This window comes from Thermovenabulum sp., assembly GCF_049723235.1.
Lineage (GTDB): Bacteria > Bacillota > Thermosediminibacteria > Thermosediminibacterales > Thermosediminibacteraceae > Thermovenabulum.
Map to the genome: position 1 here is coordinate 1 of NZ_JBNARB010000001.1, position 57,671 is coordinate 57,671.

Here is a 57,671-nt window from a genome sequence, read left to right on the forward strand (position 1 = left end):
CGATGGTACTGGGTTATCCCGGGAGAGTAGGTCGCTGCCGAAATCTTTTATTTTTCATCAAAACTTTGACAATAAAAATAATAGAGGGTAAAATAAACCTTAACGTTGCTGGCACCCTAAAAAAATATTACCCTTGTAGTTAAGGACAAAAACTTCAAGGGAAATTGGAAGATAGTTACAATGACCCAAATTAATGATATCAGATATTGCCTTTTAAAGCCTAATGTAAAATGACTTGTCCTGATAAAAGACATAAAAAAGGGGTGAAGGAATATTGAAAAGCGATGACAGATTTTCTATGGACTTTACTCAGGGAAGTATAATGAAACACCTGGTGAAATTTTCAATTCCGCTTTTTCTCGGGAATATACTTCAAACATTGTACAATACGGTAGACTCCATATGGGTAGGTAAATTCCTTGGACCGAGCGCCCTTGCTGCGGTTTCCGTGAGTTTCCCGATAATTTTTTTACTTATTTCGCTTGTAATGGGTATCACCATGGCGACAACGGTTTTGGTGGGGCAGTACAAGGGTGCACAAAATTACTATATGATAAGGAAAACCGTCAATACTTCTATGTTTTTACTGACAATATCGGCGCTGGTAATTTCCGCTGCAGGTATATGGCTGAATAAACACATTTTAAAATTGATGAATACGCCTGTGGAGCTCATGGAAATAGCATCGGGTTATCTTAATATTATTTTAGCGGGATTAATTTTCACCTTTGCTTACAACGCGGTAAGTGCAATACTTAGAGGACTGGGGGATTCAAGAACACCTCTTGTATTCCTTTTTTATACCACTGTAATTAATATAATTCTTGACCCTGTATTTATTTTCGGGATTGGTCCCATACCAAAAATGGGAGTGAATGGGGCGGCACTGGCGACGGTTATTTCTCAAGCCATATCCTTTTTTCTTGCGGCCAATTACCTTAATAAAAACAATCATCTTTTTTCCATTAATATTAGAGAGTTTCGCTACGATAAAGATATAACTATAAAAATACTGAAAATAGGACTTCCTTCGGGGATTCAACAGACCGTTGTATCCATTGGAATGACTGCTATGATGGCAATAATAAATACCTTTGGCTCTCTGGTAGTTGCAGCATGGGGTGCTGCCAGTAAAATAGATTCTTTTGCCTTTTTACCTTCCATGTCAGTTGGTCTTGCCACGTCTTCCATTAGCGCTCAGAACATAGGTGCGGGAAAATACGAAAGGGTTGAGGAACTTTTAAAATGGGCAAGTCTTCTTTCTCTATTAATATCCGGAACCATTACTCTGATGATTTTTACAATACCAAAGCTATTGCTTTCTATGTTTACAAATGATATAAATGTACTGATGGCAGGTGCTGGAATATTAAAAATCCTGGGGGTTTCTTACATTCCCTTCGGTTTTATGTGGGTAACCAACGGTATAATAAGAGGAGCTGGTGCCACTTTTATTCCCATGGTAATTTCGATAATTTCGCTTTGGTTAATCCGAATTCCATTGGCTTACTATTTATCCTTTCATACCGCTCTAAAAAGTAACGGCATTTGGGTGGCTATATCGGCCAGTGCGATTCTAAGTACCCTTTTAAGCTATGCCTATTATCTATCCGGCAAATGGAAAAAAAGGGTTATTGAAGAGGAAGTTAATGAAATTAAAGAGAGATTGGTGGAGGAGTAGATTATGTTCAGCGATTTTGAAGTAGCGCAAAAGATGGAAGAATTTAATTATGTTATGAAAAAATGGACGAAAAAATTTTTAAAAAAATATTTTTCCGCAAAAAATTTGGAAGTTACCCCAAATCAATATCCCCTACTTTTTATATTGAAGGAACACGGGCCTGTAAAAATGAAAGAACTCAGCGAGCATATGAATATAACTACCGGAAGCCTTACGGTAATGGTGGACAGGCTTATAGAAAAAAAGCTGGTGGAAAGGTTTTATATGCCCGAGGATAGAAGGGTGGTAATGGTAGGCCTTACCGAAAAAGGTAATGAAGAGTTGGAGAATTTTAAAAAGGTATTTATAGACTATATCCTGGAAGGGGTAAAAAGATTATCGGAAAAGGAAAAAAACGATCTAATTTACTGTTTGGATTTTATAAAAAAAGTTTTAATCGAGTGTTATTAAAATTTCAGTTGACAAAAGGGAATAAATGCGATACTATTTTTTTAGAAGATAAATGATAATGATTATCAATATTAATTACAAACTTGATAAATATAAAATAGTAAAATTAAAGGCTAAATTAATATAATAATGGTTTTAATTGAGAAATATATTTATATATACGGGAAAGAAAATCAGGATATGATTTATTAATTTTTTTTACCAGGTAAGTGATAACTATTATCAATTGAAGGGGGTTTAGAAAATGAGCTGCTGCCATTCAGGGGAAAGCAAAAAAAACATTTTTGGTTTTATTAAAGGCAATAAAAATACCAAAAACATAGATAATAGCTTTAAGTTGCATAAAAAACTGGTTCTCGTGGGTAATCCCAATGTAGGGAAAAGTGTAATATTTAATTGCTTAACGGGTACCTATGCCACCGTCTCCAACTACCCGGGTACAACGGTAGAAATTTTCAAAGGAGCCTGCAGGATAAACAATGTAAGTTTTGAAGTTATAGACACGCCGGGAATGTATTCCATGATACCCATAACGGAAGAAGAAAGGGTAACCAGAACACTTTTACTCCACGAAAAAGCGGATTTAGTGGTTCACGTAGTGGATGCAAAAAACCTCCAGCGGATGTTGCCCCTAACCCTTCAGCTGATTGAAACCGGGCTCCCCGTAATGCTTGTGGTTAATATGATGGATGAGGCAGAAAAATTGGGAATAAAAATAGATATTGATAAACTATCGGAGATTTTAAATATACCCGTCGTAGGCACTGCGGCTGCTTTAAACAGAGGAATAGATATTTTGAAAAGAAGGGTGTATGAATATGTCAGAAAAAGCGCTGCTTAGAAAAGATAATATAGTTGTTTACGATGAAAGGATAGAAAAGGCATTAAAGGCGATAGAAGAAAATTTGAAAAGTAATTATAATTTTTCAAAAAGGGCTATTGCACTTCTTTTGCTTCAGGGTGACGAAGAAATTACCGGGTATGTGAAAAATAGAGAAAAAACCTACGATAAAATAGAAGAGATCATTGCGAAAACAAAGGATTTATACAAAGACCCCCTGCAGTATGTCATAACTTTAAAAAGGCAGGAAAAGGCCAATGAGATAGTCCAGGATGTGAGCATAAATACGTCCAGGAAAAAGAATTTTTCCTTTTTTGACCTTCTGGATAGAATCACTATGCAGCCTCTGACCGGAGTTCCCATCCTCATACTGATTCTTTATTTTGGACTTTACAAATTTGTCGGGCAGTTTGGAGCGGGTACCCTGGTGGACTTCATTGAGGGTAATATTTTCGAAACCTATATAAATCCTTTAATAAACAACCTGGTGGCAACATACGTTCCGGTAAAAAGCATTCAAGAACTTCTTGCCTTTGATTACGGCATCATCACCCTGGGGATCAGGTATGCGGTAGCAATAATTTTGCCTATAGTAGGGACTTTCTTCTTTGTTTTTTCAATTATTGAAGATACCGGCTACTTACCCAGGCTTGCCATGTTAATTGACAGGGTGTTTAAATCCATCGGTTTGAGCGGCAGAGCCGTTATACCGATGACCCTGGGTTTTGGATGCGATACAATGGCAACCTTAGTGAGCCGTACCCTGGAGACTAAAAGGGAAAGGGTCATTGCCACATTGCTCCTTGCTCTGGCAATTCCCTGTTCTGCTCAGCTGGGCGTAATACTTTCGCTTCTTTCGCAAAAACCTCTGGGGCTTATTATCTGGATGGGCTTTGTGTCGTTGATTTTCCTTCTCGTGGGTTATTTATCCGCTCAAGTGCTTCCGGGGGAAAAGCCGCACTTTTATATGGAACTGCCCCCCCTCAGGATGCCGAAGCTTTCAAATATAATTGAAAAAACCGTGTCAAGAATGCAGTGGTACTTTTTGGAAATAGTTCCGCTTTTCATTTTAGCGAGTGTATTAATCTGGTTTGGCAAAATTACCGGATTATTTGACAGTTTAATAAAGCTGTTATCCCCGGTCATGAACCTCCTGGGGTTACCTCCCCAGACGGCCGAAGCCTTCTTATTTGGCTTTTTTAGAAGGGATTACGGAGCGGCGGGGCTATATGACCTTCAAAAATCGGGCATTTTAAACGGGCCCCAGTTGGTGGTAGCTTCCGTTACCCTGACGTTATTTGTTCCCTGTATAGCGCAGTTTTCCATAATGATAAAAGAACGGGGCTTCAAGACGGCCATGGCAATAGTAGGATTCATTATTCCCTTTGCGTTTTTATCAGGCTTTACCCTGAACCTGATTTTTAGATTGCTGGGAGTGAATTTTTAATGAAGTGCGGATTTTGCGGTTACGAATTTGACCAGGAAGAGGAAGGGTTAAAAGCATGCCGGGGTTGCCCCATGAGCGGTAGATGCGGCAAAGTGAAATGCCCGAGGTGCGGATACGAGAATGTAAAAAGCTCGGGACTGTTAAAAAGGCTTGGGTTTGGAAGGAAGGATGAGAATGGAAAATAGAGAGGCAAAACTTTCATATTTAAAAATTGGTGAGGAAGCTACAATAGTTAAAATAGATGCGAAAGATAATAAAATATTGAAAAAACTTATGGCTCTGGGGGTCCTCCCGGGACTTAAAGTGCAGCTTCTACAAAAATTTCCCACATATGTGTTTAAAATCGGGAATACCAGGATTGCTGCCGATGAAGAAATAGCAGGAAGTATTATAATAATGAAAAATAGTGCTCTTTGAGGGAGCACTATTTTTTTAGCAGTTTTTTTGCGTTTTCAAAGGCCACAAAAAGTTCATCCCTTTCTAAGGGAGAAAACTCAGTTATCGAATCGTTTTTAACCAGCCGGTATTTTTGGTTATCGGTAATTTTTCCTATTATACCGGCATTTATCCCTTCCTTCTTTAAAGCCTCCACTACCCTTTGACCGTTTTTGGCGCAAATCAGCATCGAACCGCTGGATATCAGACCGAGGGGATTAATATTAAATATACTGGAAATTTCCTTTGTTACATCTAAGAGGGGGACCCTATCTTCGTATATTTCAATACCGGTACCGGAGGCCTTTGCTACCTCGTATGCGGCACCCAGAACCCCACCTTCCGTTATATCGTGCATGGCAGATATCCCCAAGGATGATGCGATTTTTCCTTCATCTATAACGCTGATGTATTCTATCAAGTTTTGAGCCTCTTTAATTTTCTTGCTATCCCATATCGGCAAAAGAATGTTTTCAAAATCGGTAGCCAGTATGGCGGTACCTTCCAGACCGGCGTATTTTGTGATTATTACATCATCTCCGGGTTTGGCTCCCGAGGAAGTAATGAAATTATCCTTAAAAGTAAATCCGATGGCGGTTGTGGAAATTACCGTTTTATTAACAGAGGCAGTAACCTCGCTATGTCCGCCTAACACCTCGATTCCTATTTTCAGACAGGCCTTATGGATGTTTTCCATCACATCCCTCACGGTGGCTTCATCGGTATTTTCAGGGAAAAGAAGGGTAACAAGTATGCCTATGGGATCGGCTCCGCATGCTGCCAAATCGTTACATGCTACAAATACCGAAAGATATGCCCCGAGTTTATCCGCACCCGTTATGGGGTCGGAGGATAAAACCGCTACTTTTTCTCCAAAATCGATTACCGAGCAATCTTCGCCAAAGGAAGAATGCAAAAGGACTTCCTTCCTTTTTTTCCCTAAAAAAGGGTAAACGGCAGTTGAAAGGACTTCGGGAGGGATTTTACCTATTTTTATCATAAGACATTACCCTTTCTAAAATTTTTCCTCATCATTAAAGGAGAGGTTTTTCAGCCTTTTATATAAAAACACCGCAATAAGGGCGCCCACTGAGACCTGCAGGGTGTCCCCGGCAATTTCAATAGGAATGGCACCTATACCGTATATTATTCCGGCTGCCGTGGCATAGGAAGCAATCATAAAAAGACCTGCAAAAATTAAGCCGTGTATAGCCCTGCCCTTGGCGGTAAAGCTTCCCGCGATAAAACCTTCTATTCCTTTTATAAACAGGGTAATGGGAGCCCACATGGGATATCCGGCCAGCAAATCAGCTAAGGACGAGCCCACGCCTCCAATAATGGCCGCGGGTACACCGCCGAAAATTAATGCCGACAGGTATATTATAGTTTCGCCCAGATGAAAATAAAGGTTAAAGGTAGGCACCGGGATTTTTAAAATTGAGGTGGCTACAACCGTCAATGCTAAAAAAAGTCCCATCATGGCAATTTTCTTTATTTTATCGCTCATATACGCTACCTCCATAAAATCTTTTACTGATATTATACTATATTAACCGGGATTTAACCAACAATTCCTGCAGGGGATAGGCAATTATGAATTGATTTTTGCATAAATTTTACATATAATAAAAATAAATAAATTAATATTTTAATGCAATGAGGGAGAAAATTTGCACCGGGCCTTTTTTCAGAGAGCCGGTGTTCAGGTGCGAACCGGTAAAGGCGTGCAACTTCCGCTCCCGAGCATCGCTTCAGGCGACGGTAGTACCGTTACAGCTTAAAGTTAGAAAATAGGGTGGCACCGCGGGAAATATCCTCTCGCCCCTTGAGGGAGAGAGGATTTTGCTTTTACAGGGAAAATTATTTTTTGAGGAGGTAAAAAAATGCTCGATATTAAGTTAGTCCGTTCAAATCCCGGGATTGTAAAAGAAGCTATGGAAAAAAGAGGAGCGACCACAAACTTAGAACAGCTTTTGAAAATCGACGAGGAAAGAAGAAATTTGCTGGTGGAGGTAGAACAATTAAAGAGTTTGCGAAATAGGGAATCGGAAGAGATTGCTCGAAAGAAAAAGGCGGGAGAACCGGCAGAGGATTTAATCCGTCAAATGAAAGAGGTTTCGGACAAAATTAAGGAAATGGACGAGAAGCTGAAGCAAATAGACGAAGAAATACATAGAATGCTTTTGATGATCCCAAATATTCCCGATGAATCGGTACCCGTCGGCAAAAGCGATGCCGATAACGTGGAAGTTAGAAGATGGGGAAGCCCTAAGGAGTTTGACTTTTCTTTAAAGGCTCACTGGGAGATTGGCGAATATTTGGACATCCTTGATTTCGAGAGGGCGGCAAAGATTACCGGCTCCAGGTTTGTGGTTTATAAAGGGCTTGGGGCAAGATTGGAAAGGGCTTTAATAAACTTCATGCTGGACCTGCACATTGATAAACACGGATATAAGGAGATATTTCCTCCTTTTATTGTAAACAGGGACAGCATGACGGGAACCGGACAGCTTCCAAAATTTGAGGAAGAGGCCTTTAAACTTTACAACAACACAGATTATTTCCTTATACCCACTGCAGAGGTTCCTGTAACCAATCTTCACAGAAATGAAATTCTGGAAAGGGAGCAGCTTCCTATATATTACGTAGCTTACAGCGGATGCTTCAGGGCTGAAGCTGGCTCTGCCGGAAGGGATACAAGGGGTATAATAAGGCAGCATCAGTTTAACAAGGTAGAACTGGTAAAATTTTGCGAACCGGAAAAATCCATGGAAGAACTGGAAAAACTTACCCATGATGCGGAGGAGGTTTTGCAGCTTTTAGGGCTTCCCTACCGGGTGGTGGCCTTATGTACGGGTGACTTAGGTTTTTCTTCCGCAAAGACTTACGACATAGAGGTGTGGATGCCAAGCTACAACAGGTACGTAGAAATTTCGTCCTGCAGCAATTTTAAAGACTACCAGGCAAGGAGGGCAGAAATAAGATATAGGCCGGAAAAAGGAGCAAAGCCCCAGTACGTTCATACGCTGAACGGGTCAGGCCTTGCCGTAGGGAGAACCACTGCTGCGATACTGGAAAACTTCCAGCAGGCCGACGGTTCGGTGGTAATTCCGGAAGTTTTAAGGCCCTACATGGGAGGGGTTTCTACAATACCGCCAAAATACTAAAAAATTTGGCGCACATTGAAAGTGCGCCAAATTTTTTTACCTTCTTTGTACACCGTCATTTTTTACATCTGCCGAATTTTTCGGAACGAAGGTCTTGCAGCAGGTCTCCATAGCGGAGTTGACCGGTGTGGGTTGAGCGGTGGATGCCTGAGGTGCATCATAGCTATTTGGCATGGTTGCTCCAATTCTGTCAGAGGTAACCATTATCTCTGACGCGTGACACATGTTTCCGCTACCCCAGTAATGACAGTTGGATACACTGCAATGGATATGAGGCATGTAGATAACCTCCCGTAAATTTTTTTTAACATTAATATTTTTATCAATGAGGTATAAAATAATTCAGGAAAGCAAAGGAAAAGACGGGTGCTAAACTTCATGTTTTCTCAGGTAATCAGCTTGTAATAAAATTAACAGGAGTTAAAACCAAAAATAACTAATAAAATATAATTAATAAATGCTATAATATAAATAATTGTTTATTTTAGTTTTAATCATTTACTTTATTTAGTAAAAGAGGGTTGTTATGGAAAGGGTTATTTATGTAGCTTTGTTTACCGCCACCATACATATGATCGATACTTTATCCTATTCTGTGAGACTTGCGGGTGTAAGAACCAGGAGGCTGGCTTTGGCGCTTTCGTTATTTAACATTATAGTACTTATTTCAAGGACTGCCAACATGATTCAGGCTCCGCTACTGGGCAGTATAGTGGATAAGGCGATTTCTAAAGGCGAAATAAAAGAACTCCTTCACAGCTTTAGAATAATAATTTTTTCTGCAACACTGGGAAGCCTTATAGGAGCAGCTTTGATTCCGAGTTTTATAGAAATTTTTTCAAAAGGAATTTTTGCCCTTGAAAAAACAGGGTCCATCCCTAAACTCCTTGTAAAAATAATTTTTAATAAACCCGTGAAGCAGATAAAAAATTCTTTGAAAGCACCGGATCTATATAAAATAAGAAAAATCAGCAAAACCGGGATATCCCCTTTTTTCTTGATATTTAATCTCTTCATCACTTCGATTTCAACCATTGGTGTGCTGGCGGCCATTTACGCCGGTGCCCTATTACCGGAATACAGGATTACCGCAAGTCAGCTTTCGGGGGTTATAAACGGTACAGCCACAATATTGCTGGCAATTATTGTTGACCCGCAGGCAGCATTGATTACCGACCAGGCTTTACAGGGTATCAGGACCAAACAGGAAGTAACGTCGATGGTATTTTTTCTCGTGAGCGGGAAAATCATCGGGACCCTTCTGAGCCAGGTTATATTTATACCGGCTTCGGAAGTGGTATTATGGATTACCCGAAAATTAATATAATCTCTTAAAGGAGCGGACTGTAATTGCTTTTTTTAATGGGAATAAAGCTGAATTCCTTTAAAAATTCTCTTATGGCGTGAGAAAGATGCTCGATCCCCTCGCTTATTTTTTCCTTTGGTACCTGGGCAATACTCAAGCGAAAACACGGCGATGGCTTTTGGTCCGGGTAAAAGTAATCACCGGGCATTATAAATATTCCTTTTTTCATAACCCCGGCATAAAGGTTCATGGAATAATACCCCTGAGGCAGGCAGAGCCAGTAGAACAATCCCCCGTTGGGAACGCTAAAGGTTACCGGGGAAGGAAGATGTTTTTTTAATGAATCTGACATTATTTCCCATTTTTCGAAATATATTCTTCGAATCTTTGCAAGATGATCGTAAAAGCTTTTTTCCCTTATCATTAAATCCAGGACCCGCTGGTTTAAACCCGAAGAAGCAATGTCGGAAAAGTATTTTACTTCGGCAATTTTTTCTGAAAAATCGGGAGGTACCAGTAAAAAACCCAACCTCAATCCGGGCATCAGGATTTTGGAAAAGCTCTTAATGTAAAACACCCGGTTTTCGTCATCGTAAGCTTTTAAAGGTAGAGGTTTTTCTGAATAATAAAGGTCGTTCATGTGATCATCCTCAAGAATATAAAAACCAAATTTTTTTGAAAGAGCTATTAGCTCTTTCTTTTTTTGTTCGGAGTAAGATATACCGGTGGGGTTTTGGAAATTGGGCATTGTATAAAAAAGCTTTGGGGGTTTTGCGCGCATCTTGCTTAAAAACTCTTCCATATCTATTCCATCGTCCCTTAATGTAATCTCTGCGATTTTTGCACCTCTTGATTTGAAAGCATCGACGGCACCCGGGTAAGTGGGTGATTCCACAAAAACGGTATCACCGTAATCCAGCAAGGCCTTGGAAATAATGTCTATTCCTTGCTGAGCCCCGGATACTACATGAATATTTTCCTTTGAGGCTTTAATTTTGTACTCCTCGTAAAGAAAATCTTCTAAGGATTGTCTTAAGGGAAGAAATCCCGGGCTTTCATTGTACGCAAAGGCGTAACCCCCGTCCCTATCTAAAACTCTTATTATGGAGCTTTTGAAAATTTCTACAGGAAAATATTCCGGAGGAACAGAAGCGGTGGCAAAGTCAAACCTTATTTTATCGATTTCCAATTCGGAATCTTTTTTCACGGAAAAATCCGCGGATTCTTTTAAAGGAGACTGAATAAATGTACCGCTTCCCACCCTGGATACAGCGTAACCTTCTTTTTCCAGGAGTTTATAAGCGTTCACAATGGTAACGGTATTAACCTTCAGGTCCGCCGCAAGTTTTCTTATGGGGGGCAGTTTTTCTCCCGGAAGTAAAATTCCCTTCTTTATTAAACGGACAATTTCTTCATAAATCTGAACGTAGAGGGGTTCTGTGGAACTGCGATCTAAATGTATCGAAACAAATTTATCCATTTTCAAATAATACCTCCTGCAAAAATTAATTTTAATAAAATTGTATTGATAAAAACCATATTGTTATGATAAAATAAATACAACAATCCGCTATTTATAATAACAATAAGCAATGTAACGATACAATTTTATTTTACCATACTATTACATTAATTACAATCTAAAAGGAGGAGATTTACTTATGGAAAACTTTAAAAACTGCCATGCTGACCCTGAAAGATATTCCCTCAATAAAAATTTAGCCGAGATGTTAAAGGGTGGAGTAATAATGGATGTGACTACTCCGGAGCAGGCGAAAATAGCGGAAGATGCCGGAGCGGTGGCGGTTATGGCCTTAGAAAGGGTGCCTGCGGATATAAGGAAATACGGCGGAGTTGCTCGAATGTCAGACCCCAAAATAATAAAGGCAATAAAACAGGCTGTCAGCATACCGGTTATGGCAAAATGCAGGATCGGTCACTTTGTAGAAGCCGAGATTTTAGAGGCCATCGGTGTGGATTTTATCGATGAAAGCGAGGTGCTGACACCAGCCGACGAGCATTTCCATATAGATAAAAAAAGGTTTAAGGTACCTTTTGTATGCGGTGCTAAAAACTTAGGGGAAGCCTTGAGGCGTATAGCCGAGGGAGCTGCCATGATTAGAACCAAGGGGGAAGCGGGCACCGGAAATGTGGTGGAAGCGGTAAGACATATAAGGACAATTATGGGAGAAATCCGGAGAATTCAAAACATGCCGGAGGAAGAACTGATAACCGCTGCCAAGGAAATGGGGGCGCCCTATGAACTCGTGCTGTACGTTGCTGAACACGGAAAACTTCCTGTAGTAAATTTTGCTGCAGGAGGGGTCGCAACACCTGCCGATGCTGCTTTATTGATGAAGCTCGGGTGTGACGGAGTTTTTGTAGGTTCCGGTATTTTCAAATCGGAAAACCCTGCAAAAAGGGCAAGGGCTATCGTTAAGGCGGTAACCTATTACGATGACCCCGAAATCCTTGCTGAGGTTTCCGAAGACCTCGGCGAGGCAATGCAGGGTCTTGAAATAGATAGACTGGATTCCCGTTATGCGGAGCGGGGATGGTGATTATATGAAAATCGGAGTGGTGGCTTTTCAGGGTGCGGTAAGGGAGCACATAAAAATGCTTAAAAAGATTGGAGTTCAGGCTTTTCCGGTAAAAAAAAGAAAAGAGCTATTCGGGGTGGATGCCCTTATATTGCCGGGCGGTGAAAGTACAGTAATAGGAAAATTTTTGAGGGATTCGGGGCTTGGTGATGAAATCGTAAAGCTTGTAAAAAACGGTATGCCCATCTGGGGGACCTGTGCCGGTATGATACTTTTGGCAAAGCATATAATAAACCAGGATTATGTACACCTTGGTCTTATGGATATCCAGGTAAAAAGGAATGCTTATGGCGGTCAGTTAGAAAGCTTTGTAGCCAGAAAACCGGTGCCCGGCATTTCGGAAAGACCCCTGGAACTTGTATTTATCAGAGCGCCTTATGCGGAAAAGGTTGGAGCGGGGGTGGATGTGATTTTGGAGCTGGATGGGAAGGTAGTTGCAGCAAGACAGGATAATATGCTGGCTACAGCTTTTCATCCCGAGCTTACCGAAGATGAAAGTTTTCATAAGTATTTTACTGAAATGATTTAAAAAATTAAGGCCGGGGGAGATGAACCTCGGCCTTTTTAAATCTCTAATATCCTTAATGCCTCTTCATTATTTAACTCGGTTATAAAGGGGATTTTTGTTTCTTTTTCTGTCTCCCTGTTTGCAGAAGCTAAATCGCTTCTTTTAATTGCTTGTAATGAGAATTTTCTTGCCCCTGCCATAAGCTGTTGTAGTCCTGCCCCGAGTTTATCAGCCAGTGTCCAGACTGCTATGGCGCCATAGGGTATATTCTTCATTTCCTCTTCGCCGACCTTATTTTTAACTTCATGATAACCGGCAAAGATTTCTTCGGCTTTTAATCCGATTTGCGCAACGGATTGAGGTAAAGAATCCCAATTTCCGTTTACCTTTTCCTTCTTTTCGGGATGTAGAGCTCCTTCTATATTAGACCCTACAAAAGCCGGTATCATTAGTGCCCTTCCCATGCAAATTATCTTTACAAAGGGTGAACCGAGGGCAAGAGCTTTAAAAATATGATCTTCCCTTGCAAATCCACCAGCAAAAGCCATGTCTACCACTTTGTATCCTTTAGAAGCAAGAATGCAAGCGTATTCATAAGCTTTGGAGTGTAAAAGTATAGAGGGAACACCCCAGGTTTCCATCATATTCCAGGGGCTCATTCCGGTTCCGCCCCCCGAACCGTCAATTGTTAAAAGATCGAGCTTTGCCTCGGTTGCGAATTTTATAGCCATTGCAAGGCCTACCATGCCGTAGGATCCGGTTTTCAAAGTAATCTTTTTAAATCCTATGTTTCTTAAGTAATTGACGGATTTTAAAAATTCTTCCCTGACTTCTTCCACGCTGGAAAGATTGGTATATCCTAAACGGCTGTGCCTGGCAAAGGACTTTATTGCACCGGAGTTGTATGCCTCTATAACTTCCGGTTTTTCAGGGTCCGGATCCAGTACATAGCCTCTTTTTTTCAGGAACCTGGCGTATTCTATGTCTTTTACCTGAATTTCTCCTCCTATGGATTTTGCTCCCTGTCCCCATTTTAACTCTAAAATTACTTTATCGCCGTATTTTTCAATGACGTATTCGGCAACACCGTTTCTTGTGTCCTCCACATTCATCTGAACAATTATCGCTCCATAACCATCAAAATAGCGAAGGTATGTTTGTATTCTTCTATCCAGTTCTGGAGCCTTTTTTATTTTACCGTTTTCGATAACAGCTTCGCGATCGATTCCTACCACGTTTTCGCCGATAACGATGGGAAAACCGGCTAAGGCTGCACCGATAGCCAGGGAATCCCAGTATTTTGCAGCGATAAAGGTTGAGCCAAGGGCACCCGTCATAATGGGAAGCCTGGATTTGGTTTTTTCAAAATGACCGAATTCGGTTTCGATATTAACCCGGGGGAAAATGCAGTCATCGGGAGAATTCGTCATATTTTCTTTTAATCCTTCTGCACCGAAATTTGCTCCCATTATTCGGAGGGAGTTATAAGATACACCTAAGGGGAGGGTATTTCCGCTGCCTGCAGTGACATTCCCGAAATCCCTGGGGTAAAGCATCTTCCTTCCTACCAGGCTGGACATCCAGGTTTCGCATTTTCCGTGGCAGTCAGCTCTGCAAAGGGTGCAGAGGCCGGATTCACATGGATTTCCACGGTTTAAAGTTCCAAGAACGTCGTTGGATTTTTGCCAATTAATCATATTTATGACCCCCTCAAAGTATATAGGTATACAAAAATACAAGTATATATTAATTTTATATTATACAAACAAAAATCATAAAAAGTCAATACTTTAAAGCATAAAAATTTTATCATTTTAAAGCAATAAACACCGGTTAAAATTATAGAAATTTTTCTAAACTAAAATAAAAAATCTATAAAAAGAAGGGATTTATAAAAAATTTAAAGAATAAAATTAATATAAAGTAATGTATGGGGAATTATAACTTTGTTAAAAAATAAACTTATTGACATATTATATAAATTACTTAAAATTAAAATTAGTAAGTGATATATCAAAAGTATATTATTTATATATTAATAAAATAATAAAATTCATTTTAAAAGATTGAAAAAGGAGCAGGGAACATGGCTGAGACATTGAGCGAAAAGGCCTATAATATTATCAAGGAGAGATTGCTTTACACTAAAAAAGGTAGTTATTTGAGTATAAGGAAAGTCGCCGAAGAATTAAATATGAGTTATACCCCCGTAAGGGAAGCTTTTTTAAGGCTTCACAAAGAGGGGTTTTTAGAGCTGGTACCCAAGGTGGGCTTTTTTACCAATTGCATTGATATCAACGAAATATTACAGATATACGAAGTCAGGGAATGCATTGAATTATTCGTTTTTAAAAAGATTTTTAACAGTATAGGTCCAAAGCATATAGAACTTCTTAAAAAATATTTAGCAGAACAAAAAAATTGCTTAGAGAAAAAGGATATACACGGTTACGTAAAGGCGGATCAAAAATTTCATGAAGTGTTTCTGGAAATTTACAATAATCAATATTTGAGCAACCTTTACAGGAATATCAGGGAACAGTATTTTATTTGCTCCAATAATATTGCTGAAAGACACAGCGGAGTAGCTGTAGAGGAGCATGAAAGCTTAATAGAGTGCATAGAAAATAAGGACTTTGAAAAAGCGATAAACCTCCTGAGTATGCATATTGAAAATGCAAAACAAAGGGTAAAGGATGGATTCAGAAGGGTAAGTTAAGAATTTTGTAAATTTTTATCAAAACTGATATATCAGTGATATATTATTAAAAATTTGATATTGCGGGGGAAGGGAATGGCAAAATTTTTTGGTCACGGGATATTAGAAGGTTTCTCGGGGGAAATACAAATTGAAAAAGAAGAAAAATTAGAAAAAATAATAGAAAAAATGAATTTACCTGAAAATTTAAAAGAGCACGTAATTTTTTTGAGAAATCATCTTTTGCTGGAAAAGGATGATTTAATTAAGGATGAAGACGAAGTTCATTTTTATATACTTCCCTTCGGTGGTTAACAATTAAGACAGGAGGTAATTTTAAAGTGGTACATGTAATAAAAAATTTTAAAAGGCCCGAAAAGGAAATAATTGAAGCCTTCAGAAAACTATCTTCAGCCACCGTCCACGAAGCGTCGGGGAAAAAGGGAGCGGTATCCTATCTAATTAAACCCATTAACAGGGGAATGAAATTATGCGGGCCTGCATTGACGGTTCAGTGCATGCCCGGAGACAATTTGATGCTCCACAAGGCGCTGGAGATCGCAAACGAAGGAGATGTAATTGTAGCGGATACCCACGGAGCCCCCGAATACGGTTACTGGGGCGATTTGATGACCGTTTCGGCGATGGCGAGAAAGATAGGGGGTCTTGCCATTGACGGTTGTATAAGGGATTCGCAGGAGATTATTGAAATGGGTTTCCCGGTTTTCTGCAGGGGATTTTGCATCAGGGGAACATCTAAAAGCTCCTTAGGGCTTATAAATTATCCGATAATTTTTGGGAATGTCAGGGTAGAACCCGGCGACCTTATTCTTGGAGATGACGATGGCATTGTAGTCGTAAAGAGGGAAGAATGCGAAGAGGTATTAAAAAAGGCGTTAAAGAGGGTAGAAGATGAAGACAAAAAAAGGAAAGTCTTGAGCACGGGGATATCCAGCGTAGAATACAACAATTTAAAGGAAGTTTTTGAAAAATTAGGACTGGTGGAAGAGTAATTTTTAAAGATGAGTTTATAGACAGGGAGAAGGGAGATTACAAGTATGAAAATTCCAGTGGAAGTACTTAAGAATGTGGCCAAAGAAATTCTTGTAGGACTCGGTGAAACAAAAGAAAATGCGGAAGTTATATCCGAAATTCTTGTGAATGCTGATATGAGAGGAGTTTCTACCCATGGTACATACCTATTAAAAGTTATTTTTATGCGGGTAGAAGGTGGACAGCTAAAACTCCCGACCTTGCCGAGAGTAATATCCGATAAAGAAGCAACGGCGGTAATAGACGGAATGGACGGCATAGGCATGGTCGCCGGCAAGATGGCGGTGGATATAGCCATAGAAAAAGCAAGAAAGTACGGCGTTGGCATGTCGCTTATATGTAATACCAACAATGTAGGATGTCTGGGGGTTTACACTCAAAACGCTGCGAAACAGGGTGTGATTGCCATAATGTCCTGCAATGCAGCTCCTGCAATGGCACCCTGGGGAGCGGCGGAGAAGTTTTTGGGAACGAATCCGATAGCGATATCAATACCGGGTAAGGATACCATTTTTACTTCCGATATGGCTACCAGTGTAGTAGCCAGGGGAAAAATAAGGGAAGCGTCAAGGAAAGGCATCAAAATCCCCGATAACTGGGCTTTAGATTCGGAAGGTAGACCTACTACGGACCCCGAAGAAGCTCTAAAAGGGACGCTCATGCCTATCGGAGGACCTAAAGGCTCTTCTCTTGCTATGGCAGTTGACATAATATCTGGAATCCTTTCGGGCTCGGGTTTTGGGAATCAATTAAAATCCTTCCACGTTCTCGAAGGACCGACGAGGGTCGGAGCTTCTGCAATAATTATAGATGTATCGCACTTCATGGAGCTGGAGAAATTTAAAGAACTGGTAGAAGGCTATTTTACTACGGTAAAGGCTCTGAAGAAAGCTCAAAAGGTAGAAGAAATACTTATACCGGGTGAAATCGAGTTTAGGAAAGAACAAAAAAGCTTAGAAGATGGAATTGAAATAGATGACAAACTGGCAATAACCTTTGATGAGCTTTTGAAAAAAATAAATTCAAATATTAAATTAATTTCCGATTGAGATTAAGAGGAGGTAAAAAGGTGAAGAGGATAATAAGGGTAAACACAAGAACCGGAGAAGTGATTCAAACCGCGCCGACAAAAGAGGATCTTAAGTGGGGAGGAAGGGGATTTATTGCGAGAACTTTACTTAACGAGGTTCCTCCCACCTGCGAACCTCTGGGTAGGTACAATAAACTGATAATTTCCCTCGGACTTTTTGCTGATACAAATCTCAGCACGGCGGGGAGGCTTTCCATCGGCGGCAAAAGCCCTCTTACCGGTGGAGTCAAGGAATGCAATGTGGGCGGTAATGCCGGAAAGCGATTGGGGAGAATCGGCGTAAAAGCTTTAATACTGGAAGATATCCCGGAAAAAGATACTACCAGGATACTTTATGTAAGCGCGGATGAGGTAAAACTCATAGATGCACCGCACCTTAAGGGGAAATTGGTAGATGAAACCTTTGAGGAGCTAAGAAAGGAGTTTGGCGAAAGAAAAGGTTTTATCTGTATAGGGCCTGCAGGAGAAATGAAGTTATACGCAGCGGGAATAGCCCTTACCGATGACAGGGGAGAACAGGTGAGGTATGCTGCCCGCGGTGGACTGGGTGCGGTAATGGGATCAAAGGGAATAAAAGCGATTGTAATTGACGATTCCAAAACGGTGGAACCCGATTACTACGATGCCGAGCTTCTGAGTTCAACCGTGAAAGAGGTAGTAAAAATACTTCAGGAAGATCCAAAAAGCCAGAACCGAAGAAAATACGGAACCCTTGACATCTTGGAACTTGCAAATCAAGCCGGGCTATTACCCACAAGAAATTTCAGTTCGGGACAATTTGAGTTTGCGGCTAACTTTACGGGGCCAAAAGTGGCGGATGTGATAAAAGAAAGAGGAGGCTGCGGGAAATCTGGAACGGCCTGCGTGCCCGGGTGTACCATAATGTGCAGCAATGTATTTCCCGACAAAGAAGGCAAAAAAATAGTGGCATCCTTACAGTATGAAAGCGTGGTACTTTTAGGGCCCAACTGCGGTATCGGAGACTTGGATGATGTGGCCGAACTAAATCACCTTTGCAACCAGGTGGGTGTAGATACAATAGAATGCGGCGCAGCCATAGGTGTCGCAATGGAAGCGGGAGTAATAAACTTCGGAGATGCTGAAGGAGCCAAGGATATAGTAAAACAAATAGGGCAGGGTACTTATTTGGGAAGAATCATTGGAAACGGTGCAGAGTTTACCGGGCGAGCATTTGGAGTAAGAAGAGTCCCTGCAGTGAAAGGCCAGGCTATGCCCGCCTATGATCCAAGAGGCTTAAAGGGAAACGGTGTGCTTTACGCCACCTCCACCATGGGGGCTGACCATACAGCGGGGAATGCTTTTGAAACATTAAAAACCGTAAATCCCCTTGGAAAAGAACACCAGGTTTACAACTCAAGACAGCTTCAAATTCGAGCTGCACTCATTGATTCAATGGGCGTTTGCCTGTTCATTAGGCCAGCCTTTATCAAGAATAGAGATCTATTAAGTAACCTTTACAAAGGAAGATACGGCTTTGACATGAGCTTTGAAGAAATAAAGCGCACCGGCGTTGAAATTCTTGAGATGGAAAGAAAGTTCAATGAACTTGCGGGAGTTTCCGAAAAGGTAAAGAGGATGCCCGAATTTATGCGGGAAGAACCCCTACCTCCCAACAATGCGGTATTTGATATATCCCAGGAAGAACTGGAAGAAATATGGAATATAGAAATGAACCCGGAGACCTTCTAAAAAAATTTCTCGGGAAAGAAAATAAAAAATAAAAATTATCTTATAAAAATTTAATAAAATGAATTTACTAAGAAAGGAGAATTTAAATAATGGCGGAAACAATAGCAATCAATATCAAAGATGTGAAGGGTGAGTACAGGGAACCGGCCAGAACTTCATGGATCCTGGTTTCCGAAAAAACTGTAGGGTCAAAGAATTTAGCGGTAGGCATTAATGAAACTTATGTGGGGAGCATGGTGCCGGAGCATAAACACGATAACGAAGAGGAAGTGATGTACTTTTTCCAGGGGAAGGGGAAGTTTATCACAAAAGACAAAGAAATTCCCATAGAACCCGGGGTATGTATCTACAATCCTCCCGGTGAATACCATAAAATAGTAAATACTGGAGATGAACCCCTGAAGTTTATTTGGATCTACTCTCCTCAGTTAGAAAGCCACAGGAAAAAGGATTAAGTATAAATAAAAAACATTCCGGTGCGGTCAACAACCGCACCGGTATTAAAGTGTTTTTAAATTCTAAAGCGTAAAAAATATTCTGAAAAAACAAATCCTTGAATATTATTATGACTGAATGAAGTTTTTAGTATTAAAGAAGATTAAGTAAATTCAAAAAGGCGAGGTGCCGTGGATGAAAGTATTAAAATGGCTGGATGATCATTTCGAGGAATATGTTCTCAGCTTTCTTCTTGCACTCATTGCATGCGTTATGATGCTTCAGGTAATTATGCGATACGTTTTTAATTCTTCCCTATCCTGGTCAGAGGAGCTTTCCAGGTACGCCTTCGTCTGGTCGGCATTTTTAAGCATTGGCTATACGATAAAAAAGAAAACAATTCTCAGGGTGGATACGCTGATAGAAATTCTTCCAAAGGGGATAAAAAATACCGTAAAAATCCTCGTATCATTAATTATGGTAGTATTCTTTGCCTTCCTTTTAATTAATTCGATCCCGACGGTCAACAAAATATTTATTTCTAAACAGGAAAGTCCAGCCCTGGGTATTCCGATGTATTTAATTTACACTTCAACAATTTTGGGATTTTCGCTGGCGGTTCTGCGGTCTGCTCAAAGTGCGCTAAGCAATGTTAAAGAGCTATTTAAGAAATAGTGTGAGATGGGGGTAAAAATTTATGGCAATTCAGATGTTTATCATACTATTGGCTGGACTCCTGCTGAGCATACCGATAGCTGTTTCCCTCGGATTGGCTACAATTTATCCGGGGCTTATGAATCCACATTTTGCAGGGAGTATACAATTTGTCATACGAAATATGGTGAGCGCCCTTGACAGCACTCCCATACTTGCCATTCCTATGTTTATCCTCTCGGGAGATATCATGACAAAAGGGAAAATCTCTGAAAAATTATTTAACTTTTTTGCTTATTTTGTGGGGAATAAAACGGCGGGTATGCCTATTGCCGCAATTATAACCGCTTTATTTTACGGAGCAATTTCCGGATCCGGGGTAGCTACTACCGCTGCGGTAGGTGGAATGGCGATACCTTTTTTAGTGTCCCTGGGTTACGATAAGGTTTACTGTGCAGCCCTTGTAGCTACGGCGGGAGGACTGGGGGTAATAATCCCACCGAGTATTCCCTTTGTAACTTATGGCGTTGTAACGGGGGTATCCATCGGCAGTTTGTTCATTGCCGGTATATTCCCTGGAATTTTAATCGGCCTTTCATTGATGGTTTATGCCTACATCTATGCCAAAAGAAACGGAGAGGATAAGGAAAAAATTTTATCTAAATTTAATTCGTTAAGAGCAAAGGGATTTATCACCGTGTTTAAAGAAAGTTTCTGGGCTCTCCTTGCGCCGGTTATAATTCTGGGAGGTATTTACAGCGGTATAGTGACACCAACGGAGGCAGCGGTTATCTCGGTGTTTTACTCAATTATCGTTTGTTTATTTGTATATAAAACTCTGTCGGCAAAAAATATTATGGATATTTTAATAGGGACTGTTAAATCCTATTCTCCAATAGTAGTTTTACTTTCCCTGGCAATTGTTTTCGGTAGGATTTTAGCTTTACTTCAGGCGCCGGTGGCTTTGAGGGATTTTATAGTAATGAATTTTGCCGGGAACAGGTTCCTCTTCTTGCTCGTATTAAACATTATCCTATTAATACTGGGAATGTTCATGGATGTAGGACCGGTTATTGCAATTCTTGCTCCTATGCTTTTACCTTCCGCTACTGCAATCGGTATAAACCCGATTCACTTAGGAGTTATCATGGTAGTAAACTTAGCTATCGGAATGGTGACGCCGCCCTTTGGTGTAAACCTCTTCGTAGCTTCACCCCTTGTTAAGGAAGAGGTTATGAAAATCGGAACAAAAGCCATACCCTTTATCATATCCTTTGTCATAGCCCTGTTTTTAATTACCTATATCCCTGCAATAAGCCTTATCCTTTTACATCAGTAATTGAGGAGGTGGGATATGTAAATTAAAAAATAGTAGTTAGGAAGATAAAACAAAAAAACCTAAATTCAAATTAAAGGGGAGGTCAATTTATGAAAAGAACGAAAATTATTTCTCTTGTCCTGGTAATATTAATGGTTATGCTTACACTGGCCGCTTGCGGTGGCAAAAACAATGCCGGACAGCAACAGCAACAACAACAGCAGCAGGCCCAGCAGAATAATCAGCCAAAATACACGCTTCAATTAGCGGGAGCTTATTCTTTAAATGCCGATACTCCAAGGGCAAAAGCTACCAAGAAAATAAAGGAACTCATTGAACAGAAATCCAATGGTAACATTAAAGTTGAGTTATATCTGGATAGCCAGCTGGGTGGAGACCGTGAAACCTTGGAAAGCTGCCAGGCTGGAAATATCGCTATGGTATCTGCCACTACCGCACCTCAGGTAAACTTTATACCCAAATTAGCTATTTTTGATATCCCAATGCTTTTTGACAATCTCGACATAGCAAAGAAAGTTCTTACCGGAGAATTCAGAGATAAACTCGCAGCGGAATATGAAAAAGCAGGATTCAAGCTTCTCCTTATGGTACCCATTAGCTACCGCGAAATGACTGCCAAAAAAGCTATAAATACTATCAACGACTTAAAAGGTGTAAAAATCAGAACAATGGAAAATAAATACCACAAAGAGTTCTGGAACTCTCTCGGCGCAAATGCCACACCGTTAAACTTCAGCGAGCTTTATATAGCCCTGCAGCAGGGTACGGTAGATGCCCAGGAAAACCCCTATGATATTATTCTGCCGAATAAATTCTACGAAGTACAAAAGTACCTTATCCACACTCACCACATAGCTTTCATCCACACGGTAGTTATGAACAAAAACCTCTATGACAGCATGCCCGATGATTACAAGAAAGTCATAGATGAAAGCATGAAAGAAGTAAGCGAATACCTGTTTAACGAATCCATGACTCAAAATGAACAGATGCTGGCATCCTTAAAGGAGAAAGGAATGCAGGTAATCGAAATATCCCAGGACGTAAAGGACAAGATGAAGGAAGCTGCTAATAAAGTTGCAGATATGGTGCGCAAGGATGTAGGCAATGACATTGTTGATGAGTTAATGAAGGCTATTGAAGCTGCAAAGAAATAACAAAAGTAGATTTAAGGGCTTGACCCTTAGCCTTGGGTCAAGCCCGACAAAAAATTAAATGTATAAAAAAGCGGGGTGAAAAAATGAAAGCACTGGTTTATATGGGTCCGATGGATATGAGGTATATGGATGTTGATACCCCGGAACCCAAACCCGGCGAGGTGCTTTTAAAAGTAAAAGCTGTGTCCATTTGCGGTTCGGACCTTACCGGTTACAAGGGCCAATCTATTTTCAGGGTACCTCCCCTTATTATGGGTCACGAATTTTCCGGAGAAATTGCAAAATTAGGAGAAAATGTAAAAGGATTAAATGTGGGAGACAGGGTAATAGTAGAAACGAATTTGTATTGTGGCTATTGCGCAGACTGCAAAGCGGGATTCAGCAATGTTTGCGATAATCGTAAAATAATAGGAACGACGATGAAAGCCGGTTCTTACAATGGCGCAATGGCGGAGTACGTGGTAGCGCCTGCCGAGAAAATTATTCCTCTTCCCGACAATGTAACTTTCAATGCTGCCGCGTTAACGGAACCCTTGGCAATTTCCCTCAGGGCAACGAAACATGCCGGGGATTTAAAAGGTAAAACAGTAGTCGTATATGGAGCAGGTCCAATTGGCCTTTTAACAATCCAGTGTGTGAAATTTTTCGGGGCAGAAAGAATAATAGCTATAGATGTCGTGGAAGATCGTTTGGAGATGGCAAAAAAATGCGGTGCTACCGATGTAATTAATTCAAAGGAGGATGTGGCAGGAATCACCCGGAAGATGACGGATGGCGTGGGTGTCGATGTGGTATTCGATGCCGTGGGCGTACCGGAAACCGTTAACGGCGGGGTTGAAATAGTAAGAAATGGCGGCAAGGTAGTATGGATTGGGCTTGGTGTTCCAAAATTGGAATTTGATTATAAACATGCGGTATGTAAGGAAATTACTTTCTACTGCAGCTATATGTATACGACCGAGTTAAAAGAAGGCTTGGATATGATAGCTACAGGTAGAATGAATGTGGAACAGATAATAACCGGAATTTATCCCATGAGCGAAGGTCCCAGGATTTTTGAAGAATTAGCTTCAAGAAAATCAAAGGATATTAAAGTCATACTTGTTAATGATTAAAATTTTCCGTATATGATATATCAATAAAACATCAATAATATTTTAAAGCTTTAATTTGTTAAAAATTAATCGGGATTAATAAAAGTAATAAAATTCACTGCTCTATTCCAAATAAAGAAAAATCAAAGGAGGAAGATTAAATGGGCGAATGGAAATTTCCAAATGAAGGATGCTTGGAAAAACCGAATAAAATGTACTATCACACGATGACAAAAAAGGATGTGGAAGAAAGATTAAAGGTCAACGACATAATAATTATTCCCGTTGGTTCCACCGAAAACCACGGGAATGCCGGCCCTATGGGAGAGGACACCTTCATAGTTACGAGGATAGCGGAAATGGTTGCAGCTAAAACCGGATGCACCATCGCTTCACCCCTCTGGTATGGTTCCCATCCTTTCCATCACATCGGCCAGCCGGGGACTGTACCTCTACCGGATGATGTGTTCTCAGCAATGATAAGGGCAATTATTTCCGGATACTGGAATACCGGATTCCGCAAGCAGATATTTATCAGCATGCACGGACAGGAGTACATCATACCGTCTGCTATTCAAGAATGGGGTAAAAAATATCAGGTGCCAGCTTTGATACTTTTTGTAGACCTGCCGAGGGTAATGGGGCAAACCTTAATGGATAAAGAGCACGGTGGGCCTTTTGAGACTCCCTTCCAGCATGCCGACGAGGCGGAAACCTCCATATCACTTGCTCTGTTCCCTGAGTTCTGTGATATGGAAAACGCCGAAGATACAACCATTAAAGGATATTTACCCGCCGGCCACGTAGACAGGGGAGGAGATATTTACGGGTATCCCATACCGGGACACTGCCAGGTAGGTAATGTGGGAATAGAGTGTATTACCGCTCCTGAAGGTGTACTCGGTAAAGCCACAAAGGCCGATCCTAATAAAGCTAAGGCGTGCATCGAAAGGGCCTGTGACTACTTATTGAAACTGCACAATGATATTTTATCGGTATTCCCGCCAGGAAAACTTCCTGATGCAAAACTGATATCTCAAAGGGATCCGGAAGAAATCGAAGCACTATTAAAAGGCCCCACAAAGGGTGGAAAACATATTTACACCATTGCATGGCCGTCATAAGAAAGTTTCAATAGAGAGTGCGGGTTAATCCCCACTCTCTAAAATAATGATTAAAGGGGTGAGAGTATGGAAAAGATGAAGGCTGTTGTTTTTTACGGGCCGAGAGATATGAGGTTCGAAGAAGTGGAAAGGCCTGAACCAAAAGAAGGGGAAGTGTGCATAAAAGTAAAATATGCATCCATTTGCGGATCGGATATTGAAGAGTATAAGATAGGCTCGGACCGGGCATTACCTCCTTTAATTTTCGGTCACGAATTTTCGGGCGAGATTGTCGAAGTTGGGCAGGGCGTATCAAAGGAAAGAATCGGCCAGAGGGTTAGCGTAAATCCCATACTTTACTGCGGGAAATGTTTCTACTGTAAAAAGGGATTAATAAATTTGTGCAACAACAGGAGAAGTGTAGGCAGGACGCTTGGAGTAGAGAAAAAAAGGTGTGATGGAGGCTTTGCCGAGTACGTTTGTGTTCCCGAATTTTCGGTGGTGCCGCTAAAAGAGGGAGTAACCTTCGAGGAAGGGGCACTCCTTGAGCCACTGGCAGTATGCTATTGTGCTGCAAAAGCCGTGAGTTTTGAAAAAGGGGAAAACGTCCTCGTAATCGGTTCAGGCCCTATTGGCTTAATGATAATTCAATTTTTAAAAATCTTCGGTTCCGGGAAAATTGTTGCAACGGATATTATGGATTTCAGGCTTGATGCGGCAAAAGCCTGCGGAGCCAATGAAGTGGTAAATGTTAAAAATGAATCCATAGAAAAAGCCCTTGAATACACCGGAGGCATAGGATATGACCGGGTAATAGTTACGGCGGGAGCTCCAGGGGTTATAAATGATTCCATTAAGCTTGTCAGGAATGGAGGAAGCATAATACTCGTATCGCTGATAAGGGAAGAAGTTAGTATAAACCCGGTGAGCATAGTAGGACGACAGCTAACCGTGTACGGCAGTTACATGTTTACCACCGAAATGAAAGATGTAATGGATTATTTGGCCGATAAAAGATTGGATGTGAAAAATATAATCACTTCTACCTACAACTTGTCCGAGACACCAAAAGTGTTTAAAGACCTTGCATCGGGGAACAGCAAGGATATTAAAGTGCTAATAAAGATAGATTAGTTTATTACCCTGGTTAATAATAAAAAAGTTAAAGGTAGAAAAAAGAGAAATGGAGGTTGATTGTCATGAAGATGAAGCTTTCCTGTTTCGGCTCTACAAAAGACATTGATGATATTGCAAAAGCCGGGTATGACTGCGCTGAACTGCAAATAAGAGAAATTGTGGAATTGAGCGATGACGAATATAAAATGGCTTTAAAAAGAGTCAAAGACTCGGGAATCACCTGCGAAGTCTTCGACAACCCCGTTCCTTTAAATATATCCATAACCTCGCCAGAATTTGATCTAAATTACTGGACGGAATATCTGAAAAAAGGTGCCGAAAGAACTGCAAAGATGGGCGCCCGTTATTACGTTTTCGGAAACGGCAGGTCCAGAAGCCTCCCCGCAGAAGGTGATGTAAAAGGAGCTTATGAGAAACTAATTACCTTTATCAATATTTTGTGCGATGTCACCGCAGAGTACAATATAACGGTGCTTTTAGAACCCCTGAGCACAAGTTTATCCAACTTTATCAATTCCATACCGGAAGCGGTAAAATTTATCGAGGAATTTGGAAGGTACAATTTGAAAACCATGTGCGATATGAGGTATCTTCTGCCAATGAACAGAGATGTAGAGGATATAGCCAACTACGAAAAATACATAAAGCATATTCACGTGGATAATCCTCTTTCCAATTTCCCCCAGAGGTTTATACCCACTTTAAACGATGGTTATGATTACGCCCCCTTTATCAATGTTTTGAAAAAGATATGCTATAAAGAAATTATTTCTATAGAGGCAAACACCTTTAACGATTTTAAAGAAGATATCAAAAAGGGAATAGAGTTCTTTAAACATTTTGGGATAGAAGCATATAGAAGTTAAGTCTGTAAAAAGCCTCAAGCCGCTGCATTTTGGTTTGAGGCTGAAATTTTAGGAGGTGGTAAATATTAAGTCAAAGAATATAATTATTAAAAATAAAAAAATCTTATCTAATTACAAAATACCCAAAATTAAATTGAAACAAAGCCTTGTTAATTCTATGACAGCGGTTTTTGGCAGCATAGTATTAATCGGATGTGTTGTTCTTTTTGTAATAAGTCAAAACTACGCTTCAAATGCGGTAAAAAATGAGGCCATAAATGCCATGGAGAAGGTGGCAGAGAAAACTGCGGAAAACATAGAAGATAACGTACAATCAAGATTGTACGTTATAGAAAGTATTTCCGATACCAGCGTGATTAAAGGAAAGTGGGAAAATAGAGAAGCATCGCTGGAAGAAAAGCTTCAGTATTTAAGGGATCAGCTCCGAAAATCGATAAAATTGGATTTTAAAAGGTTTGCTTTAATCGGCACAGACGGTAACGGATATTATCAGGACGGTACTCCTGTCGATGCGGAAGATGCAAATTATTATAAAGCGATTGCGCAAAAAGGGATGAGCGGCTTTGAATTAAGGGTTCAACAAAACAAAAACTCCTTCGATTACTTATTTTATTCTCCGGTAAGGCATTACCTTACCAATGAGCTTGCAGGCGCCGTAGTGGGCATTGTGGATGGCAATAAATTTAATCAGTTAATTTCATCAGCTACGTACAGCGAAGATGGGTATTCTTTCGCTATTGACGATAAAGGAAATATAATAGCTCACAAAGACCTGGACAGAATAATGAAAAAAGAAAATCTGATCAACAGCTCTTCTTTCTTAAAAAATCCAGTAAACAGGATGATTAAGGGTGAAAAAGGAATAGATGAGGTAAAAGAAAACGGCAGAGATTGGCTTATAGCCTTTGCGCCGGTAGGTAACACCCGATGGTCGGTGGGTGTGGTGGCTCCAAAAGAAGAAGTTTTAAAAGGCATTGGAAGGTTAAAAAGCGCTATGATCTCCTTTTCCGTGCTGATAATTATCCTCTCAGTTTTTATGACCTTTGCAATGGCAAAAACCACCATAACGCCGGTGCTTGCCGTTATTCAACAAATTGGAAGCATTTCTAAAGGTGATTTTACCGCAAGAATGGAAGAAAAATTTTTAAATAGAAGGGATGAAATAGGGGAACTTGCACTTTCTGTTAAAAGGCTTAAAGAAAACTTTCTACCTCTTATCGTTGGAATCAGGGAGGAAACGAAGGTCCTGTTTAATAGTTCTGTGAAATTAAATGATATCTCGGAAGAAATAGCCATTTCCTCCGAAGAAGTGGCCAAAACCGTAGAAAATGTAGCACAGGGTGCCAACGAGCAGACTATGAAAATTAAAGATATTAATGATTTGATTGAGGAAATTAAAGGGAGTATAAACGGTCTTTTTGATGAAATAGCCCGGGTAAAAAATTCCGGAGAAGAAAGTTTTTCTTATGCTCAGACTGGCAAGGAAAAGCTGGGGAATTTGGTAGGATCGATTGAAGAAATTTCCGGTAGTTTTAAACTGGTTTTAGAAAAATTAGAGCAGATGAAAACTTCGGTGAAACAGGTGGAAGAAGTTGTAGAAATTATAAAAGGGATTGCCGAACAGACCAATTTACTGGCTCTTAATGCTGCTATAGAAGCTGCGAGGGCAGGAGATAAAGGCTCGGGCTTTTCGGTAGTTGCTTCCGAAATAAGGAAGCTGTCGGAACAGACAAGGCTATCCCTGGAAAAAATAAGGAATCTTTTAAGGAATATGGTTTCGGATACAGAACAGGTAGTAAGGACATCCGAACTAATGGATGGAAAGCTAAAAAAACAGCAGGAAAGCACGGGAGATACCCTGAGTGCTTTTGAAAAAATATCGATGAGTATTAGCGAAATGAAAACCTTAATCGAAAAGGTATTCTCCGATATAGAGCAAATATCAAAGCTTAAAGATGTAATCGCAGAAAGAATTGAAGCCATAAGCAGGACGTCGGAAGAAGCCTCGGTGTCTGCCGAACAAATCTCGGCTTCCGTAGAGGAATTTGCTGCTTCTACTCAGGATATAACAAAGAATGCTCAGGAAATAGTGGATATAGCCAGGGCGCTGGAGGAAAAAACAAAAATTTTTATTTTACCCTCTTGACATATTAAAATTTTAAATGATAAAATACTTATCAAAATATTTTCAGGTTCTAATAAAAGCTTAATTATTAAAAGGTACAGATAATTTTATAAAACAAATAGGGTAAAAGTAATGAAGGAGAAAAAAGCGTTTTAATTCAGGCAAAAGAGAGCCGGGTCAGGTGAAAGCCGGTCCTGAGTTTGCGCTTTTCTCGCTCCCGAACTGCCCGGGTGAACAAAAGTAATCCGGTGCCGCAAAGGTGCGTTAAAGTTAGAAGTAGTAAGCTACTTCCTGAGGCCTTTACCGTGAGGTATGGGTAAAACAGGGTGGTACCACGGGGTAAACTCCCCCTCGTCCCTGAGACTTTATGTCTTGGGGTGAGGGGGTTTAATTTTTTATATACGACGATAATTATTTTTGAAGAGGTGGTGCCTTTATGAAAATTACTGCTGCAGAGGCTTTAATTAAGGCACTGGAAGCAGAAGGAGTGGATTTAATATTCGGTTATCCTGGGGGAGCAATACTTCCGGTTTACGATTCCCTTTATAATTCTAAAAAAATTAAACATGTTTTAACTCGCTCGGAACAGGCTGCTGCCCATGCAGCCAGCGGTTTTGCCAGGGTTTCCGGGAAGGTGGGAGTGTGCATCGCTACCTCGGGGCCCGGTGCGACAAACCTGGTAACGGGGATAGCAACTGCCTATATGGATTCCGTTCCGATAGTTGCCATAACCGGGCAGGTGCCTACCAGTGTAATCGGGCGGGATGTTTTTCAAGAGGTGGACATAACGGGGGCTACCGCACCGTTTACAAAGCACAATTATCTGGTTAAAAGGGCGGAAGATATACCCAGGATAGTAAGGGAGGCCTTTTATATTGCCTCCACCGGAAGGCCGGGCCCCGTTTTGATAGACCTTCCCAAGGATGTAGCGGAGACGCGGATAGAGTTTAAAATGCCCGGCAAAATTAACCTTCGCGGATATAAACCCAGGGTTCAGGGGCATCCCCTGCAGATAGAAAGGGCAGTAGAAGAAATAAAAAGAGCCCAGCGCCCAGTCATAATTGCGGGGGGTGGAGTAAACTCTGCTAAGGCTGAAAAGGAATTGATGGAATTGGTGGAAAAGACGGGTATACCGGTAGCTACCTCCCTTATGGGCATAGGTTGCTTTCCGCAAAATCATCCGCTATCTCTTGGAATGGCCGGTATGCACGGAAGTCCCCGGGCAAACATTGCCATAACTGAGGCCGACCTGATAATTGCAGCAGGAGTAAGGTTCAGCGACAGGATGACCGGTAAAGTTACCGGTTTTGCACCAAAGGCGAAAATCCTTCATATTGATATAGACCCTGCGGAAATCGGAAAAAACGTAAGGGTTGATATACCTATAGTAGGGGACCTGAGGATGGTGCTTTCGGAGATTTCGAAAAATAGCACAAAAAAGGAGCTTTATGAATGGTATGATTTTATAGAAAAAATCAGGAAAAAAGGGATTTACGAAAAAAAGGGTTTGCTTTGCCCTCAGGAGATAATAGATGAGATTTCTCAAAAGACTAAGGGAGAAGCAATTATTACTACGGAAGTGGGTTCCCATCAAATGTGGGTAGCACAGTTTTACGAATTTATTCACCCGCGCAGCTTTATAACTTCGGGAGGGCTTGGAACCATGGGTTATGGCCTTTCCGCAGCAATCGGAGCAAAATTTGCAAACCCGGGGAAAACCGTAATAAACTTTGCCGGGGATGGAAGCTTCCAGATGAATTTAGCGGAGATGGCGACAATTGTCGAAAATAACCTGGCAGTAAAAATGGTTCTTTTTAATAACGGCGGTTTGGGGCTTGTGAGACAGCTTCAGGAGTTTTACTGCGACGGAAGATACCATCAGGTTAATTTCAAATTTACACCGGACTTTGTCAAATTAGCTGAAAGCTACGGTATAAAGGCAGAGAGGATAGAAAGCCGAAAAGAGCTGCCGGGGGCGGTAGACCGGATGCTATCGGAAGAAGGCAGTTTTCTATTGGAATGTGTGGTGGATATAAAAGAAAATGTTTACCCGATGGTATTGAACGGTTCACCCATAAATAAGATGATTGGAGGGTGAAAAGGTGAAGACTATACTTTCAGTGCTGGTAGAAAATCATCCGGGAGTATTATCCAGGGTGGCGGGACTTTTCAGCAGGCGGGGATTTAATATAGACAGTTTGGCCGTCGGTACAACGGAAAACCCCGAAATTTCCCGCATGACCATAGTTGTTGAAGGCGATGAATATATAGTGGAACAGGTAAAAAAACAATTAAATAAATTGGTGGATGTCATCAAGGTAAGCAAGATTAGCTCTGATGATTCCGTCAGCAGGGAGCTTGTCCTGATTAAGGTAGATGCGGAACCCAAAAACAGGTCCGAAATAATACAGATTGCCGAAATATTCCGGGCAAATATAGTTGATGTCAGCAGAAGGTCAATGATTATAGAACTTACGGGAGATAAGGACAAAATAAACGCTTTTGAAGAACTGGTAAGGCCCTTCGGGATTAAGGAGCTGGTCAGGACCGGCCTTATTGCCATGAACAGGGGTCCTAAGACCATCAAAGTGGAAGAAGAAGAAAAAGATTGATGGAGGGATTTTTATGGTAAGGAAAGTGGAGATCTTTGATACAACGTTGAGGGATGGAGAGCAAACCCCGGGGGTGGCTTTAAACGTATACGAGAAATTGGAGATAGCCCGGCAGCTGGCAAAACTTAAAGTGGATGTTATAGAAGCGGGTTTTCCCATTGCATCCAACGGAGATTTTAATGCGGTTAAAACCATAGCGGAAAATGTCAAGGGGCCTGTTATAGCGGGACTTGCCAGGGCTAACTTTAAGGATATAGATAGAGCTGCGGAAGCGCTAAAAAATGCAGAAAGCCCCAGGATCCATACCTTTATAGCATCTTCTCCCATACACATGCAATATAAGCTTAAAATGAGCCCCGAGCAGGTGCTGGAGGCTGCAGTGGAAGCGGTGAAAAGGGCAAAATCTTATTTTGAAGATGTGGAATTTTCGGCAGAAGATGCCACCAGATCCGACGTGGAATTTTTATGCAAACTGTTTTCCCAGACAATTAAGGCCGGGGCAACGGTTATAAACATCCCGGATACGGTGGGTTATACAACACCTGAAGAATTTGCAAACCTTATACGGACGTTAAGGGAAAGGGTTCCCGAAATGGATAGGGTAAAAATCAGCGTACACTGCCATAATGACCTGGGGATGGCGGTTGCCAATTCCCTTGCTGCGGTTGTGAATGGGGCGACTCAGGTAGAGTGCACGATAAACGGCCTGGGGGAAAGGGCCGGAAATGCTGCCTTAGAAGAGCTGGTGATGGCCCTTGTGACAAGAAAGGACATTTATAAGGTGGATTTAAATATTGATACCAGGCAGATTTACAGGACCAGCAAGGTTGTAAGCACCCTGACGGGGATACACGTCCAGCCAAATAAAGCCATAGTCGGGGCCAATGCCTTTGCCCATGCATCCGGAATACACCAGCACGGAGTGCTTTCGGAAAAATCTACTTATGAAATAATGACACCGGAATCCATTGGGCTTACATCCAATAGAATAGTGCTTGGCAAACTTTCCGGGCGCCATGCCTTTGTCCAGAGGTTGAAAGAACTCGGATACGAGCTCTCGGAGGAGGAAACAAACAGGGCTTTTGAGAGATTCAAAGACCTGGCCGATAAGAAAAAGGAGATTACGGACAGCGATATCGAGGCAATTGTGGAAGAACAGGTGACAAAAATACCCCAGCTGATAGAGTTAGAGTATTTTCAAACCTCCAGCGGCAATCAAGCAATTGCTACTTCTACCGTAAGAGTAAAAATCCAGGGGAATACCGTGGAGGAGGCGGCTACTGGAAACGGGCCCGTAGATGCGACCTATAAAGCCTTAGAAAGGGCGTGTAATATAAATTGTAAATTAGTTGACTATTCGATAAAATCGGTCTCAGCGGGGAAGGACGCTATAGGAGAGGTTGTGGTAAGGATAGAGAAAGACGGAAAAATTTTCACCGGCAGGGGTTTGAGCACCGATATAATTGAGGCCAGCGCCAGGGCCTATACGGATGCCCTCAATAAAACCCTTTACAACAGCAATGGAAATAAACCGGCGGAAACTAATGAGGAGGAATAAAAAATATGGGGATGACAATAACGCAAAAAATACTGGCAGAACACGCGGGCAGGGATTTTGTGGAACCCGGGGAACTGATTATGGCAGACGTGGACCTGGTGCTTGCCAACGACATTACCGGGCCTGTGGCAATTAAGGAATTCGAAAGGGCTGGGGGTAAAGAGGTATTCGATAAGGAAAAAATTGCCCTAATACCTGATCATTTTACGCCTAACAAGGATATAAAATCTGCTGAGCTTTCCAAAGCTTTAAGGGATTTTGCCCGAAAGCATGATATTACTCATTATTACGAAGTGGGGAGAATGGGCATTGAGCATGCCCTTCTTCCCGAAAAAGGTCTCGTAGGTCCGGGAGATCTTGTAATAGGTGCCGATTCTCATACGTGCACCTATGGAGCTTTGGGCGCGTTTTCTACAGGAGTTGGAAGTACGGACATCGCTTTTGCCATGATGACGGGAAAATGCTGGTTTAAGGTGCCTGAAAGCATGAAGTTTATCTACAGGGGAAAACCCGCTCCCTTTGTCACCGGAAAGGATTTGATACTTTTTACAATTAAGGACATAGGGGTGGACGGAGCGCTTTACAGAGCCATGGAATTTTCGGGGGAAGCATTAAAATACCTTACCGTAGATGAAAGGCTCACCATTACAAATATGGCGATAGAAGCGGGAGCAAAAAACGGTATTATGGAACCCGATGAGGTCACATTGGATTACGTTAAAGCAAGGGCTCAGAAACCCTATAAAATATTTAAAAGCGATGATAATGCAGAATACTGTGATATAAGGGAATACGATGTATCAAAGTTGGAGCCACAGGTTGCCCTCCCACACCTTCCCGAAAATTCCGTCAATATTTCTGAGGTAGGAGATATTACTATAGATCAGGTGGTTATCGGCTCCTGCACCAACGGAAGGATTGAAGATATGAGGATGGCTGCAAAAGTTTTGAGGGGAAATCGGGTCCATCCTTATGTAAGGATGATAGTAATACCCGCAACGCAGGAGGTTTATCTACAAATGATAAAGGAGGGAATAATGGAGGTATTCGTAGAAGCAGGTGCGGCGGTCAGTACACCTACCTGCGGGCCGTGTCTTGGAGGGCATATGGGCATACTGGCAAAGGGTGAAAGGGCTGTTTCCACTACCAATAGAAACTTCGTTGGACGAATGGGACATCCCGAAAGCGAAATATACCTGACAAATCCGGCGGTGGCAGCAGCTTCTGCGGTAAAAGGGAAAATAGTGCATCCCATGGAGGTGATAAAAAATGATATATAAAGGAAGGGTGTGGGTTTTTCCGGATAATGTGGATACCGATGTGATTATCCCGGCAAGATTTTTAAATACTACGGACCCCAGGGAGCTTGCGGAGCATTGTATGGAAGATATATTCCCGGGTTTTTCTAAAAAAATTCAACCGGGAGATATAATAGTAGCCGGGAAAAATTTCGGGTGCGGGAGTTCGAGAGAACATGCCCCCATTGCTATTAAGGAAGCGGGTATTAGCTGTGTTATTGCAAAATCCTTTGCCAGGATTTTTTACAGGAATGCTATAAACATAGGCCTTCCCATATTGGAATCTTCGGAGGCGGTGGAAGGGATAAAAGCGGGGGAAGAGGTTATGGTGGATACCGATACCGGGGAAATAAAAAATATCACGAGCGGGGAAATATTCTACGCAAAACCCTTTCCCGGGTTTATAAATGATATAATTAAAGCCGGCGGACTACTGAACTTTGCAGGAGGAGGGCAAAAAAATGTATAATATAGCCCTCCTTCCCGGGGATGGTATTGGCCCGGAGGTTATAAACGAAGCTATAAAGGTTTTATATGCTGTCCAGGAAAGATTCGGCATTAAATTCAATTTCAAAGAAGGACTGGTAGGCGGAGCAGCTTTCGAGGCATTTGGAGTACCTCTTCCCGAGGAAACCCTTAATCTTGCGAAGGCTTCCGATGCGGTGCTTTTTGGGGCGGTGGGAGGCGCAAAGTGGGATAATTTGAAAAGAGAGCTCCGGCCGGAACAGGCAATCCTCAAATTGAGGAAGGAGCTAAATCTATTTGCCAACCTCAGGCCCGCTGTTTGTTATCGTTTTTTGGCGGATTCTTCTCCGCTGAAAAATAATATAATTAGTGGAAATCTGGATTTACTTATAGTGAGAGAATTAACCGGGGGGCTTTATTTCGGGACGCCTCGAGGGAGAGAAAATACAGGGCAAACGGTAAGGGCATTTGATACAATGGTTTATACAAGCGAAGAAGTAAAAAGGGTGGCCCGGGTTGCTTTTGAAGCAGCAAAAAGAAGGAGAAAAAAGGTAACTTCCGTAGATAAAGCCAATGTGCTTGAAACCTCAAAGTTGTGGAGAGAAGTTGTGGAAGAGGTAAGCAAAGAATATCCTGATGTGGAGCTTTCTCACATGTATGTGGATAACTGCGCCATGCAACTTGTATTAAATCCGGGACAGTTTGATGTTATTTTAACCGAGAACACTTTTGGGGATATCTTAAGTGATGAGGCATCGGTACTAACCGGTTCCATAGGTATGCTGCCATCGGCAAGCATAGGAGAAAAAGGGCCTTTTTTATACGAACCCTGCCACGGTTCGGCACCGGATATAGCGGGTAAAGGTATCGCAAACCCCATCGCCTGTATTTTGTCCGCGGCAATGATGCTGGAATACTCTTTTGATGAAAAGGAAGCGGCAAGGTGTATAAAAGATGCGGTAGAAAAAAGCTTAGAGCTGGGCTACAGGACTTACGACATTAAAGAAGGTGCAGGGAAGGTGTTAACAACCTCCGAAATGGGAGATGTTATTAAAAAGATTATTCTGGAGCTTTAAAAGGGAAAGAAGAATTTTTTAATATATTTTTTATAGTGGATTTTTACGAAAAAATAAGGTATAATTTTCGAAAAGCTGTAATAAAAATTTAATAAAATTTATAGGATACGTGCTGGGGGAGCCGAAAGGCTGAGAGGAAGCTTTAATGCTTCGACCCCTCGAACCTGACCGGGATAATGCCCGCGTAGGGAAGCACAGAGCTGAAAATTTGTGCCTACCTATTCGGGTAGGCACTTTTATTTTAAAAAGTAAAAAAATTTAAAGAAAAGGAGATGGCTTTTATGATGAAAAATATTACAAATCCTGTTTCAGATGAAAAAATTAGCAGATTGATTCTCAAAAGTTATTTTGAAGACCTCTACGATGCCGTTTCATCGGATGTAATTATTGCAGGTGCTGGGCCATCAGGTCTTTATTGTGCTATTCTACTTGCCCAAAAGGGATTCAAGGTAACAGTTTTGGATAAAAAACTTTCGCCCGGTGGAGGAATATGGGGAGGAGCAATGAGCTTTAACAGGGTGATTTTGCAAAAGGATGTGGAAGGAATTTTAAAAGAGTTAGAAATACCGTATAAGGAAGAGGAAAATGCGTTAATAGTATCTTCAATAAGTTTTGCCAGCAGTCTAATTGCAAAAACAACTTCCTTCAATAATATTAAAATCTTTAATTTAATTTCAGTAGTAGATTTATATTATATTGACGAAAAAATTTCAGGAGTTGTAGTTAATAATTCAGCAATAGAACTTCAAAAACTTCACGTTGATCCCATGGTGCTTGTTTCAAGGGCCGTTTTGGATGCCACAGGGCATGAGGCAGTACTGGTAAATCTTTATAATAAAAGAACTAAAGTCGATTTGGTGAACGAATTTTTTATGAATGCAGAAAAGGGAGAAGAGGATGTAATTAATAATACGAAAATGATAGCCCCGGGTCTTTTTGTTTCGGGAATGGCTGCAAATAATGTTTACGGCGGATACAGGATGGGGCCAATTTTCGGAGGAATGCTTTTATCGGGTAAGAAAGCGGCAAAATTGATTTCGGATTATTTAAATGCACACTAAAATAAAATTTTAAGGGGTGAAAAATTATGAAACTTGCTTTAACCATTGCTGGCTCCGATTCCGGCGGAGGGGCGGGAATTCAGGCGGATTTAAAAACCTTTTTCAGCCACGGAGTCTATGGGATGTCAGTAATTACGTCGGTTACCGCTCAAAATACCCTCGGGGTGCTGGGGGTGCAAAATATTTCAGAAGATATGGTCTATCTTCAGATGAAAGCGGTTTTTGAAGACTTATTCCCCGATGCGGTGAAAATTGGCATGGTTTCGACGAAGGAAATTATCGAAGCAATTTCTGAAGGCCTTGAAGAATACAAACCGGAGAAAATAATCCTGGACCCCGTGATGATTTCAAAATCCGGTCACAGGCTTTTAGAAAAAGATGCCATAAAAACTTTGATTGAAAAATTAGTACCGAAGGCTTTAATCATTACTCCCAACAGGGAAGAAGCAGAGGTAATTGCGGAAAGAAAAATAAAAAATATAGAGGAGATGAAAAAGGCTGCAAAGGATATTGCCAAATTGGGCTGCAGGACAGTTCTTATAAAAGGAGGGCATTTAGAGGGGAATAAGGCTATCGATATTTTATACTTAGGAGAAGAAAATTTCGTATTTTTTGAGGAAGAAAAAATTAATACAAAAAACACCCACGGCACCGGCTGCACGTTTTCGGCGGCCATTTGTGCCAATTTGGCAAAAGGTATGGATATAAAAAAAGCGGTGGCGTATGCTAAGCTTTATATTACCCGCGCAATAAAAACTTCGGGAAATATCGGAAGGGGATGGGGACCCGTAAACCATTTTTGCATTAGATTCAATAATTAATTTAAAAGAGGTGCTTTTGGCATGAAAAATGTGGATTACTCCCTGTATCTCGTAACCGATAGAACTTATCTAAAAGGCAGAAGTCTTTTTGATGCGGTGGAGGAAGCAATAAATGCAGGGGTTACCGTTGTACAGCTTAGAGAAAAAAATATCTCCGATAGGGAGTTTTATGAGATGGGACTAAAGTTAAGGGAAGTTACGAAGAAATACGGAGTGCCTTTGATAATAAACGATAGAGTGGATATAGCAATTGCTGTTGATGCTGATGGTGTGCATTTAGGGCAGGAGGAGTTACCTGCAAAAGTTGTGAGAGAAGTAATTGGTTATAAAAAAATAATAGGTGTTTCTGCTTCAAGCCTAAAAGAGGCTGAAGAGGCCTATAAATACGGTGCAGATTATATAGGCGTGGGTGCAATTTTTCCTACACCGTCAAAAAAAGACGCAAAATACGTTGGCTTGCAAACCTTGAAGGAAATTACAGAAAAAATACCTATTCCCATTTTAGCAATAGGTGGAATTTCTAAGGAAAATATTCAAGAAGTTCTAAAATACAACATAAAAGGTGTGTGCTGTATTTCAGCTATTTTAAAGGGAGATGTTTCTGAAAATGTAAGGTTCTTAAAGAATATAATAAAAAGAAACATGGGTTAATTATTTTAAAAATTGGAGGGGAAAAGATGACTCAGTTAGAAGCGGCCAAAAAGGGTATTATAACCGAAGCAATGAAGGAAGTAGCGGAAAAAGAAGGAATAAGTCCAGAAAAAGTAAGAGAGGGAGTAGCTACAGGTAAGATAGTAATTCCTTTTAATCCGAATCACAGGGGATTAAAACCGTGCGGAATAGGGAAGGGCCTTTCAACCAAGGTTAATGCAAATATAGGCACATCCGAAAAATACCCTTTTTTAGAATCGGAATTATCAAAAGCAATTGTCGCGGTAGAAGCCGGGGCAGATACGATAATGGATCTTTCTACCGGGGGGGATATCGGGGCAATAAGAAAGGTTATTCTTACAGAAGTCGATGTCCCTGTTGGGACGGTGCCGATTTATGAAGTGGGAGTTATGGCGCAAAATAAATACGGGAGTATCATAGACTTTACCGAAGAGGAACTTTTTGAAGTAATAGAAAAGCAGGCAGAAGAAGGTGTGGATTTTATGACCGTCCACTGCGGCCTTACCTTGGAGGCGGTGGAAAGGCTTCGCAGGGAGGGCAGGATAACGGACATAGTAAGCAGGGGCGGTTCCTTCATAACCGCCTGGATGCTTAAAAACGAAAAACAAAATCCCCTGTATGAACACTTTGACAGGCTACTTGAAATAGCGAAAAAATACGATGTTACTTTGAGTTTGGGAGACGGCTTAAGGCCGGGATGCCTTGCCGATGCTACCGATAGGGCGCAAATTCAGGAGCTTTTAATACTTGGGGAGCTGGTACAGGAAGCGGTAAAACAGGGAGTGCAGGTGATGGTGGAAGGACCCGGACATGTGCCCCTTGACCAGATCGAGGCCAATATTCGGCTTCAAAAAAGGCTCTGCCATGAAGCACCCTTTTACGTCTTGGGGCCTCTTGTGACCGATATTGCTGCGGGTTACGACCACATCGCTGCTGCAATAGGAGGGGCTTTAGCTGCTTGGGCGGGGGCTGATTTTCTCTGCTATGTAACTCCAGCAGAGCACTTAGGACTGCCTGATGAGGAAGATGTAAGGATTGGGGTTATTGCATCTAAAATTGCGGCTCATGCGGCGGATATAGTAAAAGGCATTCCGGGTGCATGGGAAAGGGATTTAAAAATGGCAAAAGCTCGAAAAAACCTTGATTGGGAAGAACAAATTAAGCTTTCAATAGACCCAAAAAAGGCAAGAAAATACAGGCAAGAGAGAAATTCATCGGATGTAAAGACCTGTACTATGTGCGGCAAGTTTTGTGCCATGGATATAATTGCAAAGTACCTTAATAAGGATAAGAGCAATTGTTAAGAAAAAGGCTTTCGGGATTTAGTCCGAAAGCCTTTTATAAAGGTTATTTTTTTAAAAAGAATTTTATTTCAGCACAAAAAATCAAGTTTTTCAAACTTATGAACTATTTTTTAAAGGAAATCATATTCTAATAGTAAAATAAATTGAAATAAAGGATTTAAGGAGTGATAATAGATGTCGATGCCGGTAATACCCGAGAGAGATTTTGAAGAAAGTGTAATAGATATATTGGAGTCAATAGCCTTAGAAGAAGCTGCTCTTGCCCATATACTAAATGCTGAAGGTGAAAAAATACAGAAGGTAACGGAAAAAGTATCAAATCCTGGGGACCTAATAAAATTACAAAAAAGCGTTAAGGAAATTTTACAAATGATCATAAAAAAAGAAATGCTGCTGCAGTTCAAATTTGAAAAAGTCGTTGATTTGCTGGAAATGATGGAAGAAGATTGCCCAAAACCTGGCCCCGGGCACGGACACAAACACGGTCATATCCGGGATAATGATAATTAAAATTTAACGGTGAATAGATGAATCTGTGAAATGCCAAAGGCTTTTTCACAAAAAAGCCTTTGGCATAATATTTTATTACTGAACAATTCAAAGGAGGGTCAATATGAAAGTTAGTGGAAATAATATAAATCCAATTCCGTTAAATCCCAGGTTATTGATAATGCCGGGGTTCTCGGAACGTCAGATACTGGAACACTATGAGGTTTTGTATTTAGGCTATGTAAACAAGATAAATGAAATAAGAGACCTGCTTTTAACCGCAGACAGGGCAAAAGCCAATTCCACCTACAGTGAATTCCGCGGGCTGAAGAAAGCCGAGACCTATGCCATCGATGGTGTAATCCTTCACGAGCTGTACTTTGAAAACCTGGGTGGGTCGGGAGAGATCCGTCAAGGGGAACTATTAAGGCTTATCGAGAGGGATTTTGGTTCTTTTAATACCTGGAGAGAGGATTTCATAACTACAGGAATTTCGGCAAGAGGCTGGGCAATCCTGGTATACGACCTCCGGGATGGAAGGCTTCATAATTATTTACTGGATGCCCATGACTATGGTGTAGTTCAAAACGCCATCGCTTTGCTGGTAATGGATGTATATGAGCATGCCTATTTTATAGATTACGGTACGAGAAAAGCTGACTATATAAAGGCATTTATTCAAAATGTGGATTGGAACATTGTAAATGACAGGTTAAAAAGAATCAGCTTTATACTGTACAATTTATAAAGCTTAATAATAAATTATTTGTTTTTAAGGATAATAAATTTTTAAATGAGAAATATTAAAATGAGGAGGTGATACTTGATGCGGGCTCTCTGGAGGGGTTCCATCAGTTTTGGGCTTGTAAACGTCCCTGTAAAAATGTATGCGGCTACCGAAAGAAAGAATCTGAGCTTCAGGCAAATACACAGGGAATGCGGCACTCCCATACGCTATGAAAAAGTATGCCCTTTTTGCAATCGAAAGGTAAAGGACGAGGAAATAGCCCGGGGTTACGAATACGAAAAGGGAAAATTTGTAGTTATTGAGGATAAGGACTTAGAGGCAATCCCCGATGAAACCGTGCGAACCATTGACATCGTTGATTTTGTTGACCTAAGAGAAATAGATCCGGTTTATTTTGATCATTCCTATTATCTTGGTCCTGAAGGAACCGGTCAGAAGGCTTATCTTTTACTCATTGAGGCTTTAAAAAAGACGGGGAAAATTGCAATAGCAAAGGTGATGATAAGGTCGAAATACAGCCTTGCGTGCCTGAGGCCTTTCGGTGAAAACTACTTAGTAATGGAAACCATGTTTTATCCCGATGAGGTAAGGGATGTCGGCGAGATAGAGCTTTCGCCCAATATAAAGCTGCATGAAAACGAAATAAAAATGGCGGTGCAGCTTATAAATTCTTTATCCACTCAGTTTATTCCTGAAAAGTACACCGATGAGTACAGAAAGGCTCTTCTTGAAATAATAAAGGCAAAAGTGGAAGGCCAGGAGGTAAAAATACCTGCTGCTAAGGAAGAAAAGGTGGTAGATCTGATGGAAGCCCTCAGAGCGAGCCTGGCATTGGTGGAAAAGGAAAAGGAAGGCAAGGAACGCACTTCTGGCCGCAGGAAAAAGAGGGCTACCTCATGAAACTAAATTTATCCGGCGAATTACCGGTTGCCTGAGATAGCCCTCTTCGGTGTAATCAAAGAATTCTACCTCCACACTTATAATGGGTGAAACCCAGACCGGCTTTTCTCCTTTTTGGACATCAGGGGGAAATGAAAAGGGGCAGATTTTTTCGACAGTGTTTGACAAAGCTTCAAATAAAAGCTTTTTTTCGATCTCGTCAAGGCCGCTCCCGGCTCTGCCAATAAACACAAGGTCGTTTTCTAACATTTGTCCCAAGAAAAGGGAACGGACTTTTTTACCTTCCGAAAGGAATCCGCCTATAAGGGCGGTTATCTGACGGCGGTTTTTTATTTTAAGCCATTTTTCGCTCTTTTTTCCAATCTCGTAGATGCTGTCCATCCTTTTTGCTACTATACCTTCCCAGCCTTTTTCCTTTATTACATCAAATAAGGCTTTTCCTTTGCCGGGAAAGGTATCGGTTACCACAACAGGGTCCGAAGAGTTCAGGGAGGATTTTAATATCTGGTCTCGTTGAAAAAAGGGTAAATGTATAAGGCTTTTTTCCTTCCAAAAGAGGATATCAAATACCACATAGGTGACGGGTATTCTTGACGCTAAATATTTTACGGTCCGGGGGTCTGAGGCTTTATCCCTTCTCATTAGCTGGTGAAAATTGGGTTTTCCATCTTTAATTGCTATGATTTCTCCATCTAATATTGCCCGCGTATTTTTCAGGGCTTCAGCAAGTGCATCCACCACTTCCGGGTAGCGTTCCGTACGCTTACTCTTTTTTCGGTTAAAAAGTTCAACCTTACCGTGAGAATGGGCAATTATCCTTGTGCCGTCCCACTTTACCTGAAAACCAAAATTTGTATCATCAAAAGGCTCAGGATAAGGTACCGGTTCCATCGGGATAAAGGGTATCCCCGGTATTATCATAGTTAATCACCATAATTATTGTGCCCATTTTATCATTTTTTACAATTTTAAGATCGGCAGGTGAGACCTTTGTCCATAGTAGTAGTAGAAGGCGAAAAATTAAAACTCAGCAATCTTTCAAAAAAGATGTGGCCTGATGAAAATATAACAAAGGCCGAATTTATAAATTATTACGTGAAAATAGCCCCCTTTTTATTACCCTACTTAAAAGATCGCCCGGTGGTCTTTACGCGCTATCCCGATGGAATAAAAGGCAAGGCTTTTTACCAAAAAAACATACCCGATTACGCACCCGAATGGTTAAAGACTTACGATGAAGTAAGCTTCAATAATGGTAGAAAAAAAATAATACGCTATGCGGTCCTGAATGATTTGAAAAGCCTCCTTTGGGCGGCCAATCAGGCAAGTCTCGAGATTCACCCCTGGCTTTCTCGTATTGAAACAATAGACTATCCGGACTTTGCCGTATTTGATTTAGATCCCATGGAAAATACAGGGTTTGAGGATGCCCGGCAATTAGCCTTAGCATTAAAAAATATATTTGATATGGAAGGGATTAAAGGTTTTCCAAAGACATCGGGGGCTACCGGAATTCAAATTTTTGTTCCCGTAAAACCGCAGTATACCTATAATGAGGTAAGAAATTTTGTGGAGTTTTTCTGCAGGGTTCTTGAAAAAACTTTTCCGGAAAAATCTACGACAAAGAGAAATGTGAAAAATCGAGAGGGTAAAGTCTATTTAGATTATCTTCAAAACGTAAAAGGTAAAACCCTTATAGCTCCGTATAGTCCAAGACCGCTCCCCGGTGCTCCCGTCTCGGCACCGGTTACATGGGAAGAGCTTGAAAAAGGCGTTTTACCTGATGCATTCAATATAAGAAACATGCCCGAAAGGCTAAAAAAAGTAGGGGACCTTTTTCAAGGGGTCTTAAAGGAGAAGCAAAAAATCGATAAGTGGATAGAAAAAATTTTTTAATTTTAAGATTTATATAGCCGTTAATAAAAAACGGTAATTTTTTTTTGAAAACATATTGCATAATTATTCAATAATATTTATAATTATAAATAATATAAGTGGGGGTGATTGTATGGGTATTAACATTTGCGTGGAAGAAACCATGCACGGGATAAAAAGAAAGGACCTCCTGGAGATCGGTGAGCTCAATAAAAAGGAAATATTAAAGATACTTTCTCTTTCAGAATCTATTAAAAAAAGGGGAAGGGACATTAATTATCAGCCATTAAAGGGTAAAACCTTAGCGATGATTTTTGAAAAAAATTCTACCAGGACAAGGGTTTCCTTTGAAGTGGCCATGTGGCAGCTGGGAGGTTACGGCCTTTACCTGAATAAAAGCGACCTTCAATTGGGGCGGGGAGAAACAATAGAAGACACCGCACGGGTTTTATCAAGATATGTGGATGGAATTATGATAAGAGCCTATTACCATGAAGATGTAAAAAAATTGGCAAGTTTTGCGAGCGTACCGGTAATAAACGGATTGACGGATTATGAACATCCCTGCCAGGCACTGGCAGACTTATTTACTATTTATGAAAAAAAGAGAAGGCTTTCGGGACTGAAATTGGCGTTCATAGGCGATGGCTGTAATAACATGGCAAATTCACTCATATTTGGATGTGCAAAAGTGGGCATGGACATTGCGGTGGCTTCTCCGAAAGGGTATCAGCCGGGGAAAGATGTTTTGAATAAAGCAAAAGAGGATTCACTGATGAACAATTCTAAAATCATCGTAACCGAAGATGTGATAGAAGCTGCTGAAAACGCGGATGTAATTTATACCGATGTATGGACCAGCATGGGGCAGGAAAGGGAGGCGGAGGAAAGGAAGAAGGTTTTTTCCGGATATCAGGTTAACGGGCAAATTTTGAAAAAGGCCAAAAAAGATGTAATAGTTATGCACTGTTTGCCGGCACACAGGGGGGAGGAAATCACTGATGAGGTGCTGGATGGCCCCAATTCTGTTGTGTTTGATCAGGCGGAAAATCGACTTCACGTCCAGAAGGCAATTCTCATTTCGCTGATGATCTAAAAATGTTTTTAAGGAGGAATGTAAAATGAAAAAGGTGGTCCTTGCTTATTCGGGAGGACTCGATACTTCGGTAGCAATAAAGTGGTTGAAAGAAAAATACGATTGTGAAGTGGTGGCTTTATGCGCAGACTTAGGGGAGGGTAAGGACTTAGAGTTTATTAAAAATAAGGCTTTAAAAATTGGAGCTATAAAAAGTTACGTATTTGATGTTAAAGAGGAATTTTTAAAAAACTACGCTTTTGCTGCACTGAAAGCCAATGCCCTTTATGAAGGAGTTTATCCTCTGAGCTCCGCACTTTCACGACCGCTGATTGCGAAGCTCCTGGTAGAGGTCGCAAAGGAAGAAGGGGCTTTTGCAGTAGCCCACGGATGTACGGGCAAGGGAAATGATCAGGTGAGGTTTGATGTATCGGTAGCGGCTTTAGCACCTGAACTTACCGTTATTGCACCCGTAAGGGAATGGAGCATGTCCCGGGAAGAAGAGGTGGAATATGCGGCAAAGCATGGAATCCCAATACCTGTGGAAAAAGAAAATCCCTTCAGCATAGATCAAAATCTGTGGGGAAGGAGCATTGAGTGCGGAGTCTTAGAGGATCCATGGGTGGAACCGCCGGAGGAAGCGTTTGAATGGACCGTTTCAATAAAAGATGCGCCGAACGAGCCATCCTATGTGGAAATAACCTTTTATAAAGGAGAACCGGTAGAATTAAATGGAGAAGAATTTTCCCAGGTAGAAATCGTAGAGAAATTGAATAAGATAGCGGGAGCAAACGGTTTTGGAAGGATTGATCATATAGAAAATAGATTGGTGGGGATAAAATCCAGGGAGGTTTATGAATGTCCGGCATCGCTCCTCTTAATAAAAGCTCATAGAGAATTAGAATGCCTTACCCTTCCCCGGGAGGTGCAGCATTTTAAATACATTATTGAACAAAAATACGCAGAAATAATTTACAACGGCTTATGGTTTTCTCCTTTGAAGGAAGCCTTAGACGCATTTATTGAAGAAACTCAAAAATACGTTAATGGAATTGTACGTATAAAAATATTTAAAGGAACTGCGGAAGTGGTGGGAAGGAAATCAATAAATTCAATGTACGATGTTAAACTGGCCACTTATGCCGAAGGAGATTTGTTCGACCACAATGCAGCAAAAGGTTTTATTAAGCTTTTTGGGCTCCCCACAAAGGTATTTTCCCAGGTAAATAAAGGAAAATAATGATACGGGGTGGTTTGATGAATAAAAAACTGTGGGGTGGAAGGTTTGAAAAGGATACCGATGCGCTTGTAGAAGAATTTACCGCATCTATCTATTTTGATAAAGACCTTTATAAAGAGGACATAATTGGAAGTATGGCTCATGCCCGGATGCTGGCGAAAACCGGTATAATATCGAAGGAAGAAGCGGCTCAAATTATAAAGGGATTACTGGAAATAAAGGCTGAGATCGAAAATGGAATGTTTGAATATACGGCGGAATTGGAAGATATACACATGCATATTGAAAGAAGGCTTTTTGAAAAAATAGGCACGGTGGCCGGAAAGCTTCATACGGCCCGAAGCAGGAACGACCAGGTAGCTCTTGATATGCACCTTTATGTTAAAGAAAAGATAGATGAGGTAGTAAAAGGTATAGATATTCTCATGGGTACTTTATGGGAATTATCCCTAAATCATCAAAATACCGTAGTTCCGGGTTACACCCATTTGCAAAGGGCTCAACCAATTTTTCTTTCGGATTACTTTAAGGCTTATTACCATATGCTGAGAAGGGATAAAGGGAGGTTTTTAAAAGCAAAGGAAAACGCCGATTTAATGCCCCTCGGCGCCTGTGCCTTAGCCGGGACCACTCTTCCCATCGACAGGGTTTTTGTAAAAGAACAGCTGGGTTTTTCTAAAATATATGAAAATACAATAGATGCGGTAAGCGATAGGGATTTTATCCTGGAATTCCTATCTGCTTCTTCCATAATAATGGTGCATCTTTCCAGGTTGGCCGAAGACTTGATATTATGGAGCACATCCGAATTTAATTTTATCGAATTGGACGATGCTTACTCTACGGGGAGCAGCATTATGCCTCAAAAGAAAAACCCCGACGTACTGGAGCTCATCAGGGGGAAAACGGGGCGGGTATTCGGAAATTTAATTTCGGTTTTGACGATGATGAAGGGGCTTCCGCTTTCCTACAACAGGGATATGCAGGAAGACAAAGAACCGCTCTTTGATACGGTAAATACGGTTATAGCCTGCCTTAGCGTACTTCCCGGGCTTTTAAAAACGATGAAGGTAAAAAAGGAAAATATGAAAAAAGCGGTAGAAGATAGCTTTATAGATGCCACTTATTTTGCGGAATACCTGGTTAAAAAAGGGATGCCCTTTCGACATGCCCACGAAGTGGTAGGAAAAATGGTGTCTTACTGCATTAAAAAGAATAAAAAATTGAGGGATTTAAGTTTAATGGAACTTAAAAATTTTTCATCCCTCTTTGAAGAAGATGTGAAGGATTTATAAGTCCTTTTTATCCTTTCTTTTTTGCAATTATATAGTATTCACCGTTATGTCCGCCATGGGGCTGGAGGTCAAAATTACTATTCCTGAGATTTTCTATTACTACATCTGCCTGATGGGCATCAGCAGCTTCCAATTGAATAATTATTTCTTGACCGGGCTCCAATTTTTCCAGGGTTTTGTTTAAGTTTTGTATATCGCAGGAATTTATTTCCTTACCGAAATTAAGATATATTTCTTTCATAAGCATCCTCCTTCAAAAATATTTTTCATTTTTTAGTTTCCCTAACAATATAAAACAATATAAGGGTGAATAAATAAAAAAAACCTTCATAAGTGTGTGCTCTACTTATGAAGGTTTTTATCTTTCGAAAATCCATTAAATATTTTTTACGCTTAGATCTACAGCTTCCTGAGTTCTGGGGGTCTTTACCCATACCCTGGGTTGCTTATTTAAAGCCCTTAGAATAAGTGCGGATGTATAAGGTAGAGGCAATAAAAATCCCGCCAGTGGAAGGAATAAAAGCTGCAATAGGGCTGTGAAAGTATGAAGTTTACTCCTGAACTTCATGAATTTAAGGTATTTTATGTAAAGGTAATAGGTGAATCCAAAGTAAATAAAAACGAAAGATCTCAGGGTCCATTCAAGAGGTGCGGGGAGAAAAACGGGTTTTATAAGACCCTTCATACTCAGAATCAAAACGGCTACCGGGATTAATACTGCCAGCTGATAGAGAGTCCATTCTACTTCTCCTTTAAGCAGGAGATTTTTTATTATAGCCTTTTTCTTTTCCGAATCATAATTATTGACTTTGCGGAATTTTTCGATTACCTGAATGTGCCCCGAAGCCCACCTCAGCCTCTGCCTGAAAAAGGATTTATAATTTTCAGGAGTCTGCTCGGTACTGACGTAAGGGAAATATTCGGGCCAGGCATCCTTTTCCAAATAGGCTCTAACACCTATTTCCAGGTCTTCGGTAAGGGCATTATAATCAAAACCGCCTATCTCTTTTAAAAGCTTTGATTCGATAAAAAGATTTGTCCCTCCTACAAAGGGAAGCTGCCTCATGAGAACCGGCATATACCATTCGTGAGCTAAGGCTTGATAAAGGGAAGCAATTTTTGTAACAGGGCTCAGGAAAAAGAAATTTCTTACCTGAAAAACCGGCCCCTGCCATATTAAATTTTTCCGGTCGGAGGACAACCAGCGATAAGCTATATATAAAAGCACGTCTTTTTCTGGATGACTTTCCGCATCGTAAAATCCGCAAATATCCGAATTTTTATCTATAAACGATAAACCGTAGTTTAATGCTCTGCCTTTCGTGGAAGGAACGGACTTTCCGATACACATACCCTGATAGAAACCGTCAAAGTCGTAAGGCACCATTACGTGTTTTAAAATAGGAACATTTTTTCTCTTTTTAAATTCCTCAATTTTTTGTTCAACTACTTGCTGAGTGGTCACCGCAGCTCCTTTTTCCAGCTCTTTTTCATCGGTTATCACGATTATTTCCAGCAGATTGTGAGGGTAATTTAATTTTGCGAGGTTTTCAATGGTCTGACCGATTACTTCCGCTTCCTCTCTTGCGGGGACCAAAATTGAAAACATGGGGATTTTTTTATTTTTTTCTTTGGCTATTCTTTTCAGGTCTAACAAACTGAGGGGTCTTCTCCTGGACCAGTAGTATTTATTGGAGTAATTCATCCAGAAAAAATACCTTAAAAAGAGGACGAAGAAGAATAAGTACAGAAAAACCGCTATAATATATATTATCTGTGGGAGTTCCATTTTATCCCCCTCTTTGTATAAAATGTTTTTGATTAAGTGCCAAAAATTTCGATAAGCACTATTAAAGATTATATACCTCTATTATTCTAATTTAAAGCACGTATATGGGCGGTTTTGCTTCTATTTTTTTCAAATTGAGTCTAAAAACCATCCCTAGGGATTTTTTTCATAAATAATTATTAAATATTGAAAAATAATGGGAATTTTCCCGTTACACATTTATATTTTGTGTATTTTTTGATAGGATATTTAAGTAAATAATTATTAAAAGGGTGCGAGGATTATGTTTTTTATGCAAAACAATGCTCTCTGGCTCTTTCTTTTATCCTTTTTAGAAGCATCTTTTTTTCCCGTTCCGCCCGATCTGGTATTAATTCCCCTCTGTTTAAAGCATACCGAAAAATCTTTATTTTATGCTTTTATCGCTTCAATTGCTTCCGCGCTGGGAGGGCTCTTCGGTTATTTTTTAGGGGTCAGGGCGGGAAGAAGTCTTTTAAACAAATTTGTAAATAACTCAAGATTAAGGTTAATTGAAGATTATTTTAAAAAATACGGAGCCTGGGCTGTAGCTATTGCGGGTTTTACGCCAATACCCTATAAAGTTTTTACTATTGCTTCGGGTATATTCAGGATGGACATTTTTTCCTTTTTTATTGCTGCTTTTTTTAGCAGGAGCGCCCGGTTTTTTTTAGAGGCTTTTATTATACGTTCTTTTGGAGAAAGAGCGGAGCTTTTAATTAATAAATATTTAGGACCGGGGTCATTCGCTTTAATAGGTATTATTTTTGTTGTTTACTACATTATTTTAAAAAGCGGTTTTTTTGTGAGGGTAAAAATTTGGATTTCACCGTTTTATAAAAAAATTAAGTTTTCCGTTTCTTTATTTCTCGAGAAATTTGGAGAATTTGGTGTATATGTCATAGCTGGAGTAAGTTACAGCGCCGTTGCTGCGTTGGTTTTTTTAAAAATTGTAGACGGATTAAGGGAAAAGGAGCTGGACTTAATCGATGGTGCAATTGTAAATTTCATTCTCGCGCATTTTAAATCGCCCTTGATGGATACAATCACCAGAAATTTTATAGAAGCTGTGGAATCACCAGTTGCGGTAATAACTGTTTTTATAATATGCACGGGTTTTGTTTTTTATATTTATAAAAAATTACTCTATTTATTTCTGACTTTTGCTTCTTTTTCGGGGGCCTTAGTGATTCAGTTAGTATTAAAAAATGAGATTCAAAGATTAAGGCCCGTTCAGGAAATTCCCATGAGTTTGTTTTTTAAATACGGTTTTCCCAGCGGATCGGTTCTGGTTTTTACCTCCTTTGTAGGATATGCAGTTTTTTTGACTATAAAAATTTTAGATAAAAAAACCAAAAAATATGCTATAATTTTTATTGATTTATTGCTTACCGCTTTTATCGGTTTTTGCAGGGTATATAATTTGTTGAATTACCCATCGGATGTTTTTGCAGGATTTTTGATAGGGGGGATTTGGCTTTCAGCTTTGATAATTATTACCCTGGCATTTGAGAATTATTTCAGGATCAGGAGGGGTTGAAGGATGTGCAACACAGGAAAGAGTAACTTGAAAAAATTGATGACTATCTTTACGGTGGTTTTTCTCCTTTTATTTGTGGCAGCGGGCTGCGGTATGAAAAAAAACACGCCTCAGTCTCAGGAAGAAAAGGTACCTGTCAAAGTTTTGGATTTAAAAACCCAAACTGTATCGGAGTTTCAGGAATTTCCCGCACTTTTGGAAGCTGAGGGCCAAATAGCTTTGGTTTCTAAAATGTCGGGCAAGGTGGAAAAGGTCCTGGTGAAAGAAGGACAGGAAGTAAAAAAAGGCGATGCCCTGATAAGATTGGAAGCTAAGGATGTTATGAATCAGGTGAATCAGGCTAAAGCAGCCTACGATATTGCTTTATCCAATTATTCCAGGATAAAAAACAGTCAGTCGGTCCAGGAAGTGGAAAGATTGGAATCCGCGGTTACTCAGGCCCAGTTAAATTACAATAATGCGCTGAATAATTACGAGAAGATGAAAAATCTGTATGAGCAGGGAGCAATCTCCAAACAGCAATTTGAAAATGTGGAATTGCAATATAAAATTGCAAAGGAGCAATTAGAATCTGCAAAAACACAACTGTCTTTAACAAAGGAAAAGGCCATACCCGATATGATAGAAGGGGCGAAAGCCCAGCTTGATCAAGCAAAGGCCGCTTTGGACACCGCCATGAGCGCTCTGGAAAACACGGTAATCACCGCACCGGCGGATGGAACGGTGGGATCGATTAACGTGAAAGAAGGGCAATTTGTGGGAGCCGGGACGGTAGTAGCGGCGCTGGGTAATATTAAAGCTCTGGAAGTGAAGGTATATTTGCCGGAAAATAAGGTAAATGCTGTAAAACCGAAGGATAAAGCCGTGATAAAGGTAGATGCTGCGGGTTATTCCGGGGACGGAGAAATAGCCGATGTGGGGGTCTACAAGGATCCGAAAACTCAAACTTACCCCGTGAAAGTGATTGTTAATAATGATAAAGGACTTTTAAAACCGGGTATGCTGGCCAAGGTGGGAATCAAGGTAAAGGAATTGGAGGGTCTTTTTGTACCGGAAAACGCCGTGCTGTCTTTTGGACAGGATAAAGCGGTGTTTGTGGTATCGGATAATACCGCGTACTTGAGGAAGGTAAAGGTAGGGGATACCCTTTCGGGTTACGTTCAATTGCTGGAAGGGGTTAAAGAAGGAGAAAAGGTGGTAGTGGAAGGTCAGGATTACTTGGAGGATAAAGATAAAGTAGAAATAATTAGCGGGAGTGAAAAATAATGAGCTTTGCATCCTTTTCCATAAAGCGCCCGGTAACCATGCTCATGATAATTCTTGTTATACTGGTGCTGGGTTTTGTATCTCTAACAAGGCTGGGAATTGACCTTCTGCCCAATTTTTCTTTCCCCATCGCGGTTGTGGTAACCGAGTACAGCGATGCCGGACCTCAAGAAGTAGAAAATATGGTGACTAAACCTTTAGAACAAATAATTGCGACAGTAAAAAATGTAAAAAGTATTAGTTCGATTTCCAATGAGGGTTATTCCACCGTAATAGTGCAGTTTAACTGGGGCACCAACATGGACTTTGCCACCCTTGACTTGAGGGAAAAAATCGATATGGTAAAGGCTTATCTTCCATCGGAGGTTAAAAGTCCTCAAATTTTTAAATTTGACCCTTCCATGCTTCCGGTAATGGAAGTGGCGGTATACGGAATGGACGATATTTCCCAGCTAAAAAAATATGCTGAAGATGAAATAAAACCAAAACTCCTCAGGGCTGAGGGTGTGGCCTCGGTAGACATTGTAGGGGGCACCGAGAGGGAAATCCATATAAAGGTAGATCCTTCAAAACTCATTTTTTACGGAATAACCATGGATAATATTGCAAGAGCACTGCAGATGGAGAACCTGAACTTATCGGGAGGGTCCATCGCCTACGGAGAAAGGGACTACCTTGTGAGAGTCCTTTCGGAATTTAAGAGTGTGTCGGAAATTGAAAATTTACCTATTACATTGCCATCGGGGATAACTATACCCCTTAAAGATATTGCCCGGGTAGAAGATACTCACAAGGATATTACCACTATATCCAAGTACAATGGAAAACCCAGCATTACATTGATTATTCAAAAACAGAGCGACTACAACACCGTCAAGGTTGCGGATAAGGTACAAAAAGAGCTGGATAGCCTAAAGAAAAGCGCTGGCAATAACCTGTATTTTGTCCCTATTTTTGATCAGGCGGAATTTATAAAGAAAGCTATAAATAGAGTGGTAGGAAATGCCTACAGCGGGGCTTTGCTTGCAGTGCTCATAATATACTTATTCTTAGGGAATCTCCGCACTACTTTGATAATAGGTCTTTCTATCCCTATATCCATAATTTCTACCTTTATACTCGTTTATTTCAACCATCTTACATTAAACATGATGTCCCTCGGAGGCTTAGCTCTCGGGGTAGGAATGCTCGTGGATAACTCCATAGTGGTTCTGGAAAATATTTTCAGGCACAGGGAGCGCGGGGAAGATAGTATCGCTTCTGCCATCAACGGTACAAATGAGGTCACCAATGCCATTGTGGCTTCTACATTGACCACTATTGCCGTATTCTTGCCAATTGTTTTTATACAAGGTATAACCGCTCAGCTGTTTAAAGAGCTTGCCCTTACGGTTACCTTTTCTCTTCTGGCATCCTTGGCGGTAGCCATTACTTTGGTGCCTCTTTTGTCATCCCGGTTGATGATTGCCGATAAGGGCAATAAGATTTCCATAATAGAAAAATTTTCCTTATTTTACGAAAATGTAGAGAAAAAATACAGAAAATTACTGGCCTGGGCGTTGAAAAATAGAAAGAAAGTAGTGGCTACAGCTACCGTGCTTTTTATAGTAAGCCTTGCGTTAATACCGCTTGTGGGCACCGAATTTTTGCCCCAGTCGGATGCGGGGATGATCAATGTCAGCATCGAAATGCCCTACGGTACCAGACTGGAAAAAGTGGAGGAAACGGTAAATTTATTGGTTGATAAGATAAAAAATATAAAGGAGATAGAAGGAATTTTAACGAATGTGGGAGTATCGGGAAGCGGATCGGGAATGGGCTTTTCTACCACCAGCAAAAACGAGGCCCAGGTGAGCATAAAGCTTAAACCTCTTTCTGAAAGAAAAAGAAAAAGCTCGCAGGTAGCCGATGAAATCAGGAGTATTTGCAGGACCATTCCGGGAGCAAAAATTACGGTAAGATCCGTTAGCACCTTCGATTTTTCGGGAGGCAATTTATTAAAGCCCATTTCCATAGTTATTAAGGGGGACGACCTTAGTAAATTGAAGGAAATTTCGGATAGGGTGGTAACTGCGGTAAGGTCTGTGGACGGCACCCGGGAAGTGGAAAGCAGCTTGGATAAAGGAAGGCCGGAAATCCAGATTAAAGTGGATAAATTAAAGGCTGCCTTTTACGGCTTAAATTCAGCCCAGATTGCAAAGATCATTGAGAGCAATTTATCGGGGTTCACCGCTACCAAATATAAATACGAAGGAGAAGAGATAAACGTTGTTGTAAAAGCTGATGAGGATGTGGTATCGAGCATAGATAAATTAGAAAACCTTATCATACCAACCCCCACCGGTGGCCTGGTGACGTTATCGCAGATAGCCGAAATTAAAAAAGAAAACGGTCCTGTAGCAATTAATCGAGAAGATCAGGTAAGGGCTGTAACGGTATCCGGGGCGATTTCCGGAAGGCCTGTGGGTGTGGTAAACCGTGAGATAGAAGAAAAGTTAAAAACCATTCCCCTTCCTCCGGGATACGAGATAAAAATGGGGGGCGAACAGGAACAGTTAGTAGAAGCTTTTGCTGATCTAAGTTTCGCCCTGATTCTGGCTGTTCTCCTGGTGTATATGGTTATGGCAGCGCAGTTTGAATCGCTGTTCCAGCCCTTTATAATAATGTTTTCCGTACCCTTAGCGGTCATCGGGGTGGTTCTATCGCTGGTTTTGACAGGAAGGAATCTAAACGTTCCGGCCTTTATCGGTGTAATAATGCTCGGAGGTATTGTCGTAAACAATGCCATTGTTCTTATTGATTTTATCAATCAGCTGAGAGCAAGGGGGTATTCAAGGACTGAAGCTATATTAGAAGCAGGTCCGATGAGATTGAGGCCAATTTTAATGACAACTCTTACCACGATCCTCGGGCTTTTCCCGTTAGCTCTGGGACTCGGGGAAGCAGGAGAGCTTCGGGCGCCCATGGCTACCGTCGTGATAGGTGGACTTACGGTATCCACAATGCTTACCCTTATTGTAATACCTGTTGTATACACTATTTTTGAAGACATAGGGCAGAGGATAAAGCTTTTCAGAAAAACCAATTAAGTCTAACGAAAGCGGGTGAAAGGCATGAATAAAAAGGGTTTTAAAAGGAAAATTGCGGCGACGATTTTAGTAATCTTTTTATCGGCTTTTATCTTATCCCCATCCATAAAAAGTCAGGAGGGGGAGCCACCTTTGGAAATTACCCTTGAAGATGCTTTAAAGCTGGCCTTAGAAAACAGCCGTCAAATAGAGCTTGCCCGGATTTCCATTGATAAAGCACAGCTTTTCAAAGATGTGGTAGAATTCAACGATAAAGAGGCTAAAAAGAGGGAGGAAGAACTTAAAAGTAATCCACTGCTTTCACAAAGCCTCAGTTCCCTGCCGGTGACGACCTCCGATTTTGATTACCAGTATCAGGTAGAGCTTCAAAAAAGGCAGGCGGATTTCCAGCTTACGATGGCTCAACTTTCCCGGAATTCGGCTGAGAAAATGGTTAGGTACGGATTAATCGCATCCTACTACAAAGCACTGCTTGCCCAGAAAAATTATGAGATCAGAAAAAGTAGCTTAAACAGGGCAGAGGAAATATTTAAAATTGCAGAAGAGAATTTTAAGTTAGGCTTGATTGCAAAAAAGGATTTAATGGATGCGGATTTAAAATTAGCCCAGGCGCAGTCGGACTTGAGAAATGCAGAGGTGGAGGAAGAGAAGGCTTTTTTGGATTTAAAAAAGTTATTAAATGTTTCCTACAATAAAAAGATAGTATTAAAAGATGAACTTATAAAGCCGGAAAAGGAAGAAATAGAAGGAATTGAGCCGCTTGTAGCCAGGGCGATGGAAAGCCGGATGGATGTGGTGCAGGCCAAGAAAAACATGGAGATTGCGGGCTACGATTTTGATATGATTAAAAAGGTCTATCCCGAAAACACTTTTAAGTACAAGGAGAAGGAATTAAATTATAAAGAAGCCCAGATAAAATACGAGGATGCAAAAAGCAATGCGGAAAAGGAAGTAAGAAAGGTTTATCTTGAATTTCTCGCCGCCCGGGATAACTTAAAAACCTATGAAAAAGCCGTAGAACTGGCAAAGGAAGGCTACCGGCTTTCTCTCTTGAACTATAAAGAGGGGCTAATAAGGAGCGTTGACCTTGCCCAGGCGGAAGAAGCTTTAAAGCAGGCCCAGCTTCAGGAAGCCTACGGAATTTTTCAGTATTACCTTGCAAAACTCAACTTAGAAAACGTAATATATATTCCTTTAACAACGAGTGGTAATTAAAGCGGGAGAAAATCCCGCTTTTTTTACCAGATAAAGGAGGATTTTTTAAAAAAACGAAGAATATATATCTAAAACAACTATTTAAAAATTTTAGAATATTTAAAAGGTGGGGGGTATTATGAAAAAGGGGAATGTTTTGGTAGTGGAGGACCAGAAGTACGTAAGGTCCCTTTTGGTGGATGCCCTGGATTTTTTCGGTTATTCACCGTTTGAAGCCAAAACCCCGAAGGAAGCCCTTTCCCTGGTAGAACAAAAAAGTGTGGACCTTTCCATAGTGGATTTTAACCTGCCGGAAATGGACGGCCTGAGGCTTGCGGAGGAACTGTGGAGGATAAATCCAATAATTCCCGTTTTTTTAATTTCGGGTATGGAGGAAATTGGTGCAAAGATTAAGGAAAAAAGCCAGTATCTGAAGGGAAGTTTAAAGTTTATTGAAAAGCCTATTGATCTTGAAATTTTAAAGCACTATTTGGACGGGGCAATGAGTTATGCATCTTAAAAAGACGGGAAGGAAGAAAGCGGGATGAATTTGGACAGGCCTCACAAAATAATCATAAAAAATAAGATCAACGAAACGGATTACAGTACTTATATTTTCAACGTCACCCCTTACTGTTTGAAAATGGATGAAAGAGGGAAAAACTTTCTTATACATATAGAAGAGGAAGATGATATTTCAAAAAACAACTTTTTTTCCACACTTATGCACGAAGTTAAAAACCCTATAACTGCTATAAAGGGCTATTTAAAGCTTTTAGAACTCAGCTTGGATGAAACGGATGGCAGGAGAAAATTCATATATAACTCCCTGCAGGAGCTGGAGAGGATAGAGGGGCTGGCAAAAGACATTCTATTAATCTATAAATCCATAAATTGTAATATACAAAAAATCAACCTTAAAGAGGTATTAGAACAGATCTTTGATTTTTACGAAGCTGAAATGAAAAATAGAAAGATCGATTACACCCTGTGCCTGAGCGATAAAGTAAATGTAATGGCTGATAGAAATCTTTTAAATATCCTTTTTGCTAATTTATTATTAAACGCGATGGATGCCGTTAAAGAAAAGGGATATATAGCCGTAAGGTCTACTACTCTTGAAAACCGCATTCTGGTAGAATTTGAGGATAACGGGGAAGGTATGGACGAATACACAAAAAGCCAGCTTTTTACTCCTTTTTTTACTACAAAAGAAAAGGGAACGGGTCTTGGGCTTTACCTTTGCAAAAAGATAGTGGAAAACCACGGGGGTGTTATTTACTTTAATTCGGAAAAAGGAAAGGGTACGGTATTTTATATAGAATTACCCTGTGTCAATGAATCTTAAAGGATAAATAAAAACCGCTTAGAATCCTTAAAAAAGGATCGA

55 protein-coding genes and 1 riboswitch are annotated in these 57,671 nt (G+C 40.7%); of the genes, 47 read left to right on the forward strand and 8 right to left on the reverse strand.

The genetic code is table 11. From position 1 onward, the window contains the following. Positions 1 to 274 precede the first annotated feature (274 nt). From ACPLOV_RS00005 to ACPLOV_RS00030, 6 genes are all read left to right on the forward strand, one after another. Positions 275 to 1,681, forward strand: coding sequence for an MATE family efflux transporter (locus ACPLOV_RS00005; RefSeq protein WP_424908590.1), 1,407 nt, complete (start codon positions 275 to 277; stop codon positions 1,679 to 1,681). Positions 1,682 to 1,684: 3 nt separating this feature from the next. After that, complete coding sequence (locus ACPLOV_RS00010; protein ID WP_424908589.1) at positions 1,685 to 2,131, forward strand: MarR family winged helix-turn-helix transcriptional regulator; 447 nt, start codon at positions 1,685 to 1,687, stop codon at positions 2,129 to 2,131. A gap of 244 nt (positions 2,132 to 2,375) precedes the next feature. Next, entirely contained in the window at positions 2,376 to 2,972 is a 597-nt protein-coding gene (locus tag ACPLOV_RS00015) for a FeoB small GTPase domain-containing protein (RefSeq protein WP_424908588.1), read from the forward strand. Next, positions 2,950 to 4,419, forward strand: coding sequence for a nucleoside recognition domain-containing protein (locus ACPLOV_RS00020; protein ID WP_424908587.1), 1,470 nt, complete (start codon positions 2,950 to 2,952; stop codon positions 4,417 to 4,419). The genes ACPLOV_RS00015 and ACPLOV_RS00020 overlap by 23 nt, the downstream gene beginning before the upstream one ends. Further along, entirely contained in the window at positions 4,419 to 4,604 is a 186-nt protein-coding gene (locus ACPLOV_RS00025; protein WP_424908586.1) for a hypothetical protein, read from the forward strand. The genes ACPLOV_RS00020 and ACPLOV_RS00025 overlap by 1 nt, the downstream gene beginning before the upstream one ends. Next, complete coding sequence (locus ACPLOV_RS00030; protein ID WP_424908585.1) at positions 4,594 to 4,836, forward strand: FeoA family protein; 243 nt, start codon at positions 4,594 to 4,596, stop codon at positions 4,834 to 4,836. Before ACPLOV_RS00025 ends, ACPLOV_RS00030 begins: the two co-directional genes overlap by 11 nt. Before the next feature lie 7 nt (positions 4,837 to 4,843). On the opposite strand, the gene ACPLOV_RS00035 is transcribed toward ACPLOV_RS00030, so the two are convergent. Both ACPLOV_RS00035 and ACPLOV_RS00040 read right to left on the reverse strand, forming a co-directional pair. Further along, positions 4,844 to 5,851: an AIR synthase family protein gene (locus ACPLOV_RS00035; RefSeq protein WP_424908591.1), complete on the reverse strand. Its 1,008-nt coding sequence runs from the start codon at positions 5,849 to 5,851 to the stop codon at positions 4,844 to 4,846. A gap of 18 nt (positions 5,852 to 5,869) precedes the next feature. Then, positions 5,870 to 6,361 carry an ECF transporter S component gene (locus ACPLOV_RS00040; RefSeq protein WP_424908584.1) on the reverse strand — a complete coding sequence of 164 codons (492 nt, stop codon included), beginning with the start codon at positions 6,359 to 6,361 and terminating at the stop codon, positions 5,870 to 5,872. 376 nt (positions 6,362 to 6,737) lie between these two features. Here ACPLOV_RS00040 and serS point away from each other — a divergent pair, with 376 nt between their 5' ends. After that, positions 6,738 to 8,021, forward strand: a complete 1,284-nt coding sequence (serS, locus tag ACPLOV_RS00045) for a serine--tRNA ligase (protein ID WP_424908583.1) — start codon at positions 6,738 to 6,740, stop codon at positions 8,019 to 8,021. 36 nt (positions 8,022 to 8,057) lie between these two features. Here the strand turns inward: serS and ACPLOV_RS00050 are convergent, their stop codons facing one another. After that, complete coding sequence (locus ACPLOV_RS00050; protein ID WP_424908582.1) at positions 8,058 to 8,300, reverse strand: DUF1540 domain-containing protein; 243 nt, start codon at positions 8,298 to 8,300, stop codon at positions 8,058 to 8,060. Between the two features lie 247 nt (positions 8,301 to 8,547). Between ACPLOV_RS00050 and ACPLOV_RS00055 the strand changes: the two genes are divergently transcribed. Further along, a complete protein-coding gene (locus ACPLOV_RS00055; protein WP_424908581.1) occupies positions 8,548 to 9,348 on the forward strand; it encodes a lipid II flippase Amj family protein in 801 nt (266 codons plus the stop codon). A gap of 4 nt (positions 9,349 to 9,352) precedes the next feature. Here the strand turns inward: ACPLOV_RS00055 and ACPLOV_RS00060 are convergent, their stop codons facing one another. After that, positions 9,353 to 10,807, reverse strand: a complete 1,455-nt coding sequence (locus tag ACPLOV_RS00060) for a PLP-dependent aminotransferase family protein (protein ID WP_424910240.1) — start codon at positions 10,805 to 10,807, stop codon at positions 9,353 to 9,355. Positions 10,808 to 10,988: 181 nt separating this feature from the next. On the opposite strand from ACPLOV_RS00060, the gene pdxS reads away from it, so the two are divergent. Then, complete coding sequence (gene pdxS, locus ACPLOV_RS00065; protein WP_424908579.1) at positions 10,989 to 11,888, forward strand: pyridoxal 5'-phosphate synthase lyase subunit PdxS; 900 nt, start codon at positions 10,989 to 10,991, stop codon at positions 11,886 to 11,888. 4 nt (positions 11,889 to 11,892) lie between these two features. Next, the gene (gene pdxT, locus ACPLOV_RS00070; protein WP_424908578.1) at positions 11,893 to 12,456 is read left to right on the forward strand and encodes a pyridoxal 5'-phosphate synthase glutaminase subunit PdxT; all 564 of its coding nucleotides are present in this window, start codon (positions 11,893 to 11,895) and stop codon (positions 12,454 to 12,456) included. A 35-nt stretch (positions 12,457 to 12,491) separates the two neighbouring features. On the opposite strand, the gene ACPLOV_RS00075 is transcribed toward pdxT, so the two are convergent. Further along, positions 12,492 to 14,132, reverse strand: a complete 1,641-nt coding sequence (locus ACPLOV_RS00075) for a glutamate synthase-related protein (RefSeq protein WP_424908577.1) — start codon at positions 14,130 to 14,132, stop codon at positions 12,492 to 12,494. A 389-nt stretch (positions 14,133 to 14,521) separates the two neighbouring features. Between ACPLOV_RS00075 and ACPLOV_RS00080 the strand changes: the two genes are divergently transcribed. From ACPLOV_RS00080 to ACPLOV_RS00210, 27 genes are all read left to right on the forward strand, one after another. Continuing rightward, the gene (locus ACPLOV_RS00080; RefSeq protein WP_424908576.1) at positions 14,522 to 15,154 is read left to right on the forward strand and encodes a GntR family transcriptional regulator; all 633 of its coding nucleotides are present in this window, start codon (positions 14,522 to 14,524) and stop codon (positions 15,152 to 15,154) included. Between the two features lie 75 nt (positions 15,155 to 15,229). Beyond that, positions 15,230 to 15,448, forward strand: coding sequence for a hypothetical protein (locus ACPLOV_RS00085; protein WP_424908575.1), 219 nt, complete (start codon positions 15,230 to 15,232; stop codon positions 15,446 to 15,448). Positions 15,449 to 15,474: 26 nt separating this feature from the next. Next, a complete protein-coding gene (locus ACPLOV_RS00090; RefSeq protein ID WP_424908574.1) occupies positions 15,475 to 16,146 on the forward strand; it encodes a 4-carboxy-4-hydroxy-2-oxoadipate aldolase/oxaloacetate decarboxylase in 672 nt (223 codons plus the stop codon). A gap of 45 nt (positions 16,147 to 16,191) precedes the next feature. Next, positions 16,192 to 17,235 carry an Ldh family oxidoreductase gene (locus ACPLOV_RS00095; RefSeq protein ID WP_424910241.1) on the forward strand — a complete coding sequence of 348 codons (1,044 nt, stop codon included), beginning with the start codon at positions 16,192 to 16,194 and terminating at the stop codon, positions 17,233 to 17,235. A gap of 20 nt (positions 17,236 to 17,255) precedes the next feature. Next, complete coding sequence (locus ACPLOV_RS00100; protein ID WP_424910242.1) at positions 17,256 to 18,986, forward strand: aldehyde ferredoxin oxidoreductase C-terminal domain-containing protein; 1,731 nt, start codon at positions 17,256 to 17,258, stop codon at positions 18,984 to 18,986. A gap of 89 nt (positions 18,987 to 19,075) precedes the next feature. After that, entirely contained in the window at positions 19,076 to 19,441 is a 366-nt protein-coding gene (locus tag ACPLOV_RS00105; RefSeq protein WP_424908571.1) for a cupin domain-containing protein, read from the forward strand. A gap of 175 nt (positions 19,442 to 19,616) precedes the next feature. Next, positions 19,617 to 20,096, forward strand: a complete 480-nt coding sequence (locus ACPLOV_RS00110) for a TRAP transporter small permease (RefSeq protein WP_424908570.1) — start codon at positions 19,617 to 19,619, stop codon at positions 20,094 to 20,096. Between the two features lie 22 nt (positions 20,097 to 20,118). Further along, positions 20,119 to 21,414, forward strand: coding sequence for a TRAP transporter large permease (locus tag ACPLOV_RS00115; protein WP_424910243.1), 1,296 nt, complete (start codon positions 20,119 to 20,121; stop codon positions 21,412 to 21,414). Positions 21,415 to 21,503: 89 nt separating this feature from the next. Beyond that, the gene (locus ACPLOV_RS00120; RefSeq protein ID WP_424908568.1) at positions 21,504 to 22,571 is read left to right on the forward strand and encodes a TRAP transporter substrate-binding protein; all 1,068 of its coding nucleotides are present in this window, start codon (positions 21,504 to 21,506) and stop codon (positions 22,569 to 22,571) included. Positions 22,572 to 22,654: 83 nt separating this feature from the next. Beyond that, positions 22,655 to 23,686 (forward strand): zinc-dependent alcohol dehydrogenase, encoded by a 1,032-nt coding sequence (locus ACPLOV_RS00125; RefSeq protein WP_424908567.1) that lies wholly within the window; start codon positions 22,655 to 22,657, stop codon positions 23,684 to 23,686. A 140-nt stretch (positions 23,687 to 23,826) separates the two neighbouring features. Further along, a complete protein-coding gene (gene iolN / locus ACPLOV_RS00130) occupies positions 23,827 to 24,789 on the forward strand; it encodes a 3-dehydro-scyllo-inosose hydrolase (RefSeq protein WP_424908566.1) in 963 nt (320 codons plus the stop codon). A 66-nt stretch (positions 24,790 to 24,855) separates the two neighbouring features. Continuing rightward, positions 24,856 to 25,902 (forward strand): zinc-dependent alcohol dehydrogenase, encoded by a 1,047-nt coding sequence (locus ACPLOV_RS00135; protein WP_424908565.1) that lies wholly within the window; start codon positions 24,856 to 24,858, stop codon positions 25,900 to 25,902. Positions 25,903 to 25,967: 65 nt separating this feature from the next. Then, the gene (locus tag ACPLOV_RS00140; RefSeq protein WP_424910244.1) at positions 25,968 to 26,771 is read left to right on the forward strand and encodes a sugar phosphate isomerase/epimerase family protein; all 804 of its coding nucleotides are present in this window, start codon (positions 25,968 to 25,970) and stop codon (positions 26,769 to 26,771) included. A gap of 55 nt (positions 26,772 to 26,826) precedes the next feature. After that, a complete protein-coding gene (locus ACPLOV_RS00145; protein WP_424910245.1) occupies positions 26,827 to 28,917 on the forward strand; it encodes a methyl-accepting chemotaxis protein in 2,091 nt (696 codons plus the stop codon). 415 nt (positions 28,918 to 29,332) lie between these two features. Then, positions 29,333 to 30,994, forward strand: coding sequence for a biosynthetic-type acetolactate synthase large subunit (gene ilvB, locus ACPLOV_RS00150; protein WP_424910246.1), 1,662 nt, complete (start codon positions 29,333 to 29,335; stop codon positions 30,992 to 30,994). Between the two features lie 4 nt (positions 30,995 to 30,998). Further along, the gene (gene ilvN / locus ACPLOV_RS00155) at positions 30,999 to 31,508 is read left to right on the forward strand and encodes an acetolactate synthase small subunit (RefSeq protein WP_424910247.1); all 510 of its coding nucleotides are present in this window, start codon (positions 30,999 to 31,001) and stop codon (positions 31,506 to 31,508) included. Between the two features lie 13 nt (positions 31,509 to 31,521). Further along, on the forward strand, positions 31,522 to 33,066 hold the full coding sequence (locus tag ACPLOV_RS00160; RefSeq protein ID WP_424910248.1) for a 2-isopropylmalate synthase: 1,545 nt from the start codon (positions 31,522 to 31,524) through the stop codon (positions 33,064 to 33,066). 5 nt (positions 33,067 to 33,071) lie between these two features. After that, positions 33,072 to 34,346, forward strand: a complete 1,275-nt coding sequence (gene leuC / locus ACPLOV_RS00165) for a 3-isopropylmalate dehydratase large subunit (RefSeq protein ID WP_424909107.1) — start codon at positions 33,072 to 33,074, stop codon at positions 34,344 to 34,346. Then, positions 34,336 to 34,833: a 3-isopropylmalate dehydratase small subunit gene (gene leuD, locus ACPLOV_RS00170; protein ID WP_424910249.1), complete on the forward strand. Its 498-nt coding sequence runs from the start codon at positions 34,336 to 34,338 to the stop codon at positions 34,831 to 34,833. Before leuC ends, leuD begins: the two co-directional genes overlap by 11 nt. Further along, positions 34,826 to 35,905: a 3-isopropylmalate dehydrogenase gene (gene leuB / locus ACPLOV_RS00175; protein ID WP_424910250.1), complete on the forward strand. Its 1,080-nt coding sequence runs from the start codon at positions 34,826 to 34,828 to the stop codon at positions 35,903 to 35,905. The genes leuD and leuB overlap by 8 nt, the downstream gene beginning before the upstream one ends. A 104-nt stretch (positions 35,906 to 36,009) precedes the next feature. Further along, positions 36,010 to 36,113, forward strand: a riboswitch (TPP riboswitch). A gap of 73 nt (positions 36,114 to 36,186) precedes the next feature. Continuing rightward, complete coding sequence (locus ACPLOV_RS00180) at positions 36,187 to 36,966, forward strand: sulfide-dependent adenosine diphosphate thiazole synthase (RefSeq protein ID WP_424910251.1); 780 nt, start codon at positions 36,187 to 36,189, stop codon at positions 36,964 to 36,966. A 26-nt stretch (positions 36,967 to 36,992) separates the two neighbouring features. Next, positions 36,993 to 37,787: a bifunctional hydroxymethylpyrimidine kinase/phosphomethylpyrimidine kinase gene (gene thiD / locus ACPLOV_RS00185; protein ID WP_424910252.1), complete on the forward strand. Its 795-nt coding sequence runs from the start codon at positions 36,993 to 36,995 to the stop codon at positions 37,785 to 37,787. 30 nt (positions 37,788 to 37,817) lie between these two features. After that, positions 37,818 to 38,438, forward strand: coding sequence for a thiamine phosphate synthase (gene thiE, locus ACPLOV_RS00190; protein WP_424910342.1), 621 nt, complete (start codon positions 37,818 to 37,820; stop codon positions 38,436 to 38,438). A 26-nt stretch (positions 38,439 to 38,464) separates the two neighbouring features. Next, entirely contained in the window at positions 38,465 to 39,763 is a 1,299-nt protein-coding gene (thiC, locus tag ACPLOV_RS00195; RefSeq protein WP_424910253.1) for a phosphomethylpyrimidine synthase ThiC, read from the forward strand. A gap of 174 nt (positions 39,764 to 39,937) precedes the next feature. Continuing rightward, the gene (locus ACPLOV_RS00200; RefSeq protein WP_424909114.1) at positions 39,938 to 40,273 is read left to right on the forward strand and encodes a hypothetical protein; all 336 of its coding nucleotides are present in this window, start codon (positions 39,938 to 39,940) and stop codon (positions 40,271 to 40,273) included. Between the two features lie 103 nt (positions 40,274 to 40,376). Then, a complete protein-coding gene (locus ACPLOV_RS00205) occupies positions 40,377 to 41,000 on the forward strand; it encodes a superoxide dismutase (protein ID WP_424909115.1) in 624 nt (207 codons plus the stop codon). Between the two features lie 78 nt (positions 41,001 to 41,078). Beyond that, complete coding sequence (locus ACPLOV_RS00210) at positions 41,079 to 41,900, forward strand: Ku protein (RefSeq protein ID WP_424909116.1); 822 nt, start codon at positions 41,079 to 41,081, stop codon at positions 41,898 to 41,900. On the opposite strand, the gene ACPLOV_RS00215 is transcribed toward ACPLOV_RS00210, so the two are convergent. Beyond that, a complete protein-coding gene (locus tag ACPLOV_RS00215) occupies positions 41,895 to 42,821 on the reverse strand; it encodes a DNA ligase (protein ID WP_424909117.1) in 927 nt (308 codons plus the stop codon). The genes ACPLOV_RS00210 and ACPLOV_RS00215 overlap by 6 nt on opposite strands. A gap of 69 nt (positions 42,822 to 42,890) precedes the next feature. Here ACPLOV_RS00215 and ligD point away from each other — a divergent pair, with 69 nt between their 5' ends. The 4 genes from ligD to argH all read left to right on the forward strand — a co-directional run bounded on the left by ligD (position 42,891) and on the right by argH (position 47,385). Further along, complete coding sequence (gene ligD / locus ACPLOV_RS00220) at positions 42,891 to 43,796, forward strand: non-homologous end-joining DNA ligase (protein ID WP_424909118.1); 906 nt, start codon at positions 42,891 to 42,893, stop codon at positions 43,794 to 43,796. 112 nt (positions 43,797 to 43,908) lie between these two features. Further along, positions 43,909 to 44,871: an ornithine carbamoyltransferase gene (argF, locus tag ACPLOV_RS00225; protein ID WP_424910254.1), complete on the forward strand. Its 963-nt coding sequence runs from the start codon at positions 43,909 to 43,911 to the stop codon at positions 44,869 to 44,871. Between the two features lie 25 nt (positions 44,872 to 44,896). Beyond that, positions 44,897 to 46,090, forward strand: a complete 1,194-nt coding sequence (locus ACPLOV_RS00230) for an argininosuccinate synthase (protein WP_424909120.1) — start codon at positions 44,897 to 44,899, stop codon at positions 46,088 to 46,090. 17 nt (positions 46,091 to 46,107) lie between these two features. Further along, positions 46,108 to 47,385 carry an argininosuccinate lyase gene (gene argH, locus ACPLOV_RS00235; RefSeq protein ID WP_424910255.1) on the forward strand — a complete coding sequence of 426 codons (1,278 nt, stop codon included), beginning with the start codon at positions 46,108 to 46,110 and terminating at the stop codon, positions 47,383 to 47,385. A 7-nt stretch (positions 47,386 to 47,392) separates the two neighbouring features. Here argH and ACPLOV_RS00240 read toward each other — a convergent pair whose 3' ends face one another. After that, on the reverse strand, positions 47,393 to 47,626 hold the full coding sequence (locus tag ACPLOV_RS00240; RefSeq protein ID WP_424910077.1) for a hypothetical protein: 234 nt from the start codon (positions 47,624 to 47,626) through the stop codon (positions 47,393 to 47,395). A 135-nt stretch (positions 47,627 to 47,761) separates the two neighbouring features. Next, positions 47,762 to 49,174, reverse strand: a complete 1,413-nt coding sequence (locus ACPLOV_RS00245; RefSeq protein WP_424910256.1) for a glycosyltransferase — start codon at positions 49,172 to 49,174, stop codon at positions 47,762 to 47,764. Positions 49,175 to 49,457: 283 nt separating this feature from the next. Here ACPLOV_RS00245 and ACPLOV_RS00250 point away from each other — a divergent pair, with 283 nt between their 5' ends. The 6 genes from ACPLOV_RS00250 to ACPLOV_RS00275 all read left to right on the forward strand — a co-directional run bounded on the left by ACPLOV_RS00250 (position 49,458) and on the right by ACPLOV_RS00275 (position 57,629). Further along, entirely contained in the window at positions 49,458 to 50,732 is a 1,275-nt protein-coding gene (locus tag ACPLOV_RS00250; protein WP_424910257.1) for a VTT domain-containing protein, read from the forward strand. Between the two features lie 3 nt (positions 50,733 to 50,735). After that, positions 50,736 to 51,998 carry an efflux RND transporter periplasmic adaptor subunit gene (locus ACPLOV_RS00255; RefSeq protein ID WP_424910258.1) on the forward strand — a complete coding sequence of 421 codons (1,263 nt, stop codon included), beginning with the start codon at positions 50,736 to 50,738 and terminating at the stop codon, positions 51,996 to 51,998. Beyond that, a complete protein-coding gene (locus ACPLOV_RS00260; RefSeq protein WP_424910259.1) occupies positions 51,998 to 55,087 on the forward strand; it encodes an efflux RND transporter permease subunit in 3,090 nt (1,029 codons plus the stop codon). The genes ACPLOV_RS00255 and ACPLOV_RS00260 overlap by 1 nt, the downstream gene beginning before the upstream one ends. Before the next feature lie 24 nt (positions 55,088 to 55,111). Beyond that, positions 55,112 to 56,302, forward strand: a complete 1,191-nt coding sequence (locus ACPLOV_RS00265; protein ID WP_424910260.1) for a TolC family protein — start codon at positions 55,112 to 55,114, stop codon at positions 56,300 to 56,302. 118 nt (positions 56,303 to 56,420) lie between these two features. Beyond that, entirely contained in the window at positions 56,421 to 56,801 is a 381-nt protein-coding gene (locus ACPLOV_RS00270) for a response regulator (protein ID WP_424908481.1), read from the forward strand. Positions 56,802 to 56,825: 24 nt separating this feature from the next. Beyond that, positions 56,826 to 57,629, forward strand: coding sequence for a two-component system sensor histidine kinase NtrB (locus ACPLOV_RS00275; protein WP_424908482.1), 804 nt, complete (start codon positions 56,826 to 56,828; stop codon positions 57,627 to 57,629). The last annotated feature ends 42 nt before the right edge of the window (positions 57,630 to 57,671 follow it).

Coding starts and splice junctions, on each gene's coding strand:
- pdxS (WP_424908579.1), top strand. CDS start 10,989: ATGGAAAACTTTAAAAACTGCCATGCTGACCCTGAAAGATATTCCCTC.
- ACPLOV_RS00205 (WP_424909115.1), top strand. CDS start 40,377: ATGAAAGTTAGTGGAAATAATATAAATCCAATTCCGTTAAATCCCAGG.
- leuD (WP_424910249.1), top strand. CDS start 34,336: ATGATATATAAAGGAAGGGTGTGGGTTTTTCCGGATAATGTGGATACC.
- ACPLOV_RS00275 (WP_424908482.1), top strand. CDS start 56,826: ATGAATTTGGACAGGCCTCACAAAATAATCATAAAAAATAAGATCAAC.
- argH (WP_424910255.1), top strand. CDS start 46,108: ATGAATAAAAAACTGTGGGGTGGAAGGTTTGAAAAGGATACCGATGCG.
- ACPLOV_RS00055 (WP_424908581.1), top strand. CDS start 8,548: ATGGAAAGGGTTATTTATGTAGCTTTGTTTACCGCCACCATACATATG.
- ACPLOV_RS00110 (WP_424908570.1), top strand. CDS start 19,617: ATGAAAGTATTAAAATGGCTGGATGATCATTTCGAGGAATATGTTCTC.
- ACPLOV_RS00050 (WP_424908582.1), bottom strand. CDS start 8,300: ATGCCTCATATCCATTGCAGTGTATCCAACTGTCATTACTGGGGTAGC.
- ACPLOV_RS00105 (WP_424908571.1), top strand. CDS start 19,076: ATGGCGGAAACAATAGCAATCAATATCAAAGATGTGAAGGGTGAGTAC.
- ACPLOV_RS00250 (WP_424910257.1), top strand. CDS start 49,458: ATGTTTTTTATGCAAAACAATGCTCTCTGGCTCTTTCTTTTATCCTTT.
- ACPLOV_RS00215 (WP_424909117.1), bottom strand. CDS start 42,821: ATGATAATACCGGGGATACCCTTTATCCCGATGGAACCGGTACCTTAT.
- ACPLOV_RS00135 (WP_424908565.1), top strand. CDS start 24,856: ATGGAAAAGATGAAGGCTGTTGTTTTTTACGGGCCGAGAGATATGAGG.
- ACPLOV_RS00140 (WP_424910244.1), top strand. CDS start 25,968: ATGAAGATGAAGCTTTCCTGTTTCGGCTCTACAAAAGACATTGATGAT.
- ACPLOV_RS00030 (WP_424908585.1), top strand. CDS start 4,594: ATGGAAAATAGAGAGGCAAAACTTTCATATTTAAAAATTGGTGAGGAA.
- ilvB (WP_424910246.1), top strand. CDS start 29,333: ATGAAAATTACTGCTGCAGAGGCTTTAATTAAGGCACTGGAAGCAGAA.
- ACPLOV_RS00075 (WP_424908577.1), bottom strand. CDS start 14,132: ATGATTAATTGGCAAAAATCCAACGACGTTCTTGGAACTTTAAACCGT.
- ACPLOV_RS00060 (WP_424910240.1), bottom strand. CDS start 10,807: ATGGATAAATTTGTTTCGATACATTTAGATCGCAGTTCCACAGAACCC.
- serS (WP_424908583.1), top strand. CDS start 6,738: ATGCTCGATATTAAGTTAGTCCGTTCAAATCCCGGGATTGTAAAAGAA.
- ACPLOV_RS00180 (WP_424910251.1), top strand. CDS start 36,187: ATGATGAAAAATATTACAAATCCTGTTTCAGATGAAAAAATTAGCAGA.
- ACPLOV_RS00210 (WP_424909116.1), top strand. CDS start 41,079: ATGCGGGCTCTCTGGAGGGGTTCCATCAGTTTTGGGCTTGTAAACGTC.
- argF (WP_424910254.1), top strand. CDS start 43,909: ATGGGTATTAACATTTGCGTGGAAGAAACCATGCACGGGATAAAAAGA.
- ACPLOV_RS00240 (WP_424910077.1), bottom strand. CDS start 47,626: ATGAAAGAAATATATCTTAATTTCGGTAAGGAAATAAATTCCTGCGAT.
- ACPLOV_RS00245 (WP_424910256.1), bottom strand. CDS start 49,174: ATGGAACTCCCACAGATAATATATATTATAGCGGTTTTTCTGTACTTA.
- pdxT (WP_424908578.1), top strand. CDS start 11,893: ATGAAAATCGGAGTGGTGGCTTTTCAGGGTGCGGTAAGGGAGCACATA.
- thiD (WP_424910252.1), top strand. CDS start 36,993: ATGAAACTTGCTTTAACCATTGCTGGCTCCGATTCCGGCGGAGGGGCG.
- ACPLOV_RS00095 (WP_424910241.1), top strand. CDS start 16,192: ATGAAAATTCCAGTGGAAGTACTTAAGAATGTGGCCAAAGAAATTCTT.
- ACPLOV_RS00230 (WP_424909120.1), top strand. CDS start 44,897: ATGAAAAAGGTGGTCCTTGCTTATTCGGGAGGACTCGATACTTCGGTA.
- ACPLOV_RS00120 (WP_424908568.1), top strand. CDS start 21,504: ATGAAAAGAACGAAAATTATTTCTCTTGTCCTGGTAATATTAATGGTT.
- leuC (WP_424909107.1), top strand. CDS start 33,072: ATGGGGATGACAATAACGCAAAAAATACTGGCAGAACACGCGGGCAGG.
- ACPLOV_RS00080 (WP_424908576.1), top strand. CDS start 14,522: ATGGCTGAGACATTGAGCGAAAAGGCCTATAATATTATCAAGGAGAGA.
- ACPLOV_RS00200 (WP_424909114.1), top strand. CDS start 39,938: ATGTCGATGCCGGTAATACCCGAGAGAGATTTTGAAGAAAGTGTAATA.
- ACPLOV_RS00160 (WP_424910248.1), top strand. CDS start 31,522: ATGGTAAGGAAAGTGGAGATCTTTGATACAACGTTGAGGGATGGAGAG.
- iolN (WP_424908566.1), top strand. CDS start 23,827: ATGGGCGAATGGAAATTTCCAAATGAAGGATGCTTGGAAAAACCGAAT.
- ACPLOV_RS00270 (WP_424908481.1), top strand. CDS start 56,421: ATGAAAAAGGGGAATGTTTTGGTAGTGGAGGACCAGAAGTACGTAAGG.
- ACPLOV_RS00015 (WP_424908588.1), top strand. CDS start 2,376: ATGAGCTGCTGCCATTCAGGGGAAAGCAAAAAAAACATTTTTGGTTTT.
- ACPLOV_RS00020 (WP_424908587.1), top strand. CDS start 2,950: ATGTCAGAAAAAGCGCTGCTTAGAAAAGATAATATAGTTGTTTACGAT.
- ACPLOV_RS00265 (WP_424910260.1), top strand. CDS start 55,112: ATGAATAAAAAGGGTTTTAAAAGGAAAATTGCGGCGACGATTTTAGTA.
- ACPLOV_RS00115 (WP_424910243.1), top strand. CDS start 20,119: ATGGCAATTCAGATGTTTATCATACTATTGGCTGGACTCCTGCTGAGC.
- ACPLOV_RS00260 (WP_424910259.1), top strand. CDS start 51,998: ATGAGCTTTGCATCCTTTTCCATAAAGCGCCCGGTAACCATGCTCATG.
- ACPLOV_RS00085 (WP_424908575.1), top strand. CDS start 15,230: ATGGCAAAATTTTTTGGTCACGGGATATTAGAAGGTTTCTCGGGGGAA.
- ACPLOV_RS00010 (WP_424908589.1), top strand. CDS start 1,685: ATGTTCAGCGATTTTGAAGTAGCGCAAAAGATGGAAGAATTTAATTAT.
- ACPLOV_RS00125 (WP_424908567.1), top strand. CDS start 22,655: ATGAAAGCACTGGTTTATATGGGTCCGATGGATATGAGGTATATGGAT.
- ACPLOV_RS00040 (WP_424908584.1), bottom strand. CDS start 6,361: ATGAGCGATAAAATAAAGAAAATTGCCATGATGGGACTTTTTTTAGCA.
- ACPLOV_RS00025 (WP_424908586.1), top strand. CDS start 4,419: ATGAAGTGCGGATTTTGCGGTTACGAATTTGACCAGGAAGAGGAAGGG.
- ACPLOV_RS00255 (WP_424910258.1), top strand. CDS start 50,736: ATGTGCAACACAGGAAAGAGTAACTTGAAAAAATTGATGACTATCTTT.
- thiC (WP_424910253.1), top strand. CDS start 38,465: ATGACTCAGTTAGAAGCGGCCAAAAAGGGTATTATAACCGAAGCAATG.
- leuB (WP_424910250.1), top strand. CDS start 34,826: ATGTATAATATAGCCCTCCTTCCCGGGGATGGTATTGGCCCGGAGGTT.